The organism is Actinomadura syzygii, assembly GCF_008085905.1.
Lineage (GTDB): Bacteria > Actinomycetota > Actinomycetes > Streptosporangiales > Streptosporangiaceae > Spirillospora > Spirillospora syzygii.
The window spans coordinates 171246-227511 of the sequence record NZ_VSFF01000008.1 but is presented as its reverse complement, the minus strand read 5'-3'; the positions used below and the strand labels follow the sequence as shown (position 1 = coordinate 227511).

The 56266-nt window shown below is 73.1% G+C and carries 53 protein-coding genes and 1 riboswitch (2 of these 54 only partly in view); of the genes, 30 read left to right on the top strand and 23 right to left on the bottom strand.

Annotated features, from left to right (window positions below):
- Together FXF65_RS21515 and FXF65_RS21510 are read right to left on the bottom strand one after the other, a co-directional pair.
- Positions 1-5009, bottom strand: partial view of an ATP-binding protein gene (locus tag FXF65_RS21515; RefSeq protein ID WP_148351785.1) — the 5' portion only. It extends 463 nt beyond the left edge of the window; only the first 5009 of its 5472 coding nucleotides appear in the window; the start codon lies at positions 5007-5009; its stop codon lies beyond the left edge, outside the window.
- A 177-nt stretch (positions 5010-5186) separates the two neighbouring features.
- Entirely contained in the window at positions 5187-6419 is a 1233-nt protein-coding gene (locus tag FXF65_RS21510) for a cysteine desulfurase-like protein (RefSeq protein WP_148351784.1), read from the bottom strand.
- Between the two features lie 92 nt (positions 6420-6511).
- On the opposite strand from FXF65_RS21510, the gene FXF65_RS21505 reads away from it, so the two are divergent.
- Positions 6512-6853, top strand: coding sequence for a HEAT repeat domain-containing protein (locus tag FXF65_RS21505; protein ID WP_222868661.1), 342 nt, complete (start codon positions 6512-6514; stop codon positions 6851-6853).
- 26 nt (positions 6854-6879) lie between these two features.
- Here the strand turns inward: FXF65_RS21505 and FXF65_RS21500 are convergent, their stop codons facing one another.
- The 5 genes from FXF65_RS21500 to FXF65_RS21480 all read right to left on the bottom strand — a co-directional run bounded on the left by FXF65_RS21500 (position 6880) and on the right by FXF65_RS21480 (position 13069).
- Positions 6880-7842 carry a hypothetical protein gene (locus tag FXF65_RS21500; protein ID WP_148351783.1) on the bottom strand — a complete coding sequence of 321 codons (963 nt, stop codon included), beginning with the start codon at positions 7840-7842 and terminating at the stop codon, positions 6880-6882.
- On the bottom strand, positions 7839-8168 hold the full coding sequence (locus tag FXF65_RS21495; protein ID WP_148351782.1) for a PadR family transcriptional regulator: 330 nt from the start codon (positions 8166-8168) through the stop codon (positions 7839-7841). The genes FXF65_RS21500 and FXF65_RS21495 overlap by 4 nt, the downstream gene beginning before the upstream one ends.
- Positions 8169-8219: 51 nt before the next feature.
- Positions 8220-10289 carry an outer membrane protein assembly factor BamB family protein gene (locus FXF65_RS21490; protein WP_148351781.1) on the bottom strand — a complete coding sequence of 690 codons (2070 nt, stop codon included), beginning with the start codon at positions 10287-10289 and terminating at the stop codon, positions 8220-8222.
- A 25-nt stretch (positions 10290-10314) separates the two neighbouring features.
- Entirely contained in the window at positions 10315-11148 is an 834-nt protein-coding gene (locus tag FXF65_RS21485) for a hypothetical protein (protein ID WP_187412436.1), read from the bottom strand.
- Between the two features lie 91 nt (positions 11149-11239).
- Positions 11240-13069, bottom strand: coding sequence for an aromatic amino acid ammonia-lyase (locus FXF65_RS21480; protein ID WP_187412435.1), 1830 nt, complete (start codon positions 13067-13069; stop codon positions 11240-11242).
- A gap of 227 nt (positions 13070-13296) precedes the next feature.
- Between FXF65_RS21480 and FXF65_RS21475 the strand changes: the two genes are divergently transcribed.
- Positions 13297-15447 carry an MMPL family transporter gene (locus tag FXF65_RS21475; protein WP_222868660.1) on the top strand — a complete coding sequence of 717 codons (2151 nt, stop codon included), beginning with the start codon at positions 13297-13299 and terminating at the stop codon, positions 15445-15447.
- Positions 15448-15472: 25 nt separating this feature from the next.
- On the opposite strand, the gene FXF65_RS21470 is transcribed toward FXF65_RS21475, so the two are convergent.
- The 4 genes from FXF65_RS21470 to FXF65_RS21460 form a co-directional block, all read right to left on the bottom strand.
- Positions 15473-16135, bottom strand: coding sequence for a response regulator (locus FXF65_RS21470; RefSeq protein ID WP_148351777.1), 663 nt, complete (start codon positions 16133-16135; stop codon positions 15473-15475).
- Entirely contained in the window at positions 16132-17262 is a 1131-nt protein-coding gene (locus FXF65_RS21465) for a sensor histidine kinase (RefSeq protein WP_148351776.1), read from the bottom strand. Before FXF65_RS21465 ends, FXF65_RS21470 begins: the two co-directional genes overlap by 4 nt.
- 58 nt (positions 17263-17320) lie before the next feature.
- Positions 17321-17446: a hypothetical protein gene (locus FXF65_RS45915; RefSeq protein ID WP_281288927.1), complete on the bottom strand. Its 126-nt coding sequence runs from the start codon at positions 17444-17446 to the stop codon at positions 17321-17323.
- A 131-nt stretch (positions 17447-17577) separates the two neighbouring features.
- Positions 17578-18045, bottom strand: a complete 468-nt coding sequence (locus FXF65_RS21460) for a cysteine dioxygenase (protein WP_148351775.1) — start codon at positions 18043-18045, stop codon at positions 17578-17580.
- A gap of 248 nt (positions 18046-18293) precedes the next feature.
- Between FXF65_RS21460 and FXF65_RS21455 the strand changes: the two genes are divergently transcribed.
- The 7 genes from FXF65_RS21455 to nhaA all read left to right on the top strand — a co-directional run bounded on the left by FXF65_RS21455 (position 18294) and on the right by nhaA (position 24442).
- Entirely contained in the window at positions 18294-19070 is a 777-nt protein-coding gene (locus FXF65_RS21455) for a sulfite exporter TauE/SafE family protein (protein ID WP_148351774.1), read from the top strand.
- A 66-nt stretch (positions 19071-19136) separates the two neighbouring features.
- Positions 19137-19811 (top strand): peptidylprolyl isomerase, encoded by a 675-nt coding sequence (locus FXF65_RS21450; RefSeq protein ID WP_148351773.1) that lies wholly within the window; start codon positions 19137-19139, stop codon positions 19809-19811.
- A gap of 147 nt (positions 19812-19958) precedes the next feature.
- Positions 19959-20825, top strand: a complete 867-nt coding sequence (locus FXF65_RS21445; protein WP_148351772.1) for a S8 family serine peptidase — start codon at positions 19959-19961, stop codon at positions 20823-20825.
- A 144-nt stretch (positions 20826-20969) separates the two neighbouring features.
- Positions 20970-21569, top strand: a complete 600-nt coding sequence (locus FXF65_RS21440; protein ID WP_148351771.1) for a sulfite oxidase-like oxidoreductase — start codon at positions 20970-20972, stop codon at positions 21567-21569.
- Positions 21539-22249, top strand: coding sequence for a ferredoxin reductase (locus tag FXF65_RS21435; protein ID WP_148351770.1), 711 nt, complete (start codon positions 21539-21541; stop codon positions 22247-22249). The genes FXF65_RS21440 and FXF65_RS21435 overlap by 31 nt, the downstream gene beginning before the upstream one ends.
- Before the next feature lie 16 nt (positions 22250-22265).
- Positions 22266-22556 carry a DUF6510 family protein gene (locus FXF65_RS21430; protein ID WP_148351769.1) on the top strand — a complete coding sequence of 97 codons (291 nt, stop codon included), beginning with the start codon at positions 22266-22268 and terminating at the stop codon, positions 22554-22556.
- Positions 22553-24442, top strand: coding sequence for a Na+/H+ antiporter NhaA (gene nhaA / locus FXF65_RS21425; protein WP_148351768.1), 1890 nt, complete (start codon positions 22553-22555; stop codon positions 24440-24442). The genes FXF65_RS21430 and nhaA overlap by 4 nt, the downstream gene beginning before the upstream one ends.
- Before the next feature lie 28 nt (positions 24443-24470).
- Here the strand turns inward: nhaA and FXF65_RS21420 are convergent, their stop codons facing one another.
- The gene (locus tag FXF65_RS21420; protein WP_222868659.1) at positions 24471-25109 is read right to left on the bottom strand and encodes a DUF6745 domain-containing protein; all 639 of its coding nucleotides are present in this window, start codon (positions 25107-25109) and stop codon (positions 24471-24473) included.
- Between the two features lie 96 nt (positions 25110-25205).
- Here FXF65_RS21420 and FXF65_RS44735 point away from each other — a divergent pair, with 96 nt between their 5' ends.
- From FXF65_RS44735 to dapB, 4 genes are all read left to right on the top strand, one after another.
- The gene (locus FXF65_RS44735) at positions 25206-25373 is read left to right on the top strand and encodes a hypothetical protein (protein ID WP_222868658.1); all 168 of its coding nucleotides are present in this window, start codon (positions 25206-25208) and stop codon (positions 25371-25373) included.
- A gap of 63 nt (positions 25374-25436) precedes the next feature.
- Positions 25437-26216, top strand: coding sequence for an arsenate reductase/protein-tyrosine-phosphatase family protein (locus FXF65_RS21415; RefSeq protein WP_148351766.1), 780 nt, complete (start codon positions 25437-25439; stop codon positions 26214-26216).
- Positions 26213-26602 carry a VOC family protein gene (locus FXF65_RS21410; RefSeq protein ID WP_148351765.1) on the top strand — a complete coding sequence of 130 codons (390 nt, stop codon included), beginning with the start codon at positions 26213-26215 and terminating at the stop codon, positions 26600-26602. Before FXF65_RS21415 ends, FXF65_RS21410 begins: the two co-directional genes overlap by 4 nt.
- Positions 26603-26622: 20 nt before the next feature.
- On the top strand, positions 26623-27447 hold the full coding sequence (dapB, locus tag FXF65_RS21405) for a 4-hydroxy-tetrahydrodipicolinate reductase (protein ID WP_148351764.1): 825 nt from the start codon (positions 26623-26625) through the stop codon (positions 27445-27447).
- Positions 27448-27551: 104 nt separating this feature from the next.
- On the opposite strand, the gene FXF65_RS21400 is transcribed toward dapB, so the two are convergent.
- Together FXF65_RS21400 and FXF65_RS21395 are read right to left on the bottom strand one after the other, a co-directional pair.
- Positions 27552-28253, bottom strand: coding sequence for a DUF4360 domain-containing protein (locus FXF65_RS21400; protein ID WP_246198993.1), 702 nt, complete (start codon positions 28251-28253; stop codon positions 27552-27554).
- A 287-nt stretch (positions 28254-28540) separates the two neighbouring features.
- Positions 28541-29188: a TetR/AcrR family transcriptional regulator gene (locus tag FXF65_RS21395; RefSeq protein WP_148351762.1), complete on the bottom strand. Its 648-nt coding sequence runs from the start codon at positions 29186-29188 to the stop codon at positions 28541-28543.
- 94 nt (positions 29189-29282) lie between these two features.
- On the opposite strand from FXF65_RS21395, the gene paaA reads away from it, so the two are divergent.
- The 14 genes from paaA (at position 29283) to FXF65_RS21325 (ending at position 43502) form a co-directional block, all read left to right on the top strand.
- Entirely contained in the window at positions 29283-30248 is a 966-nt protein-coding gene (gene paaA, locus FXF65_RS21390) for a 1,2-phenylacetyl-CoA epoxidase subunit PaaA (protein WP_148351761.1), read from the top strand.
- A 70-nt stretch (positions 30249-30318) separates the two neighbouring features.
- The gene (paaB, locus tag FXF65_RS21385) at positions 30319-30603 is read left to right on the top strand and encodes a 1,2-phenylacetyl-CoA epoxidase subunit PaaB (RefSeq protein WP_148351760.1); all 285 of its coding nucleotides are present in this window, start codon (positions 30319-30321) and stop codon (positions 30601-30603) included.
- Positions 30604-30611: 8 nt separating this feature from the next.
- Positions 30612-31496, top strand: coding sequence for a 1,2-phenylacetyl-CoA epoxidase subunit PaaC (paaC, locus tag FXF65_RS21380; protein WP_148351759.1), 885 nt, complete (start codon positions 30612-30614; stop codon positions 31494-31496).
- On the top strand, positions 31490-31978 hold the full coding sequence (gene paaD, locus FXF65_RS21375; RefSeq protein WP_148351758.1) for a 1,2-phenylacetyl-CoA epoxidase subunit PaaD: 489 nt from the start codon (positions 31490-31492) through the stop codon (positions 31976-31978). The genes paaC and paaD overlap by 7 nt, the downstream gene beginning before the upstream one ends.
- Complete coding sequence (gene paaE / locus FXF65_RS21370) at positions 31979-33058, top strand: 1,2-phenylacetyl-CoA epoxidase subunit PaaE (RefSeq protein ID WP_148351757.1); 1080 nt, start codon at positions 31979-31981, stop codon at positions 33056-33058. It begins immediately after the preceding gene.
- An 80-nt stretch (positions 33059-33138) separates the two neighbouring features.
- Positions 33139-34548: an amidase family protein gene (locus FXF65_RS21365; RefSeq protein ID WP_148351756.1), complete on the top strand. Its 1410-nt coding sequence runs from the start codon at positions 33139-33141 to the stop codon at positions 34546-34548.
- A gap of 112 nt (positions 34549-34660) precedes the next feature.
- Complete coding sequence (locus tag FXF65_RS21360; protein WP_148351755.1) at positions 34661-36322, top strand: alkaline phosphatase D family protein; 1662 nt, start codon at positions 34661-34663, stop codon at positions 36320-36322.
- 444 nt (positions 36323-36766) lie between these two features.
- On the top strand, positions 36767-37921 hold the full coding sequence (locus tag FXF65_RS21355; protein ID WP_222868657.1) for a phosphorylase family protein: 1155 nt from the start codon (positions 36767-36769) through the stop codon (positions 37919-37921).
- A gap of 196 nt (positions 37922-38117) precedes the next feature.
- Entirely contained in the window at positions 38118-38309 is a 192-nt protein-coding gene (locus tag FXF65_RS21350; protein WP_067900338.1) for a CbtB domain-containing protein, read from the top strand.
- Between the two features lie 8 nt (positions 38310-38317).
- Entirely contained in the window at positions 38318-39064 is a 747-nt protein-coding gene (locus FXF65_RS21345) for a CbtA family protein (RefSeq protein WP_148351754.1), read from the top strand.
- A complete protein-coding gene (locus FXF65_RS21340; protein ID WP_148351753.1) occupies positions 39019-39639 on the top strand; it encodes a histidine phosphatase family protein in 621 nt (206 codons plus the stop codon). Before FXF65_RS21345 ends, FXF65_RS21340 begins: the two co-directional genes overlap by 46 nt.
- A gap of 32 nt (positions 39640-39671) precedes the next feature.
- The gene (locus FXF65_RS21335; RefSeq protein WP_222868688.1) at positions 39672-41570 is read left to right on the top strand and encodes a VWA domain-containing protein; all 1899 of its coding nucleotides are present in this window, start codon (positions 39672-39674) and stop codon (positions 41568-41570) included.
- A 1-nt stretch (position 41571) separates the two neighbouring features.
- Complete coding sequence (gene cobO / locus FXF65_RS21330) at positions 41572-42174, top strand: cob(I)yrinic acid a,c-diamide adenosyltransferase (protein WP_148351751.1); 603 nt, start codon at positions 41572-41574, stop codon at positions 42172-42174.
- Positions 42175-42182: 8 nt separating this feature from the next.
- The gene (locus FXF65_RS21325; RefSeq protein WP_148352074.1) at positions 42183-43502 is read left to right on the top strand and encodes a cobyrinic acid a,c-diamide synthase CobB; all 1320 of its coding nucleotides are present in this window, start codon (positions 42183-42185) and stop codon (positions 43500-43502) included.
- Here FXF65_RS21325 and cobN read toward each other — a convergent pair.
- Positions 43457-47125, bottom strand: a complete 3669-nt coding sequence (gene cobN, locus FXF65_RS21320; protein ID WP_148351750.1) for a cobaltochelatase subunit CobN — start codon at positions 47123-47125, stop codon at positions 43457-43459. The genes FXF65_RS21325 and cobN overlap by 46 nt on opposite strands.
- A gap of 31 nt (positions 47126-47156) precedes the next feature.
- Positions 47157-47327: riboswitch (cobalamin riboswitch) on the bottom strand.
- 35 nt (positions 47328-47362) lie between these two features.
- On the opposite strand from cobN, the gene FXF65_RS21315 reads away from it, so the two are divergent.
- The 3 genes from FXF65_RS21315 to FXF65_RS21305 all read left to right on the top strand — a co-directional run bounded on the left by FXF65_RS21315 (position 47363) and on the right by FXF65_RS21305 (position 50635).
- Positions 47363-48460: a precorrin-3B synthase gene (locus FXF65_RS21315; protein WP_148351749.1), complete on the top strand. Its 1098-nt coding sequence runs from the start codon at positions 47363-47365 to the stop codon at positions 48458-48460.
- Positions 48457-49077 (top strand): precorrin-8X methylmutase, encoded by a 621-nt coding sequence (locus FXF65_RS21310; protein ID WP_148351748.1) that lies wholly within the window; start codon positions 48457-48459, stop codon positions 49075-49077. Before FXF65_RS21315 ends, FXF65_RS21310 begins: the two co-directional genes overlap by 4 nt.
- A 76-nt stretch (positions 49078-49153) precedes the next feature.
- Positions 49154-50635: a precorrin-2 C(20)-methyltransferase gene (locus FXF65_RS21305; protein ID WP_148352073.1), complete on the top strand. Its 1482-nt coding sequence runs from the start codon at positions 49154-49156 to the stop codon at positions 50633-50635.
- Here the strand turns inward: FXF65_RS21305 and FXF65_RS21300 are convergent.
- The 8 genes from FXF65_RS21300 to FXF65_RS21265 form a co-directional block, all read right to left on the bottom strand.
- Positions 50626-51357, bottom strand: a complete 732-nt coding sequence (locus FXF65_RS21300) for a cobalt-precorrin-6A reductase (protein WP_148351747.1) — start codon at positions 51355-51357, stop codon at positions 50626-50628. The two genes, FXF65_RS21305 and FXF65_RS21300, sit on opposite strands and share 10 nt — an antisense overlap.
- Positions 51354-52097 carry a precorrin-4 C(11)-methyltransferase gene (cobM, locus tag FXF65_RS21295; RefSeq protein ID WP_148351746.1) on the bottom strand — a complete coding sequence of 248 codons (744 nt, stop codon included), beginning with the start codon at positions 52095-52097 and terminating at the stop codon, positions 51354-51356. Before cobM ends, FXF65_RS21300 begins: the two co-directional genes overlap by 4 nt.
- Complete coding sequence (gene cbiE, locus FXF65_RS21290) at positions 52094-53326, bottom strand: precorrin-6y C5,15-methyltransferase (decarboxylating) subunit CbiE (RefSeq protein ID WP_148351745.1); 1233 nt, start codon at positions 53324-53326, stop codon at positions 52094-52096. Before cbiE ends, cobM begins: the two co-directional genes overlap by 4 nt.
- A gap of 348 nt (positions 53327-53674) precedes the next feature.
- A complete protein-coding gene (locus FXF65_RS21285; protein WP_148351744.1) occupies positions 53675-53962 on the bottom strand; it encodes a hypothetical protein in 288 nt (95 codons plus the stop codon).
- 86 nt (positions 53963-54048) lie between these two features.
- Complete coding sequence (locus tag FXF65_RS21280) at positions 54049-54309, bottom strand: hypothetical protein (protein WP_148351743.1); 261 nt, start codon at positions 54307-54309, stop codon at positions 54049-54051.
- On the bottom strand, positions 54306-54767 hold the full coding sequence (locus FXF65_RS21275) for a hypothetical protein (protein WP_148351742.1): 462 nt from the start codon (positions 54765-54767) through the stop codon (positions 54306-54308). The genes FXF65_RS21280 and FXF65_RS21275 overlap by 4 nt, the downstream gene beginning before the upstream one ends.
- A gap of 108 nt (positions 54768-54875) precedes the next feature.
- Complete coding sequence (locus FXF65_RS21270) at positions 54876-55124, bottom strand: hypothetical protein (protein ID WP_148351741.1); 249 nt, start codon at positions 55122-55124, stop codon at positions 54876-54878.
- Positions 55125-55174: 50 nt separating this feature from the next.
- Positions 55175-56266, bottom strand: the 3' portion of a protein-coding gene (locus FXF65_RS21265; RefSeq protein ID WP_148351740.1) for a helix-turn-helix domain-containing protein. The gene runs 117 nt beyond the window's last position; only the last 1092 of its 1209 coding nucleotides appear in the window; its start codon lies off the right edge, out of view — the gene reads right to left on this strand; its stop codon occupies positions 55175-55177.

The following is a 56266-nucleotide window of genomic DNA, read 5'->3' as shown; positions in this document are numbered from 1 at the left end:
CCGTACTCCAGTTGCAGCTTGCGCATCGACTCCGGCGAGCCGTCGAAGCCGGACAGGTTCGCGAGCACCACGAGCGGCCGGTTCCCGCTCGCCGCGTTGATCGCCCGCGCCGCCTTCTTGGACGACTGCGGGAACAGCGTCCCCGCCGTGTAGGAGTCGGGGCCGTCGGTGGGCGGGAAGCCGCGCCTCGGCACCGCCCGCGACTCGATGCCGAGCAGGCACACCGGCATGCCGCCGAGATGGACGTCCTGCACGACCGCCGTGTCCGCGTCCGCCATGCCCGCCCAGCGCTCCAGCACCGGGTGGTCCTGGTCGGACAGCGCCCGCATCACCGTGCGGATGTCGAACGGCTTCTTGCGGTCCGGGTTGGCGTCGGCGGAGAAGATCTCGCCGACCGTGGCGAAGTCGCTCCCCTCCACGGTGTGCGGGAAGGAGGACACGTCCCGGTCGGCGGGGTCGGACGTCCTGACGCGGCGCGGCGCGGCCTCGCCCGGCGCGACGTAGGTGTGGTCGTAGTGCGCCATGAGGACGTCCCGCGCGGCGGGCAGGTTCGGCGCCCAGTACTGCGCCTGCCCGTTCGGGCCCATGACCCGGTCGTAGCCGCCGATGCCGAAGTTGTCCTCGGCGGACACGCCGCCGGAGAAGTCGAGCGCCTGCTTGCCGGTGAGCACCATCGCCGAGTCGGGCGTCATCACGAGGACGCCCTTGGTGTGCATGAGCATCGTCGCCTCGGCGTTCCAGTACGGCTGCGCGCCGACGTTGATGCCCGCGACCACGATGTTGATCTCGCCGCCGTCCTGGGTGAACTCGACGATCCGCTTGAGCGCGGCGGCCACCCAGTCCATGTTCTCGGTGCCGGACTCCATCGAGATCCGGGCCCCGGCGGACAGCGCGTACCACTCGACCGGCACCCGCATCCGCTCGGCCAGGTCGAGCGCGCCGATCACGCGGCGGCACTCCGGCTCCGACAGCGCGCCGAGCGCCTTCGTCGGGTCGCCGAGCAGCACCACGCGGGTGACGCCCTCCTCGTGCCGCCGCGTTCTCGTCGTGACGACGCCCGCGACGATCGCGGCGGTGTTGAGTCCCTTCGGCCGGTCGACCGGCACGAGGACGTTCTCCCCGTCGAGGTCGTGCTCGACGAAGTCGCCGAGCATGCCGGTCAGCTCGTACGGGTAGACGGTGTTGCGGCTGGCCGCGCTCAGCACCTTCTGCCGGTAGCCGTCGACGGGCTCGATCAGGTCGTCCGGCGGCTCGCCGACGGTCAGCTTCGCGCCGCCGGTCGCGTCGAACGAGAACCGCGCGGCGATCTTGTGCAGCACGCCGGTGCCGGGGTGCCGCTGCCGCGCGATGAGCATGATCTCCTCCAGCCCCGCGCCGGGCACCATCGGCAGCAGCCGACCGGTGATCGTCTCCAGCTCGGCGCGGGTGATGCCGCTCGGCGGCCAGACGTAGATCACGATCCGGTTGGTGTCGAACCGCTTCTTCGCCGACCGGCTCTGCCGGGCCCGCCGGATCGAGTCGAGGCAGGTGGCGATCATGTCCTCGGCGGTCGGCAGCGCGATCAGCCTGCCGTCCTCGTCGCGCAGCTCGGTCAGGTTCCGGACCTGCGCGAACGCGACGAGCCGCTCGTCGGCCGGGTTCTCCCGCGCGACGCACTGGAAGAGGTAGACCTCCTCGTCCGAGGACGGGAGCCGGGTCAGGTCGAACCTGCTGAGCCGCTCCATCTTCATCCGCTGCGCGATGTACGGGTGCAGGCCGCGGATCAGCCGCTCCTCCGCCATCCCGGTGGACGACGGCCGGAACGTGAAGTGGTGGTGCATCAGCGCGCCGCCGCTGCCCGCGACGGTCGCGGTGACCCGGCGGACCCGCTCCGGCAGCGGCCGCGCGTTCAGCGCCTCGTGCAGCGCCGCCGCCATGGAGTCGAAGTCCTCCGGCTGGTTCTCCCAGGAGAGGTAGATGTCGGCGTCGACGTCGTCGCCGTCGCGGACGAGACCGGCGAGGCCGCGCAGCGCGCCGTCCAGCGCGTCGAAGCCCACCGCCGCCGACACGACCGACGAGCCCTCGCGCTCGGCGACGACGAACCGGCAGCCCGCGACCTCGCTCGTCCGGACGCGGGTGAGGCCCTTGTTGCCGTAGTAGCGCCGGGTCAGCACCTCCAGCATGACCGAGTTGTCGCGGTCGTCGCGGAGCAGCCGCTGGCCGAGGACCCGCACCAGCGGCTCGGTGCTGCGGACCATCTCGGCGATGAGGTCGGCGCGGTCCGGGGCGTCCGGGTGCTCGTCCAGGTGCCGCAGGTGCCGCCGGACGTCGGCGTACACGCGGGCGCGGGTGCGGCGCAGCAGCGGCTGCGCGAACCACGCGAACACCACGCCGCGGGCCAGGTCGGCGACGACCGGGAAGCGCACCTGCGTCGCCGCGACCAGCCGGTCGAGCACGCGGTTCGCGAGGCCGTGCAGGTCCGGGTCGGGCGGCGGCTCGCGCAGCCAGTCGCGCAGCAGGGTCGCGACGGCCGTCGCGTCGACGGACGCCCGCTGCTGCGCCAGGAAGATGCGGAACACCGCGCCTTCCAGCTCCGGCGTCCGGTCGAGCCCGTCGACGCCGTAGTGCCCGAGCGCCTTGGCGAGCTTGTCCTGGAACGCGTCCGGGAGCCCGGCCCGGTCGACGTCGAGGCTCTGCAGGTAGGTGTGGAAGTACTCGCGGGCGCTGTGGACGTGCCCGTTCCCGCCGTCCGTGCCGTCGCCGCCGGACGCCGGGCGGTTGCGGCTCAGCTCGGCGAGGTCGGTGAACACGTCCACGAGGTCGAGTTCGGCGGCGAGCGGACGGTGCCCGTCCACGGCGGCGGCCCGGCGGGCGGCGAGGTAGTCGTCCAGGACGCGGCGCTCGTCGTGCGGGTCGACGTCGAAGCCGAGCAGGAGGCTGCGCAGGTCCTGCTGGCCGCGCGCGATGCGCTCGGCGGGGTGGACGGTCTCCGCCCCGGCGGGCAGGTCCAGCTCGGCGGGGCCGGCGGCCGGGGCGTCGTCCTCCTCCTCGGTGTCGTCGGCGATCGGCTCCAGCCGCAGCAGCGGCGCGCCGGTCTCGACCTGGCTGCCGACGGCGACGACGCACTCCTTCAGCCGCGCCTTGAACGGGGCCCGCAGCACCGTCTCCATCTTCATGCTCTCCAGGACGAGGACGGGCGCGCCCGCCTCGACCTCGGCGCCGACCTTCACCGGCGTCGCGACGACCAGCGCGGGCGCGGGCGAGCGGACGACGCCGCCCTCGTCCCGGCTGACGCGGTGGGTCACGCCGTCCACCTCGACCAGGTGGATCGGGCCGTGCGTGCCGGTCAGCACCCGGTACCGGGAGCCGTTCACGACGATCTGCCCGGTGTGCCGGTCGAACCGGTCGAGCTCGACGACGGCGGTACGGATGGTCCCGCCGGCCTCGACGCCGACGCGGAAGCGGTGCGCGCCGACCCGGGCGACGCGCAGCCGGTAGGCGACGCCGCGCAGCTTGAGGTCGAGCGGGCGTCCGCCCTCGTGCTGGACCTGCGGGCGGCCGCCGAACGCGGTCGACAGCAGCCGCCTCCGCTCGACGCCCTCCTCCTCCTCGTACGCCTCGATGGCGGCGGCGGCGAGCGCGACGGCGGAGTGCCGGTGCGAGATGAGCCGTCCCTCGGCGCGGACGCGGTCGATCCACCCGGTGTCGGCGGTCGCGCCGATCACCTCGGGCTGGTCGAGCAGGTCGAGGACGAAGCTCTTGTTCGTCGCGCCGCCCTCGATGATCACGGTGGTCTGCGCCATCGCGCGGCGGAGCCGGCCGAGCGCCTCGTCCCGGTCCCGGCCGTAGGCGATGATCTTCGCGATCATCGAGTCGAAGTCGGCGGGGATGGTGTCGCCCTCGCGGACGCCGGTGTCCACCCGGATGCCGGGCCCGGCGGGCAGGGACAGCCGGGCGATGCGGCCCGGCGACGGCGCGAAGTCGCGGTCCGGGTCCTCGGCGTTCAGCCGCGCCTCGATGGCGTGCCCGCGCTCGACCGGCGGCCCGCCTTCGAGCCGTCCGCCGGACGCGACGTGCAACTGCGCCTTGACCAGGTCGAATCCGGTGGTGGACTCGGTGATCGGGTGCTCGACCTGGAGCCGCGTGTTGACCTCAAGGAACGCGAACAGCCGGTCGCCCGGGTGGTAGAGGAACTCGACGGTCGCCGCGCCCCGGTAGCCGACCGCGACGGCGAGCCGCTCGGCGGACGCCTTCAGCTCCGCCGCCTGCTCCGGTTCGAGCACCGGCGACGCCGACTCCTCGATGACCTTCTGGTTGCGCCGCTGCACCGAGCAGTCGCGGACGCCGAGCGCCCACGCGGCGGCGCCGTCCGCGATCACCTGGACCTCGACGTGCCGGGCGCCGGTGACGAGCCGCTCCAGGAACACGACGCCGCTGCCGAACGACCGCAGCGCCTCCTGGCTGGTGCGCTCGTAGGCGTCGGCCAGCTCCGCCTCGCTCGTGACCTTGCGGATGCCGCGTCCGCCGCCGCCCGCCGTGGCCTTCAGCATCAGCGGGTAGCCGATGTCGGCGGCGGCCCGCTTGGCGGCGTCGAGCGTCTCGACCGCGCCGCGGCTCCACGGCGCGACCGGCACGCCGACCTCCTCGGCGATCAGCTTCGCGCCGATCTTGTCGCCGAGCCGCCGCATCGCGTCCGCGCTCGGGCCGACGAAGGTCACGCCGATGCGGTCGCACAGCTCCGCGAACGCCGGGTCCTCCGCGACGAAGCCCCAGCCGACCCAGGCGGCGTCCGCGCCGCTCTCGACGAGCGCGCGCTCCAGCACGGCCAGGTCGAGATAGGGGCGGGCGGACGCGGGCCCGAGGTCGTAGGAGAGGTCCGCCTCCCGGACGAACGTGGCCGTCCGGTCCACGTCGGTGTGCAGGGCGACGGTCTCGATCCGTGTCCCGCGCTCCGCGGCGATGTCCCGTACGGCGTGGATGAGCCGCATGGCGGCCTCACCACGGTTGACGATGGCGACACGACTGAACACCCGACCGAGCCTTCCCGTGAAGCGACATGGGCTGCCGGAGCGCTCCGACTCCGACCATGCTCAGCCTTCCGTCTAACGTCTCGGTTAGCCATGTCGCTGATATCGCACGCTTGGCGGCTCCAGTTGTGGGAATCGTGCAAAACCCCTACGCCGTCCTAGCGCGGAGTAGGGGGGTGCTCAAGCCCGGCGCAAGAACGCTTCGAGGTTCGTCAGCAGGCGGTCGACGTCGTTGTCGTCGTTGTAGGGGGCGAGGCCGACGCGGAGCCCGCCGGCGTCCCCGAGGCCGAGCCTGCGGGACGCCTCCAGCGCGTAGAACGACCCGGACGGCGCGTCCACCCCGCGCTCGGCGAGGAACCGGTAGGCGTCTGCCGTGTCGCGTCCGTCGATGGTCAGCAGCAGCGTCGGCGTCCTTTTAGCGGCCCGCGAGTGCACGGTGACCTGGTCGAACGCGCTCAACCCGTCCTCGATCGCGCGGCGCAGGCCGTCCTCGTGGCGGTCGAGCGCCGCGAAGGCGGACACGAGGCGGTCGCGGCGGGTGGCCCCGTCCCGCGGGCCGAGCCCGGCGAGGAAGTCGACGGCGGCGCGGGCCCCGGCCAGCAGCTCGTAGGGCAGCGTGCCGAACTCGAACCGCTCGGGGACGGCGTTCGTGGACGGCAGCAGCTTGTCCGGCGCCAGCGTCTCCAGGAGATCGGGACGTCCGGCCAGCACCCCCATGTGCGGGCCCAGGAATTTGTAAGGGGAACAGGTGAAGAAGTCCGCGCCGAGCGCCTCGACGTCGACGGAGACGTGCGCGGTGTAATGCACGCCGTCCACGTAGAGGAGCGCTCCGGCGTCGTGCACCGCCCGCGCGATGCCGGTGATCGCCGGGCGGGTGCCGATCAGGTTGGACGCGGCGGTGACGGCGACGAGGCGCGTCCGGTCCGACAGCACCGCGCGGACGGCGTCGACCGGCAGCTCACCGGTCGCCGGGTCGAAGTCGGCCCACCGCACCACGGCTCCGGCCGCCTCCGCCGCCTGGACCCACGGCCGGACGTTGGAGTCGTGGTCGAGCCGCGTCACGACGACCTCGTCGCCCGCCGACCACGTCTTGGCGAGCGTCCGGGAGAAGTCGTAGGTGAGCTGGGTGGCGCTGCGTCCGAAGACGATCCCGGACGGGTGCGCGCCGAGCAGGTCCGCGAGCGCCCGCCGGGCCTCGGTGACGATCGTCTCGGCGTTGCGCTCCCCCGGCGTGAGGTCCCCGCGGTTCGACAGCGGCCGGGACAGCGCGTCCGCGATCGCCTCGACGACGGGCAGCGGCGTCTGCGTGCCGCCGGGCCCGTCGAAGTGCGCGGACCCGCCCGCCAGCGCCGGGAACCGCGCGCGGACGGCGGCGACGTCGTAGGCCGTGTCCCGCACAGTGTCCTCTGCCATGGGCACCTCCGTGGTGTGTCCGGATTGCTCCATCATGGGCGATACCCGCTGGTCAGCGATCACCGGCCCGGCCCGCTGCTAGGGTCGGCGCCATGTCGCGGCGCCGTTTCGACCAGGCCATGCAGCGGATGCGGGAGAAGGACCCGGGGACCCGCGAGGACGCCTTCGACTTCCTCCGCGAGCACGCCGACGCCTACGTCGACGAACTGATCGCGGAATTCGCCGCGGAGACGGAAGATCCCGGCCTGCGCTGCTGGCTGCTGGAACTGATAGCCGAGGCCCGGTCGGAGAAGGCCCTCGACCTCTTCCGCGAACGGCTGGAGGACATGGACGAGTCCCTCCAGTTCTGGGCCGTCCGCGGCCTCGAAATGCTCGACACCCGCGAAGCGGAACAGGCCCTGGACCAGGCCCGCGCCAACGGCTTCATCTCCTAGCGCCACCGCCCTTCACCAGCCACCCCTCACCAGCCGCCCTTCCGGACGAGCCTGACGATGCGTTCGGCGGGCCCGAGGAACACCGCGCCGACCACGAACACCGCGACCGAGACGAGCAGGACGGCGAACAGAACGGTAAGGGACTCATTCGGCACCGTCCCGCCGCCCCTGACCTGGTAGAGCAGGACGAACGAGACGGCCGGTGCGATGAGCAGCACGGCCAGCCTCCGTCCGACCGGCGACCAAAGGACGAGCACGCCGACGACCGCGGCCGCGACGATCTCGCACCGGTCGTAGTAGTACCGGTAGAGAAAGGGGGCGAAGCGAAGCATCTCGATGACGACCGTGGAGGCTAGGAAGAGCCCGGTCGCGGCGAGCAGCGTCTTGTCCTGACGCAGAATTCTCCTGCCTCGCCGGGGGCCGGGTCCGGCGGCGAGCCCGGCGACGGCGAGCAGGCCGAGCATCGGCCACCACACCGTCAGCACCGACGCCGTGGCGTCATGCCGCGCGTACTCGCCACCGACGATCACCGCCCACCAGGCGATCGCCCCGACCGCGCCGAGGGCGGCCGGCCGCCGCGCGCCGGCCAGGGCCAGCACGGCGACCACCGGCCAGATCATCCGGGCGGACCAGTCGGACGGCCAGACGGGCGGCCAGACCGGCAGCCAGGCGGGCGTGTCGGCGAGCCCCCGTTGCCACAACGAGATCACCAGCCGGACGGCGGTGAGGCTCAGCACCAGTGGGAGCAGCACGCCCGCGACGGCGAGGGCGTCGCGCCACCCCGTCCCCGAGGCCCGCGCGACGGTGCGGGACACTCGCACCCGGAGGCCGCCGAGGACCAGGTCAGCGGTCTCCCGGAGGCTGGGCCCGGCCTGTCCCGGACGGGCCGCGGCGAGCAGCACGCCGAGCATCTCGTCCTCGTGGTCGCGGCGGTGGTCGCGCGGATACCAGCGCAGCAGCCGCCGGTACCGGTCGCTCAGGTCGGTCATGTCGTTCCTCCGGCCGGGCGGAGCCGCGCGGCGGCGGCCTCGGCGTTGCGGCGCAGGCGGACGACCTCGGCGGACAGCCGGGATCGCCCCTCATCGGTGATCGTGTAGTAGCGGCGGAGGCGGCCGTCGACGACCTCCTCGCGGTCGGCCGCGACGAGCCCGTCCCGGACGAGCCGGTCGAGAGCGGCGTACAGGGTGCCGGGACGCAGCGTCACGCCCCCGGCGGAGATGCGCCCGACGTCGGTCATGATCCCGTACCCGTGCTGCGGCCCGGCCGCGAGCGCGGTGAGGATCAGGAACGTCGGTTCCCGCATGGCTTGGCTCACGTACTCGTTATATATCGATAGTCGATACGTACTCAAGTCGGCGGGCTGGGACTAGCGGCGGTGCGGGGCGGCGGGCGCCGGGCGCCAGGGGCCGGACTCGACGCGGTACACGAGCCTGCCGTCCGACATCCGCAGGTCGATCAGGTCGTGCTTCAGTTGGCAGCAGGGGGCGCCGGGCGGGACGACGGCCGCCGCGAGCCGCACCGTGTCCCCGTCCTGCCGGACGATCTGAACGTCCTCGTAGTAGGGGCGTTCGGCGGACTCTCCGGGCGGCGCGCCGACAAGTCGGTCGCCCTGGAAGAGGAACACTTGGCTGCAGGCCGGAGGGCCGCAGTCGGCGTAGACGGCGCGCAGCGGCCCCGGGTTGGGCGGAGATGTCTGGATCAGGGCGTTGAAGCCGTGGTCGCGCACGGTCTGCTCCGCGGCGGCCCGGTCGAGCCCGCCCGCCGGGTCCGGTGGACGGTCCGCCTGGAGAAGCCGGGTGATCCTTTCGGTGAGGCCGACCTGGTTGGGCGCGAAGACGGCGATGACGAACCGTCCCCGGGCGACCAGGGCGCGGTCGGCGGTGGGAGGGGCGCTGGCGGTCAGCCTGCGGTACTGGTAGCCGCCCGGTCCGGCCTGCCACACTCCCGGCGGTCCGGGCAGGAGACTCTGCGTCAGGGTCTCGGCGGCCGCCTGGTCGGGGGCGACCCAGCCGACGCGGAGCGAGAAGGGGTGCCGACCGGCGAAATCGCATTGGTCGGAATAGGGCAGGCGCGTTCGTTCGGCGAATGGCGACGGTTTCGCGGGAAACCCGGTGTAGTGGCCGAGTGCGGCGAGTTGTGCCGGGGTGAGAAGGCGGCACGGGTCGGGCCAGTCTGCCGGTCGCGCGCCGCCGAGCCGCGGGTCGGGCAGGGTTTCGCGTTCGAGCCGCAGCGCCGTGAACAGGTGTTGCTGCGAGGTGTGGGAGATGAGGAAGACATATCCGGGGATCGCACCCGCGAACTGTCCGGAGACCGGCCACGGAATGGGCGGCGTGCTACGTCCTGACGCGTCGATGAGGCTCGTCGCCCCCGGTCGCGTCTCCTCGTTGGCGCCGTTGAGCAGCACCAGCCCGTCGGCGGCGGCGGACACGCCGTCCTCGGAACCCACCGAACTGCCGCCGGGCGCGGCCGTCTGCTCCGTCTTCCGCCGCCACAGCTCGGTGCCGTGGGCCAGGCCGACCGCCCGCAGTTCGCCGTCGCCCTGAAGGATCGCCTGGCCGCCCATGACCTGGACGAGGTGCCCCGGCGACCCGTCGACGCGGGAGATCACCAGCCGCGGTCCCGAGACGACCGTCGCCGTCCGCGGAACCGGGCGCGGGTAGTCCGGGGCGGTCAGGTCGGCGGACGTCCATTCGACGCCGACGGCGTCGGGCGTCGTCGCGACGTCCACGACGGTCCCGGGGATCTCGGCGCTGTAGAGCCGCCCGTTCTCGGGGTCCACCGTGAGGAGCGGGCCCTTTTCGCACACCACGACCACCATTTTCTCGGTGGCGGACAAGGTGCCGTTCGAGCACGCACTGGAATGCGTCCAGCGAATGCGGCCGGTCCTCGGGTCGAGCCCGATCATTTCTCCGGTGGCTGCGGTGAAGACGACGCCCCGGGAGGTGACCGCGGTGGCGCCGAGAAAACTGTATCTGCCGGTCTCCACGACATGGCTCGAATACATGTCCTGGACCCACAGCTCGCGGCCGGAGGAGAGGTCGTACGCACGGAGTTGCCGGAAGTCGAAATTGCGCGCGCTGTTCGCACGCGTCTGCGCGACGACCACGCCGCCCGCGAGCGCGACGTCGCCGACCCTCTCGCCGACCTGGATGTCGTGCAGCATCCGGCCGGTCGTCGGGTCGCGGACCTGGATGCCCGTCAGGTCCGGCAGGACGGCGGCGGCCGGGGAGAACGACGCCTCCGGGCGGCCGATGAAGTCCCACGAGTCGAGTCCAACGTCGAGATTGGCGACGGTGGCCGTCCATACCGGCGTCATGAGGTTCGGAAGCGCCCGCCCGGCCCACGACCGGTCCGCGGCCTCGCGCGGCCCGGAGTCGGCCGCGCACACCATCGCCGCGGATAAGAGCAGAACGGCGACCAGCGCCACACGGGTCATGCGCCCGTGGCGCCGTCCGAGCACGTCAGCAGCCCTTCAGTGGCAGGAACCGGCACGCCTTGCGCACCGTCGCCTCGTCGTATCCGGAACCCTTGATGAAAATCGACCGGTAGCGGGACGCGGCCCCGGTCACCCGGAACGGACGCTTGAGCTTCGGGTCGCCGTCGTAGACCACCAGGGTCTCCGCCGCCTTGTTCTTGTGCGCGAACCGGACGACGATGTCGAATTCGAGATATCCCCGGGTTATCGAGACGACGAGATGCGCGGGGGCCTGCTCACCCTGGGCGAGGGTGATGACGGAGCCGTCGCCGTAGCGCTTCCCGCCGATCTTCACGACGGGCGGCGTCGTGTCGAGGTTCGCGGTCAACTGGGCGACCGGCGGCGTGCCCGCCGAGGAATGGCACAGCACGGCGGCGGACGCCGCCGGGCGCGCCCTTTCCCGGGGCCGGATCTCGATTCCGGTGATGGTGGCCTGGCCGCTGCCGCCGCGCAGGCTGAGGTCGATCGGGAGTTCGCCGATCCAGGCGCCGCCGAGCCGTCGTGCCACGCCTTCGACGTCGGAGTCCAACTGGATGGCCGCCCGGTCCCGCGCGCCGAGCGGGTCCCTGAGCGCGAGGCAGCCCGCCTCCGGGGACTTGGACGTCGCGCTCGCCCACATCGCGGGCTCGGCGGTCGCCCGCTGCGCCTTGTCGGAGAGCACGTCCTTCGCGACCGGGAGCAGGACGAGCGTCATGAGCGCGGCGAACACCATGCCGCCGAGCGTGAACAGCCGGACTTTCAGCCTTTTCCATAACGGCGAGCTCTGCCGGTCGGTCGAGGGCGGATGCACGCGGGGCCGGAAATTCCGGTGAGGAGGCACGCGTCCGAGCATAAAGACCGGTGCGCGTGCCGCGCCCCGGAAAACACCCGGGGCGATAGGGGCCGGTAACGGACGGGCGAACCCGTGAAGGTCAGCCCGCCGGTCCCCGGACGGCGCGCAGCAGCCCCTCGCCCGCTTGGCCGTTCACCATGTGGAGCATTCTCTCCAGGTCCGGGGTGAGGTTCCGGTCGTCGTGGAGTTCGGCGATCGTCTGGCGGATGACGTCGTGAATGCGCCGCGTTCCCTCGCCGAGGCGCGGCGGCGCAGCCCTGTCCTTGATGCCATGGACGACGAGGTCGACCCCCTGCGCGCTCATCAGGTATTGCACCGCCAGCACGGTGTCGAGGCGGACCTGGTTCTCGCGCAGATTGCGGGCCGACGCCATCGCCATCGAGTTGTGGTCCTCCTGCCCGTCCTTCGCGGGACGCGACAGCGTCCCGGACGGGAACGCCCGAGCCTGCATCTCCGGAATCAACGCCGTCGCGACCGTCTGGAGCTGGACCATCCCCGAGTTCAGCCCCACCTTGCCGCCCGCCAGATTGGCGGGCAACCCGTAACTCCATCTGCTGGACAGCAGCCGCGCCGACAGTTCCTGAGAGAGCACCCCGGCGTCGACGAGCCCGGCGTTCAGGGCGTCCAGAGAATGGCCGAGAACGGCGCCGTCCCAGTTCCCGCCCATCACGAACTCCACTCCGCCGCCCACTCCGCCGCCCACTCCGCCGCCCACTCTGCCGCCCGCTTCGCGGAACACCAGCGGATTGGACGTGGACGCGTTCATCTCCGGTGCGAGGACCTTCGCGACATGGTCCATGCTCTGCCGGAGCGACGCCAGGATGTGCGGCGCGGCGCGCACCGAGACCGCGTCCTGGACGCGGTGGGAGTCGTCCGGGTTGAAGCGCACGCGCGTCCGGTCCGTCATGAACTCGGTGCCGCGCACCAGCCGCCGCAGCCGGGCGGCGACCGCCCGCTCCTCGGGGATCCGCCGCTCGTCGTGCGTGCGCGGGTCGAGCGAACTGCCCTCCGCCCGCAGCGCCTCCATGAACAGGGCGAACGCGCCTTCGGCATGGTCGGCCTGCGCCTGCGCCCGGTGCAGCGCCGCCACCGCGGACGCGGCGACGACCGTGCTGCCGCTCATGATCGGCAGCGCCTCGCCCATCTCCAGCTCGACCGGGGCGATCCCGGCGGCCCGGAGGATGTCGGCGGCGCGGCCGACGCGGGTCGGGCGGCCCGGCCGCGCCCAGCTCGCGCAGCCGCCGATGCCCGTCGCGACCTGCCCGGCGACCGCCATCGGCTGGAGGTCCCCCGACCCGAGCGACCCGACCTGCGGCAATACCGGGGTGACGCCCTTGTTGACCAGTTCGAGGAACTTGCCGGGCAGTTCGGGCCGCACGCCCATGTGCCCGCGCGCCATCTGGTTGGCGCGGATCACCAGCGCGAGCCGCGCGATCCGTCCCGGCAGGACGGGCTCGGTCGCGACGCCGTGCGAGGCCAGCACGCGCTTCTGGAACTCCTTCGACTCCGCCGGGCTGATCGGACGGTCCTTCAGCGGCCCGAGCGCCTGGTTCCACCCGTAGACGCGCGGCGGGGGCGGGGACTGCCGGGTGACCAGCGCGACAGCGTCGCGGCGGTACTCGCGCATCGTGCGGATCGCGCCGGCGGAGAGGCTCACCCGCAGGCGCGGCGCCGTGAGGACGCGGAACGCCTGGTCGACGGTCAGGGAATCGCCGTCCAACCGCAGGGTGGTGACGGGACCGTCGGGGACGCGCGGCGGGTCGACGCCGACGTTCGCGCAGTCCGCGATCGTCCGCCGCTGCGCGGGGACGCCCGGGACGGGCGCCGCGACGGCGACGCCGCTCGCGCCGACGACCAGCAGGGCCGTCCCGGCGGCGACCAGCCCCTTCGACCGACCGTGCTTCCTCAACCGAGCCTCCCGAGCGCCGCTCCGCCATCGCGAGTTCGGCCTACCCGCGCGCGGGTCAGCGGGTCGTCGGGACCGGGCAAAGATCATCCGTGCGCGGGCGGGCTACCGCGAGCGGAGTACCGCGGGCGCGGTAGCGCGGGCCGAATAGTGCCTTTTCCTGCACGACGACGCGGAACTGCCGAAACACAAGCATTGGAGGGACGCCCAAAGACGCAAGGAGAACGATGATGCCCACCGAGAATCCGCCTCCGGACGGGGTTCTGGCGAGACTCGCCCGGTTCTGCTTCCGGCGCCGCCGCCTGGTCGTCCTGGCCTGGATCGTCGGCGTGCTCGCCGTGGCGTTCGCCGGGTTCGGATATGGCGCGGACTACGACAACGATTTCTCCGGCGGCGACTCCGGGTCGGCGAAGGCGCAGCGGATCGTCGAAAGGCATTTCCCCGAGCAGCAGGGCGACACCCTGACCCTCGCCGTCAAGGCGGACCGGGGAATCGACGACCCGGCCGTCCGGCGGAAGGTCGAGAAGGTCATCGCCGAGCTGGCCGACTCGCCCGTGACGGGCCCGGTGACGTCGCCGTACCAGGACGGGAGCCTGGTCACGGCCGATCGGCGCATCGCCCGCACGACGATCCCGCTGACGGTGAAGGAGCCGCCGAAGTCCGACGTCAAGCCGCTGGTGGACGCGGTCGAGGACGCCTCCGGCGACGGCGTCGCGCTGGGCCTCGGCGGGGAGATGGCGGAGAAGGCCGAGACCCCGGGGCAGGGTCCGGCCGAGGGCGTCGGCGTGCTCGCCGCCGCCGTGATCCTGTTCGTCGCCTTCGGCTCGCTGGTGGCGATGGGCCTGCCGATCGTGACCGCGCTGATGGCGATCCTCGGGGGCATCGCCACGATCAGGCTGGTCGGATACGTCATGCCCGCGCCCGACTTCACCGTGATCGTCGCCGCGCTGATCGGGCTCGGCGTCGGCATCGACTACGCCCTGTTCATCGTGACCCGCTACAAGGAGGCCCTCCAGGACGGCGACGGCCCCGAGGCGGCCGCCGTCAAGGCGATCACGACCGCCGGGCACGCCGTCCTGTTCGCCGGGACGACCGTCATGATCGCGCTGCTCGGCCTGACGGTCGTCGGCCAGCGGCTGATCACCGGCGTCGCCGTCGCCGCCGCGCTGACCGTGCTCGTGACGATGGCCGCCGCGGTGACGCTGCTGCCCGCGTTCCTCGGCTTCACCGGCCACCGGATCAACTCGCTGCGGCTGCCGCGCCGCAGCGGGCGAGGCCCGGCGCGGGAGCGGCGGACCCCGGCGGAGCGCTGGGCCGGTGTCGTGCAGGGCCGTCCGCTGATCGCGGCGACGCTCGCGGGCGCGGGCCTGCTGGTGCTCGCCGCGCCCCTGCTGTCGATGCGGCTGAGCCTGCCGGACGCGAGCGTGCAGCCCCACGACCGGAGCAGCTACACGTCCCACACGATCGTCTCGGAGGGCTTCGGGCCGGGCTACGGCGCGCCGCTGATCTTCGCGACCGAGACGGGGGCGCGGTCCGACCTGGGTCCGGTCGTCGCGGCGGTCCGCGCGACGAAGGGCGTCGCCTCCGTCACCCCGCCCCGGATCAGCCGGGACGGGCAGGCCGCGATCTTCATGGCCTTCCCCGCGACCGGCTTCCAGGACGAGGCGACCCCCGAACTGGTCCACCACCTCCGCGACGACGTCCTGCCCCGCGCGCCCGGCGGCGCGGACGTCCGGCTCGGCGGCCCGAACGCCGTCGCGATCGACTTCTCCGCCGACATCGGCGCGCGGCTGCCGCTGATGATCGCGGTCGTGGTCGCGATGTCGCTGGTGCTGCTGGTCGCGCTGGTCCGGTCGGTGACGATCGCGTTGCAGGCCGCCGTGCTGAACCTGCTGTCGATCGGCGCCGCGTACGGGGTGCTGGTGGCGATCGTCCAGTGGGGCTGGCTCGGCAGGCCGCTCGGCTTCCCGACCGAGACGCCGATCGCGAGCTGGGTGCCGATGCTGATGTTCGCGCTGCTGTTCGGCCTGTCGATGGACTACGAGGTGTTCCTCGTCTCGCGGATCCGCGAGGAGTACGAGCGGTCCGGCGACACCCGGACGGCCGTCACCCGCGGCCTGGTGCGAACGGCCAAGGTCATCACCGCCGCGGCCGCCATCATGGTCGCCGTCTTCACGACGTCCCTGCTTGGCCCGGACGTGGCGGTCAAGCAGATCGGCCTCGGCATGGCGGTCGCCGTGCTCATCGACGCGACGATCGTCCGGATGGTGCTCGTCCCGGCGGTGATGGAAATGTGCGGCAAGGCCAACTGGTGGATGCCCGGACGCCGGAAGCAGGTGCCGTCCGCCATTCCCCAGGTCGAGGAAACGGCGGGAGTCTGACTTCCAAGCCGGTGGCCCCTCGGAGTCATTGACTCCGAGGGGCCACCAATCCGGACTCATAGGCGAGGACGACGAGCTGGGCCCGGTCACGGGCCTGGAGTTTCGCCATCGCCCGGTTGATGTGCGTCTTCGCCGTGAACGGGCTGATCACCATCCGGTCGGCGATCTCGTCGTTGGACAGTCCCTGCGCGGCCAGCAGAACGGCCTCGCGCTCCCGGTTCGTCAGTTCCTTCAGCCCTTCTCCCACTCCGGGATTGAGGGGCTGCGCGACGTACCGGCTGATCAGCATCCGGGTGATGGACGGCGCGAGCAGCGCGTCCCCCCGCGCGGCGACGCGGACGGAATGCAGCAGGTCGTCCGGCTCGATGTCCTTGACGAGGAATCCGGCGGCGCCGGCGCGCAGCGCGTTGAAGACGTATTCGTCGAAGCCGTAATTGGTCAGGATGACGACGTGGACCCCGGCGAGGTCCGGGTCGGCGGCAATGCGCCGGGTCGTCTCGATTCCGTCCATGACGGGCATCTGGATGTCGATGAGCGCGATGTCCGGGAGGTGCTCCTTGATGAGCGCCAGGCCCTCCTGCCCGTCCCCGGCCTCGGCGATGACGTCGATGTCGTCCTCGGCGTTCAGCAGGGCCCGGAACCCGCCCCTGATCAGCGGCTGGTCGTCGCACAGCAGGACGCGGATCACGAGAGCCCGCCCACCGGGAACTCGGCCCGCACGCTGAATCCGCCTTCGCTGCGCGGCTCCGCGCTCAACTGTCCGCCAAGAGCCGTGACGCGCTCCCGCATTCCGAGCAACCCGACGCCCGGAACAGGCGAAACACCCGGCGTCGCCTTTCCGTCGTCGTCGACGCGAATGGCGAGCGTCCCCGGGCCGTAGTCGATCCGAATGGACGCCGTGGCGGCGGCCGCGTGCCGCGCCGTGTTGGTCAGCGACTCCTGGACGATCCGGTACGCCGTCTGGTCGACCGCGACCGGCACGTCCTGCCGCTGCCCCTCGATGGTCAGCGTCGTCTCCAAGCCGATCCCCCGCGCCCTCTCCACCAGTTCGGGGACGTGGTCGAGCCCGCGCGACGGCGACCGCTCGTCGTCGCGCAGCGTCTCCAGCGTCGCGCGCAGCTCCCGCGTCGCCTCGCGTCCCGCCTCCTGGATCGCGAGCAGCACCTCCGGCACCGGCTCGCCCCGCTTGCGGGCCAGGTGCACGGCGACCCCCGCCTGCACCTTGATGATCGAGATCTGGTGGGTGAGCGAGTCGTGCAGCTCCCGCGCGATGTGCAGCCGCTCCTCCGACGCGCGCAGCCGGGCGGCCTCCTCGCGGGTGCGCTCGGCCTCGTCCGCGCGCAGCTCCGCCTGCCGCAGCGCCTCCCCGGCGGCGCCCGCGGCGACCAGCCAGGCCAGCTCCAGGACGCCCTGCGCCTGCGCGAACGCATCGCTCAGCGGCCGGTCCCCGGACGAGGCCATCGCCGCGACCGGGAGCGCCGCCAGCAGGGCCGCGCTCACCGCCAGCGTGACGGTGCGATGCCCCGACCGGACGGCCGTGTAGACCGCGAACAGGTACGCGACCGCGGGGACCTCGAACCCGACCGCCTTGTACCCGACCGCGCACAGCCCTGTGACGACCAGGACGGGGACGGGGGCCCGGCGCAGGCCGACGAGCGCGAGCCCGCCGACCACCACCAGCGCGTAACCGAGGAAATCGAGGTCGGAGGGTGTGTGTTCCTGCGCCAGCGCGGCGCCCAGCAGCATCGCCGCCACCCCGACCGCGATCGCCGGGTCCCGGACCCGGGCCCAGAAACCGGACAATCCGCTGCTCATACGCGGACCCTACCCGGACCTCCGCGAACGCGAATCGTGCCACCGGACGAACGTCCGTCTACTGCGAGCGCAGTATGCCCGTGCCGGTCGTCAGCGGGGCTTCATGGCGGAGGACGGCCCCGACCTGTTGCGCCGCGGGACGGGCGCGGGTGTGCTGCTCGTTCTGCTCCGCGTACGGAGGCATGCCTACCGGAGGAGGTAGGGCCTGGCCCGATACCACGCCACGACCGGGCCAGGCCCTCGCAGGGGAGGTGGTCCACTGCCGCGCACCACCGGTGCGTCAGCCTCCGGCGCCTCCTCCACCGTTCGGCCGGGTCACCATTGACCGGCCTCTTCGGTCACAAGCCGCACCAGGCGGCCGTCATGCAGGTCGTACCGATTCATGGACGACAGCGGCGGCGAGTACACGTGCACACTGACCGCGGGCGCGGCCGACACGTTGCGCACCTCGTGGACGTAGTCCGCCCCGAACGCGCGGGACTCGCCGGACGACACGTCCCGCACCGCGCCGAGGTCGCGCTCCTGGAGGCTGCCGAGCGCCACCGCGAACGCGCCCCGCGAGCCGCCGTGGTCGTGCAGCCCGGTCGTCTGACCGGGCAGCCAGCTGATCAGCCAGAGCTCGCGCTCGTCGTCCCGGTGCAGCCGCTCGTACCAGCGACCCTGCGCGCTCAGCCGCACCCGCGGCAGCCAGGCGTCCAGGTTCTCGGCGAGGTCGGACACCGTGGCGGCGAGCGCCGTGTCTCCGCTCCCGACCCTCTCCGGGATGGTCGTGCCAATCGTCATCGCTCCGGTCTCCCACTCTCCGCGTCGTTGGTCGTGCGCCATGCGTCACTTGGACGTGGAGCTACGACACAGACCGCCGGCGAGCCTTCCGAAGTCGACGTGCGGTCGCGTCCAGAGAGCGAGACCCGAATGCATGAGACCAGCATGGCCGGGATTCCCTACTAAGTCAACCTGAAATATCGTCAAGCTTGCTCCGGCGCGCCCGGGAGCACGGCTGAGCAGGGCGGTAAGGCAGGATTCGTCCGGTGATGCCGGAGCTGCTGTTCGGGTTCGCCGCCGGGGCGTCGATCGCGGTCGTGACGGCCCCGGTCGGGGTGTCGGGGGCGGTGTTCCTGCTTCCCGCGCAGCTCAGCCTGCTGAACGTCCCGAACCCGGCAGTCACCCCGACGAACCTGCTGTTCAACGTCGTCGCCGGGCCCGGCGCCCTGGTCCGGCACCACCGCCAGGGGAACCTCACGGGGCCGCTGACGCGGCTGCTGGTCGCCGGGACGCTCCCCGGCGTCGTCGCCGGGGCGGTGATCCGGGTGTTCGCCGTCCCCGGCCCGGTGGTGTTCCGGCTGCTGGTCGGGCTGCTCCTGCTGCCGCTCGGGGTGTGGCTGTGCGTCCGCGCGCTGCGCCCGGCCCGGCGGCGCGCCGGGCGGCCGTCCACCCGCTTCGTCACCGGGCTCGCGCTGGCCGTCGGCACGGTCGGCGGCGTCTACGGCATCGGCGGCGGGTCGATCATCGGGCCCGTGCTGGTCGGACGCGGCATGCCCGTCTCCGAGGTCGCGCCCGCCGCGCTGGCGTCCACGTTCCTCACGTCCGTGGCGGGCGCCGCGACCTATGCGGTGCTCTCGCTCACCGCGCACGGCGACATCGCCCCGCACTGGACGCTCGGCGTGGCCTGCGGGCTCGGCGGGTTGATCGGCGGATACGCGGGGGCGCGCCTGCAACCCCGGCTTCCCGAGACCGCGCTCAAGATCGCGCTCGGCTTGTCGGCCACCGTTTTGGCGGTGCTCTATCTCGTCCAGGCGGCCGCCATTTAGACGGTGGCTGGTTCGTCGCTTTTTGCCACTTGGCCGGTGCCGCGATGATCACTACGGTAATGCGGTATGAGACCGCGCTGGACCGTCCTCGCCCTGGCCGCCGGTTTTGCCGCCGCGCTCGTCGTCCCGTCCGGCACCGCTCACGCGGCGTCACCGGAAAAGGGCGGGCACGCGGTCCGGTGCGCGTTCACCCCGACGCCCGACAATCCGCCCGCGAAACGGGTGCACCCGCCGCGTTCCAAAGCGCGTTCCCACGGCGAGGTGGACGTCGTCATCATCACCAACTTCGGCGATGTGCGCATACGGATGGACAGGGGTAACGCACCGTGTGCGGTGCACAATTTCGTGAGCCTGTCGCGGCAGCGGTTCTATGACCACACGCGGTGCTGGCGGCTGACGAACTCGCCGCGGCTCGGCGTCCTGCAGTGCGGCGACATCTACGCCGCCGAGAAGGGCGGGCCCGGCTACAAGTTCGACGACGAACTGACCGGCCAGGAGAAGTATCCGCGCGGGACGGTCGCCATGGGCAACTGGGGCCCGGACACCAACGGCAGTCAGTTCTTCCTCGTCCACTCGCGCGCCGAGATCCCGCCCGCCTACACCGTCCTCGGCGAGGTGACCTCGGGTCTCCGCGTCCTCGACCGGATCGTGAAGGGCGGCATCATCCCGGGCGAGAACGGCCCCGACGACGGCGAGCCGACCGCGCCCGTCAAAATCCACCGGGTCTTCGTCCGCGGCTGACGGAACGCAGTTCCGCCGTTTCGTTCCGCGCTGGCCTGTTCCGGCCGCCTCCGACCTGGGTTAATGGCTTTTCTCGACCTTGCGATCAAGCATGGGCGCTGTCACGATGATTTTGCCACGGACCGCGCCTGGGGGTGGTCGGGTTTCATGGAATCACTCTCTCTGGTCGGTCTCGGCCCATTGATGGAACGCTCCGCCGGGAGCCCCGGTATTGGCGTCGGAATCGTCGACGGGCCCGTCCTGTCAGGCCATCCGGGCCTGTGGGGCGCGCGCGTCGCGGGGACGCCGGGCGGGCATAAGGCGACCTGCGCCCGGCCCGGTCATCCGGCCTGCCTGCACGGCACTTTCATCGCCGGAATCCTCGCCGCGCGACGCGACTCCGGCGCTCCCGCCATTTGCCCGGAATGCACGATCTACGTCCATGCGGTTTTCACCGACCATTCCGGGAACGGCCGGACCCCGACCGCCACTCCCGAGGACATCGCCACCGGAATACTCGCCTGCGCGGCGGCGGGCGCCCGCGTCGTCAACGTCAGCGCCGCCATGGACCGGCCCCGTCCCGACCACGAGCGGCGGCTCGTCGACGCGCTCGACCACGCCGCGCGGCAGGGCGTGCTCATCGTCGTCGCGGCGGGCGACGACCGGACCGCCGGGAGCAGCGCGCTCACCGGCCACCCCTGGGTCCTGCCCGTCGCCGCCTACGACCGGACGGGACGTCCCATGCGCGGCTCGAACCTCGGCCGCTCGGTCGGGCGGCGCGGGCTCGGCGGCCCCGGCGACCGGGTGACGAGCCTCGGCCCGGACGGCCCGCCGCTCGCCCGGAGCGGGACGAGCGTCGCCGCCCCCTTCGTCACCGGGACGATCGCGCTCCTCTGGTCGCTGTTCCCGACCGCGTCCGCCGCCGAGATCAGGACCGCCGTGACCGCCTCCGGCACGCGCGCGAGCTTCGTGCCGCCGCTGCTCGACGCCACCGCGGCGCTCCAGGCGATGGCCCGCAGGCGAACCCCCGCCTGACACGGCCCGGGTCGTCCCGCGAAGGCGGAACGACCCGGCCGGGCCGAATTCTTTGGGGCCTCATGGGGCGCGGTTTCGCGTCACGCCGCCGTCGGCGGGGACGATCCAACGAAACCCCCGTCCCACTCGACTGAGGAGGCTGCGATGGGGATCGTCTCGCCCGGCTTTCACGGTCGGCGGCGCAAGTCCGCCGCCGAGCTGCCGCCGGGGCAGTACCTGACCAACGACTTCCCGGTGCTGTCGGCGGGCCCGACCCCGCGGATGCGGGAGGACGACTGGGAGTTCACCGTCACCACGGAGACGGGCCGGGAGCACCGCTGGACATGGCGCGAATTCCTGGACCTGCCGGCCGAGACGCCGACGGTCGACATCCACTGCGTCACCAAATGGTCCAAGCTGGCCACGGAATGGGAGGGGGTGTCGCTGGACGCCCTGCTCGCCGACGTCGAGACCGAGGCCGATTTCGCGCTCGTCCACTCCTACGGCGGCTACACGACCAATCTGCCGCTCGCGGACCTGGTGGAGGGGCAGGCGTGGATCGTCCACCGCTACAACGGCGAGGAGTTGGCGCCCGAGCACGGCGGCCCGGCACGGCTGCTGGTGCCGCACCTGTATTTCTGGAAGTCGGCGAAATGGGTGCACGGAATCCGGCTGCTCACCGACGACGAACCCGGTTTCTGGGAATCCGCGGGCTACCACGACTACGGCGACCCATGGCGCGAGCAGCGATACCAGGGCGACTAGCCTGGCGCGTCGCGCGGCTGGCCGAGGCGCGCCAGGAGACCGAGACGGCGCGCACGCTGGTCTTCGACGTCCCGGACTGGCCCGGTCAGACGGCAGGCCAGCACATCGACCTGCGGTTGACGGCGGACGACGGATACACCGCGCAGCGCAGCTATTCGCTTTCCGCACCCGACCGGGTGGAATTGACCGTCCAGCGGATAGCGGACGGCGAGGTGTCCCCCTATCTGACCGATGTCATCGGCCTCGGAGACCCGGTCGAGCTTCGCGGCCCGGTAGGCGGCTGGTTCGTCTGGCGGCCGGGCACAGAACGGCCAGTGCTACTCATCGCGGGCGGGTCGGGAATCGCGCCGCTGATGGCGATGATCCGGGCGCGCCGCCGGTCCGGGGACGGGACGCCGTTCACGCTCCTCTATTCCGTCCGGACGCCGTCCGACGTGTATTTCGCCGACGAGTTGCGGCGTCCCGACCACGGCCTGACCGTGGCGCTCGTCTACACCCGCGAGGCCCCGGACGGCTGGCCGCGCCCGCCCGGCCGCCTCGCCCCCGCCGACCTCGCGCACCTCGGCCTGGCCGGCGACTGTTTCGTGTGCGGACCCACCGGTTTCGTGGAGGCGGCGGCAGACCTGCTGGTCGCCCGCGGCCACGACCCGCGCCGGATCAGGACCGAACGGTTCGGCTGAGCGGAGGCTGATCGACATGACCGCGCGAGACACCGGCACCGGATACGTGGACGGCAACGCGCTCGCCGGGCCGCTCGGCGAGCTGTTCGCCCTGGTCGCCATGGACGTCACCGCCGCCACCGGACGCTGCGTCAACTGCGGCCGCACCGGCCCGGTCGCCGCGCTGGCGGTGTACGACCGCGCGCCCGGCATGGTCGCCCGCTGCCCCGGATGCGATCATGTGATGTTGCGCCTGGTTCGCACACCGGACGCGGCCTGGCTCGACCTCAGCGGGATGGTGTGGCTGCGCGTGACGACGGAGCGATGACGGAGGGCCAGGCGGCCGGGCCGTTCGCCGGCCGGACCACGGCATGGGCGCGAAACCTGCGAACCCCGCTCCGCGAGTTCATGCGCACCGAGACCGGCGGCGCGCTGGTCCTGCTGGCCGCCACGCTCGCCGCGCTGGCCTGGGCGAACGCGGACGCGGCGTCCTACGAGCGCGCCTGGTCGACGCACCTGTCGCTCCGGCTCGGCGACGCGGGGATCTCGCAGGACCTGCGGAACTGGGTCAACGGCGGCCTGATGACGGTGTTCTTCTTCGTCGTCGGGCTGGAGGCGCGCCGCGAGTTCGACATGGGCGAGCTGCGCGACCGGCGGCGGCTCGCGCTGCCGCTCGCGGCCGGGATCGGCGGGATGCTCGTCCCGGTCGGGATCTACCTGGCGGTGAACGCGGGACGGCCGTCCGCGCACGGCTGGGGCATCGCGATGTCGACCGACACGGCGTTCGCGCTGGGCGTCCTCGCGCTGGTCGGACGCAGGTTCCCGGCCCGGCTCCGCGCGTACCTCCTTACCGCGACGGTCGTGGACGACGTCGTCGCGCTCCTCGTGATCGCCACCGTCTACAGCGAGGACGTGTCGGCTCCGCCGCTGCTGCTGGCGGCGGGCCTGCTCGCGGCGACGGTGGTCGTCCGCGCGCTCGGGATCCGGCAGGTCGCGGTGTACATCGTGCTCGGCGTGGCCGCGTGGGGGGCGCTGTACTCGTCCGGGGTGGAGCCGGTGGTGGTCGGCCTGGCGATGGGCCTGCTGACGTACGCGCACCCGGCGGCGCGGAGCGACCTGGAGCGCGCGACGGAGGTGTTCCGCCTGTTCCGCGAGCAGCCCACCCCGGAGTTCGCCCGGTCCGCGCGGACCGGCGTGGCCGCCGCGATCTCCCCGAACGAGCGGCTCCAGCTCCTGATCCACCCGTGGACGAGCTACGTGATCGTGCCGTTGTTCGCGCTGGCCAACGCGGGCGTCCCGATCAGCGCCGGGTTCCTCGGACGCGCCTTCACGTCCCCGATCACGCTCGGCATCCTCGTCGGCTACGTGGTCGGGAAACCGGTCGGCATCGTCGGTTTCTCGTGGTTCGTCCGGCGGGTGAGCAAGGGGCGGCTGCGCCCGCCGGTCGGCTGGGCCGCCGTCGCGGGCGGCGGCGCGATCGCCGGGATCGGGTTCACCGTGGCGCTGCTGATCGCGACGCTGTCCTTCACCGGCGACGAGCTGGAGGAGGCGAAGATCGGCGTGCTGCTCGCCGCGCTCGCCGCGACGGTCGTCACGTGGACGGTGGTCCGCGTCGCGGCGCTGCTGCCCGCGCGGCTGCGGCTGCGGGCGCTGCTCGGCACGGCGGAGAGCATCGTCGACCTGGCCGCGCCGGTCGTCCCGGACCGCGACCACGTCCGCGGGCCGGACCGCGCGCCCGTCACGGTCGTCGAGTACGGCGACTTCGAGTGCCCGTACTGCGGGCAGGCCGAGTCGGTCATCCGGGAGCTGCTCGCCGACCACGGGGACGTCCGGTACGTGTGGCGGCACCTGCCGTTGAACGACATCCACCCGCAGGCGCAGCTCGCCGCGCACGCCGCCGAGGCCGCCGCCGCGCAGGACGCCTTCTGGGAGATGCACGACCTGCTGCTCGACCGGCAGGACGCGCTGCAGCCGCGCGACCTCGTCCGGTACGCGGAGGAACTGGGCCTGGACGTCGAGCGTTTCCGCCGCGACCTGCGCTCGGGCGTGGGCGCGGCGCGGATCGCGGAGGACGTCGACTCCGCCGACCTGAGCGGCGTCTCCGGCACCCCGACCTTCTTCGTGAACGGACGCCGCCACGTCGGCGCCTACGACATCGCGACGCTGTCCGCCGCCGTGAAGTACGCGCGCAAACGGGTGGCGGTGGGCTCGTAGGAGAGCCCACCGCCACGTCGGACATCGATCAGACCGGTCGCCAGCCGTCCCGGTAGCGGACGCTCCGGACCTGGACCTCGTCGTGCCACGTCCCGGGCACCGGTTCGACGCTCACCGCCTCGGGACGCTCGACCACGACGCACACGTCCTCGCCGGGCCACCACCACCCGCACGAGCGGGCGAGCGCGGCCCAGTGGGCGAGGTGGTCGAGGTCGTCCGGCCGGTAGCGGGCCAGGCCGAGCCGGTGCAGGACGTCGTAGTACGCGATCCACGGCGCGTCCTGCTGCCCATACCAGCACACCGGCACGGGCCCTCTGCCCAGCGCGTCCCGCACGGGCACGCGGAACCCGGTCGCGAGGCTTTGGTGAAGCGCCACCCGAATTCCCTGATGCAGGACGACACCGAACGGAATCCCGACACGGATCGCGTCCAGCGGCGGCAGTTTGGGCCACCGCTCACCGCGTTTGCCCTTCCGTACCAGGGACAGTTCCGGGTCGGCGTGGATCACGGTCGAGCTGAGCGCTCCACGCAATTTCGCCCCGGCCATGGCCACGTCGCTCGCCAACGGCGGAGCGTCCCTCGAAGCCGGGCGCCGGATCCCCCGGTACAGGTCGTCGAGCGTGGGCAGGCCGGTGACCAGCGGAATCGCCGCTTCCGGGGAGTCCACCCAAACGACCTTCGGCCGTGGACGTGAGATCTTCGCGTAGATCGCGTTGAGGCTGCGTTCGGCCGTCAGCCGATCAGCCGGTTCCGTGGACAGACCGTGGCCGAGCCATTCCTGCCTGATCTTGACTGCGTCCCGCCACTGGTCGCGGGGATTCCCGCTGCGAAATTCGGCGGCGGGGACGGCGGCGTCTTCGCGCCGCGCGAGCGCGATCATCGCGCGTGGGCGTCGCCGCCCTTCCTGATGGAGATCATGTCCAGATCATGACCCCTCCCCCGCCCCGAGCGCAACCGCCAACTACATCAAACCAGTTTGATGTATTGTCAGGGCATGGTGCTCCCGGAGCGCGACGCGCGCGGCGCCGACGGCCCGCCGGAGTTCGTGCGGCTGGCCGCCCACCCGCTGCGGTGGCGGCTGCTGGCCGAGCTGGCGGGCGGCGACCACCGCGTCCGCGAGCTGGTGGCCCGGGTCGGCGAGCCGCAGAACCTCGTCTCCTACCACCTGCGGCTGCTGCGCCGCGGCGGGCTGGTCACCGCGCGGCGGAGCAGTTTCGACGCCCGCGACAGCTACTACCACCTCGACCTGGACCGCTGCGCCGACGCGCTCGCCGCCACCGGGAGCGCCCTGCATCCCGCGCTGCCTGGACCGGCGCCGCACCCGGCGCCGCCATCATCGAGACGGGCGCGGGTGCTGTTCGCCTGCACCGGCAACAGCGCCCGCTCACCGGTCGCGGAGGCGCTGCTGCGCCACCACGCCCGGGGGCGCGTCGAGGTGACGAGCGGCGGCAGCCGTCCGGCGGCGCGCGTCCACCCGGCGGCCGTGGAGCTGCTGCGCGAGCGCTACGGCATCGACATCGCGCGGCAGCGTCCACGCGGCCTGGACGACCTGGCCGACCGCCCGTTCGACCACGTGATCACCCTGTGCGACCGGGTGCGCGAGGTCTGCCCGGAGTTCGGCGGCCGGCCGCGGCCGGCCCACTGGAGCATCCCCGACCCGGCCGCGGCGGAGGACGGCGACGCCTTCGCCCGGACGGTCACGGAGATCGACACGCGCGTCCGCCACCTGGTGCCCGTCCTCGCACCCGGCCCTGACCCGGAGGTTCACCCATGACCGAAGCGCGAGAGCAGATCGGCGTCCGCTACATCGTGGACGACGTCCAAGCCGCCATCGACTTCTACACCGGCCGTCTGGGCTTCGCGCCGGGCTTCACCGCCGCGCCCGCGTTCGCGGAGGTCGTGCGCGGGCCGCTGCGGCTGCTGCTGTCCGGGCCCGCGTCGTCCGGCGCCCGCGCCACCCCGGCGGACGCCGCCGTCCCCGGGCGCAACCGCCTCCACCTGATCGTGGACGACCTCGACGCCGAGGTCGCGCGGCTGACCGCCGCCGGGGCGGCGTTCCGCAGCGACCTGGTCAGCGGGCCGGGCGGGCGCCAGATCCTCGTCGCGGACCCCGCCGGCAACCTGGTCGAGCTGTTCGAGCCCGCCCGCCGGGACGGCTGACCGCTGCCTACAGTGGCGGCATGATCAGAGTCTGTTTCGCCGGGGTGACCGGCTGGACCGCGCCGCCCATCCTCGCCGCCGTCGACCGGGCCGACGACCTGGCGCTCACCGCCGGGGTGTCGCGCTCGGCGGCCGGACGGACCCTCGCCGACGCCGTGGGCCACGGCGACGGCCGGGTCCACGCCTCGGTCGCGGACGCCCTCCGGGACGCCGAGGTCGACGTGCTCGTCGACTACACCAGCGCCGCCGCCGTCCGCGGCAACGTGTGGGCGGCCGTCGAGGCGGGCGTGCACGCGGTGGTCGGGTCCAGCGGGCTGACCGCCGCCGACTACGCCGAGCTGGACGGGCTCGCCCGGGAGCGCGGCGTCGGCGTGGTCGCCGCCGGGAACTTCTCGGTCATGGCGGCGCTGCTCCAGCGGGCCGCCTCGCTGGCCGCCGCGAAACTGGACCACTGGGAGATCATCGACTACGCGAGCGACACGAAGCCGGACGTCCCGTCCGGGACGGCGCGGGAGCTGGCCGAGTCGCTGGGCGAGATCCGGCGGCCGGAGGGCGGCGTCCCGCTGGTCGAGCTGCACGGCCCGGCCGAGGCGCGCGGCGCGGAGGTCGGCGGGACGCGGGTCCACTCGGTGCGGCTGCCGGGCTTCACGGTCAGCACGGAGGCGGTGTTCGCGGGAAAGGGCGAGCGCCTGGTGATGCGGCATGACGCGGGCGATTCCGCGGAGCCTTATGCGGCCGGGACGGTGCTCGCGGTCCGGCGCGTCCGCGAATCGCCGGGAGTGCGGCGCGGGCTCGGCGCGCTGCTGTTCGACGACACCGAAGAGGACGCTGGAAAAGAAGGCTGAACTTCGTTGGAAAAATGCGAGCGGTGGCCGGGCCTGGTACGCATTCTCCGTACCGGGCCGACCACCGCCGCTGCTCTCTTGGTCTTGCTGGCGGAACGAGTCGATTACTCCGCGCAGCGCTTCCAGGCGAGCTGGTAGCGCGAGTTACCGTAGTTCGATTCCATCGCCACGAAACTGGACTTGGCGTCGGAGTCGCCCGCGGCCGCCCGCAGTTCGGTGTTGATGTTCAGGTTGCGCTCCTTGGCGCACGGAGCGTAGATGCGGTCCGCGGGAGCGATCTTGTCCTGGATCTTCCAGGAGTCGTTGTACGGACCGGTGAAGTCGTGGGCCACGGCCTTGGAGCGGCTGTCGCCCTGGAAGTAGTAGTTGGCGCGCAGCAGCCCGGTGGCTCCCGCCTCCAGGTGCGCGAACCCGCGGTGCTCGATCCCGGTGATCGCGTAGGTCCAGCCCTCCGGCGCGTCGACACGCACGTTGAGCTGGCAGTTCTTCCGGAAGGAGGCGGGCGGCGCCTGACCGCCGGCCCACGCCACGTACTGCTCGTAGCTGACGGTGAAGGCGGTGTTGTCGCCCGAGGGGGTGACCTTGGCGGTGCCGGCCGCGCAGCCGGAGCCGTTGACCGTCTCGACCTCCATGGTCACGGGCGCGGACGGGACGGCGGGAGCGGGAGCGGGGTCGGCGTCGGCCGCGGAGTTGGCGGACGCGGGCGCGAACACTGCACTGGAAGACGCGAGCATGGCGGTGGCGGAGGCCACGGCCGGCACGACCAGCCCGGCGCCCAGCACGATCGCGAGTCGTTTTGCGTTCATCATGGGTCGGGATCTCTCAAGTGAAGTTGTGGGGAGGAATGTGCTGTCATCGCACGTCCGGCCACAGCGCCGTTGTCATCTGACATCGAATTTCACGACGTCTTTCGTGGTCAGAGCCTCAATGACGATCCTCGGCCGAGAATCTGCGGTGTGAGAGTATTCCTGGCCCAGGTGAGCGTCAACCTTAGCAACCGCGACTTTTTTAACAGTTGAATTTGCGAGTTCCCTTTAAGGATGCAACTAAGGCCGTTTTCTGTTGACGGCGCAGCCCCGGGGCGGTGCCGGGTTCAGTCGGCGGCCGGGCCGCGGCGGCGCAGCCCGTCGAACGCCACCTTGCAGAGCGCGTCCGCGATCTCCTCGGCGGCCGCGCCGCCGCGCGGCCGGTACCACTCGATGAGCGAGTTGACGAGTCCGAACAGGAGGCGGGCGGCGACCGGCGGCGCGACGTCCGGGCGGATGTCGCCCTCCGCCTCGGCCCGCTCGACGAGCCCGGCGACGAGCCGGTCGAACTCGCGGCGGCGGGCGAGCGCCCGCTTCTCGACGGCCGTGTTGCCGCGCACCCGCAGCAGGAGCGTGACGAACGGCTGCTGCTCGACGAGGACGCCGACGCTGGCCCGGACGAGGTGCTCCAGCCGGTCGATCGCGCGGCCGTCCACGGTCGCGGCCTCGTCGGCGGCGGCGAACAGGGCGTCCATCGCGCGGTCAACGGCGAGCTGGAGCAGTTCGTCCTTGCCGGAGACGTGGTGGTAGATCGCGGACTTGCTGATGCCGAGCCGCTTGGACAGCTCGTCCATGCTGGTGCCGTCGTAGCCGCGCTCGTTGAACACGGTGACGGCGACGCGCAGCAGCGACTCCCGGTCGTAGCCGGGCCGGCCGCGCCTGGCCGTCCCGCCGCCGTTTTGTCCGCCGCCGTCCGTCCTGGTCACGGCGGCCATTATCGCAGCGTCCCGGCGCCCCGCGGCTTCTCCCCGGCCCGGTTCGCGAGGTATATTCTGACTGAACGGACGGTCGGTAATTCGAGGAGGCCCGATGGCTCCGAGCACCGGGACGGCCGAGGCCCGCGCGGCCGAGCCCCAGGGCGAAGCCGCGCATTTCGAGCGGACGGTGGCCCGCGACCAGCGGATCGAGCCGCGCGACTGGATGCCCGACGCCTACCGGGCGACGATGGTCCGGCAGATCGCGCAGCACGCGCACTCCGAGATCATCGGGATGCAGCCGGAGGGCGTCTGGATCACCCGCGCGCCGTCGCTGCGCCGCAAGGCGATCCTGCTCGCCAAGGTCCAGGACGAGGCGGGCCACGGCCTGTACCTGTACTCGGCGGCCGAGACGCTCGGCGCCGACCGGTCCGAGCTGACCGCGAAGCTGATCTCCGGTCGGCAGAAGTACTCGTCCATCTTCAACTACCCGACGCTGACGTTCGCGGACGTCGGCGTGATCGGCTGGCTGGTCGACGGCGCGGCCATCTGCAACCAGGTGCCGCTGTGCCGCAGCTCCTACGGCCCGTACGCGCGGGCGATGATCCGGATCTGCAAGGAGGAGTCGTTCCACCAGCGGCAGGGCTACGAGCTGCTGATGACGCTGATGCGCGGCACCGACGCCCAGCGCGAGATGGTGCAGGACGCCGTGAACCGCTGGTGGTGGCCGTCGCTGATGATGTTCGGCCCGCCGGACGCCGACTCGACGCACACCGCCCAGTCCATGGCGTGGAAGATCAAGCGGCACACGAACGACGAGCTCCGGCAGCGGTTCGTGGACATGAGCGTCCCGCAGGCGGACGCGCTCGGCGTCACCCTCCCCGACCCCGACCTGCGCTGGAACGCCGAGCGCGGGCACCACGACTTCGGCGAGATCGACTGGTCGGAGCTGAAACGGGTGATCAGCGGCGACGGCCCCTGCAACGCCGAGCGCGTCGCCGTCCGCCGCGCCGCCCACGAGGACGGCGCCTGGGTCCGCGAGGCCGCCGCCGCTCACGCGGCGAAGCAGGAGGCCCGATGACCGGAGCGAAGCGAGGATCTTCGGGCCCCCTCGGGGGTCTGGGGGTCGTCCCCCAGAAAGGCAGGGCGTGATGGACAAGGACTGGCCGCTCTACGAGGTGTTCGTCCGGGGGAAGCGCGGGCTGAACCATGTGCACGTCGGGTCGCTGCGCGCGCCCGACGACACGATGGCGCTGCGCAACGCCCGCGACCTGTACACGCGGCGGAACGAGGGCGTGAGCATCTGGGTGGTGCCGGCGCGGGACATCACCGCGTCCAGCCCGGACGAGAAGGACCCGTTCTTCGCCCCGAGCGGCGACAAGGTCTACCGGCATCCGACGTTCTACGACATTCCCGAGAACGTCCCGCACATCTGAGGTCCGCAATGTCGTTCGACAACGCGCTCGGCGCGATCGCCGAGGACAACGACGAGGCCCGCTGGGCGTTCGGCACCGGGTTCCACGACCCGCTGGCGGGCGTCGACACGGCCGTCCCGGACGGGGTCGACCGCGGCGACCTCGCGTCCTACTGCCTGATGCTCGGCGACGACGCGCTGATCATGTCGCACCGCCTCCAGGAGTGGTGCACGCACGCGCCCGAGCTGGAGGAGGAGGTCGCGCTCGCGAACGTCGCGCTCGACCTGCTCGGCCAGGCGCGGCTGCTGCTCGCCCGCGCGGGCGTGGCCGAGGACGCCGTCGAGGAGGCCAGGCGCGGCGAGGACGACCTGGCCTTCTTCCGGGACGCGGCCGAGTTCCGCAACGTCCGCCTGACCGAGGTTCCGAACGGGGACTTCGCGCATTCCATAGTCAGGCTGCTGCTGTTCTCGACGTGGCGGCTGGCGCTGCTGGACCGGCTGCGCGCGTCCCGCGACCCGGTCCTCGCGGCGATCGCGGCGAAGGGCGTCAAGGAGGTCGCCTACCACCGCGACCACGCCGCGCTGTGGACGATCCGCCTCGGCGACGGCACCGACTTCTCCCACGCCCGCGCGCAGCGGGCGGTGGACGAGCTGTGGCCGCTGACCGGCGAGCTGTTCGGCGTCCACGACGTCGAGCGGCGGATGGCGGACGCGGGCGTCGGCGTCGACCCGTCCGGCGTGCGCGCCGAGTTCGACGCCGTGACCAGCGAAGTGTTGGCGACGGCGACGCTCCGGGCCCCGGAACCCGAGCCGCCGCGCCTGGCGGGACGGAGCGGCGACCACACCCCGGCCCTGGCCGACCTGCTCGCGGAGATGCAGAGCGTGGCCCGCGCCCACCCAGGGGCGACATGGTGAACGCGCGCGCGGTCGCCGAGACGGTCACCGATCCGGAGCTGCCGATGCTGACGCTCGCGGAGCTGGGCGTCCTCCGCGACGTGACGGAGCGCGCGGGCCGCGTGGAGGTGACGATCACTCCCACCTACACCGGCTGCCCCGCCCTGGACGCGATGCGCGACGACCTCAGGTCGCGGCTGGCCGAGGCCGGATACGCCGACGTCAGCGTGCGGACCGTCCTCGATCCGCCGTGGACGAGCGACTGGATCAGCGAGTCGGGGCGCGGCAAGCTCGCGGCGGCCGGAGTCGCGCCGCCGGGGCCCGTCCCGCACCGCCCGTCGGGGCCGATCCCGCTGACGCTGGGGCCGACGCGGCGCGTCCGGTGCCCGCGCTGCGGTTCCGCCGACACGGTCGAGCTGTCCCGGTTCGGCGCGACGGCCTGCAAGTCGCTGCGCCGCTGCGAGGCGTGCCGGGAGCCGTTCGAGCACTTCAAGGAGATCTGAATGGCGACTGCCACGGTGCGGCGACGCGGCTTCCACCCGCTGCGCGTCGCGGGCGTCGAGCGGCTGTGCGACGACGCGGCCGCCGTCACCTTCGACGTGCCGCCGGAGCTCGCCGACCTCTACGACTTCCGGCCCGGACAGTTCCTCACGCTGCGCCGCGTCCTGCCCGACGGGAGCGAGGAGCGCCGCTCGTACTCGATCTGCGCGGCGGCCGGGGCGGCGCCGCGCGTCGGCGTCCGCGAGATCCCGGGCGGGCTGTTCTCGTCGTGGCTCGTGCGCGAGGTGCGTCCGGGCGACGTCGTGGACGTGCTGCCGCCGTCCGGGACGTTCACGCTCCCCGAGCAGCCCGGCGCCCACCACGTGCTGATCGCCGCCGGGTCGGGGATCACGCCGGTGCTGTCGCTCGCCGCGACCGCGCTCGCCGCCGACCCGTCGAGCCGGGTCACCGTCCTGTACGGGAACCGGCGCAGCGGGACGGTCATGTTCGCCGACGAGCTGGCCGACCTCAAGGACGCGCATCCCGACCGGTTCGAGCTGGCGCACGTCCTGTCGCAGGAGCCGCGCGAGGCCGAGCTGTTCAGCGGGCGGCTCGACGCCGACCGGCTGCGCGTGCTGCTGCCGCGCCTCGTGCCCGTCGAGGACGTCGCGCGCTGGTGGCTGTGCGGCCCGTTCGGGATGGTCACCGGCGCGCGGCGCGTCCTGCGCGGGTTCGGAGTGCCGGACGAGCGCGTCCACCAGGAGCTGTTCCACGTGGACGAGGTGCCGCCCGAGCCCGACCGGCGGAGCCCCGAACCGACCGGCCCTGCCAGCGAGGTCACCGTCGTGCTCGACGGAAGGTCCACGACCGTCGCGCAGCCGCGGGACGCGACCGTCCTCGAATCGGCGCAGCGGCTCCGCCCCGATCTGCCGTTCGCCTGCAAGGGCGGGGTCTGCGGCACCTGCCGGGCGCGCGTCGTGGACGGCGAGGTCCACATGCGCCGCAACTTCGCGCTCGAACCGGCGGAGGTCGCGGCCGGGTACGTGCTGACCTGCCAGTCCGTCCCGGTCACCGACCGGCTCACCGTCGACTACGACGCCTGAGCGCGCCCCTTTCCGGGGGCTGATCCACGGAGTGAAACACCGGCCTCGCGCTCCGGCCCGCCCTGTAGGACGGTGTCCCCATGGCTGAAGACCCGCACTGGCTGTCCGCCGTCGACGCGGTCCGGATGCTGCGCGACGGCGAGCTCGACCTCGCCGAGTACGCCGAGGCGCTGATCGAGCGCACCGATCGGCTGGCGCGGCTCAACACCTACATCTCGCACGAGCCCGACCTCGTCCGGCGGGCCGTCCGCGGCGGGCGGGGCCGGACCGGGCCGCTGCACGGCCTGCCGTTCGCGCTCAAGGACGTCATCGACACCGACGACCTGCCGACCACGGCCGCGACCCCGGCGCTGCGCGACTGGCGGCCGGGCCGCAACGCGCCGATCGCGGAGACGCTGCTCGGCGCGGGCGGGACGCTGATGGGCAAGCAGGCCCTCGGCGAGCTGTCGTTCGGCATGACGTGCAACAGCCCCGCGTTCGGCGCGGTCGGCAACCCCTACGACGAGACCCGCATCCCGGGCGGCAGCAGCGGCGGGACGGCGGCGGGCGTCGCGGCCGGGCTGGTCCCGTTCGGGATCGGCGGCGACACCGGCGGGTCGTGCCGCATCCCGGCGGCGCTGTGCGGGTGCGTCGGGTTCCGTCCGACGCACGGGCGCTACGACCCGCGCGGCGTGGTGCCGATCTCGCCCTCCAGGGACACGCTCGGGCCCATCGCCCGGTCGGTCGCGGACGTCCGGCTGGTCGACGCGCTCTGCGCACCCGCCGGAGCGGACCCCGACCTGACCGTCGACCTGTCCGGCCTGCGCCTCGGGGTGCCGACCGGCCATTTCTACGACGACCTCGACCTCGACGTCGCGGTGGCGACCGAACGCGCGCTGTCGGCGCTGGCCGCGCGCGGGGCGGTGCTGGTGGAGCGGGACGTCCCCGGCCTGCTGCGGCTGAACGAGCTGGCGAGCTTCACCGTCGTCCTGTACGAGGTGGGACGCGAGTTGTCCGCCTACCTCTACCAGCATTCGGTGCCGATGACGCTGCGCGGGCTTGCGGGACAGGTGTCGGTCGCGGCCGTCCGGGACACGCTGGAGTCGGTGCTCGACGCCGACGTCGTGTCGGCCGCCGCGTACCGGGAGGCGATCGCGGTGCACCGTCCGGCGCTGCGCGCCGCCTACGCCCGCTACTTCGAGGACGACGACCTGAGCGCGCTGGTCGTCCCGACGACGCCGCTGACCGCCCGTCCGCACCGCCCGTCCGGCGAGGACCGGACGGTCGAGCTGAACGGCAACACCGTCGACACGTTCCTCACCTACATCCGCAACACCGACCCACCGAGCACGGCCGGGCTGCCGTGCCTGTCGGTGCCGTCCGGGCTGTCCCGCGACGGCCTGCCGATCGGGCTGGAGATCGTGGGCCCGGCGTCGTCGGACGCGCGGCTGCTCGCGATCGGAGAGGCGGTCGAACGAGCCCTCCCGCCACTGCCCCGCCCGCTCCTCTGACAAAAGGGTTTTGTCAATTCGTGCCGTCGTCGTCTCGGTGTCGGCACGCATCTCCAACCGCGTTACCCGAATTGCGGCCATCCTCCGATATTGATCCAAAAAGGAGGGTCGTATGTCGGAGAGATTTCCCCGCCGTCGCTTCCTCGCCACCGGCGGAGCCGCCTCGGCGCTGGCGGCCGGGCACGTCCTGCTCGGTCCCGCGCTGGTCGGCGAGGACGGCGCGCTCGCCGCCGTCCGCTCGTACGGCGGCGTCCCCCTGCCGTCCGGGCTGTTCACGCTGGGCGTCGCGTCCGGCGACCCGCTGCCGGACGGCGTCGTGCTGTGGACGCGGCTCGCGCCGAAGCCCGTCGACGGCGGCGGCATGCCGTCCAGCCCGGTGCCGGTGAGCTGGCAGGTCGCCGAGGACGAGCGCTTCGAGCGGATCCGCGCCCGCGGCGTCGTGACGGCGCGGCCCGAGTCCGGGCACTCGGTGCACGCCGAGGTCGCCGGGCTGCGCCCGGACCGCGAGTACCACTACCGGTTCCGCGCGGGCGACGAGGTCTCGCCCGTCGGCCGGACCCGGACCGCGCCGGAGGACGGCGCGGTCAACCGGCGGCTGCGGTTCGCGTTCGCGTCCTGCCAGAGCTGGCAGGACGGCTACTTCACCGCGTACAGCCACCTCGCCGAAGAGGACGTCGCGTTCCTCGCGTTCCTGGGCGACTACATCTACGAGTCGGCGCCGAAGACGACGACCGTCCGCACCCACGAGGGCAAGGGCGAGCCGTACACGCTGGCCGAATACCGCAACCGGCACGCGCAGTACAAGACCGACGCCAACCTCCAGGCCGCGCACGCGGCCTTCCCCTGGATCGCGACCTGGGACGACCACGAGGTCGACAACAACTGGGCCGGCGAGATCCCGCAGGACCCGGCCAAGCAGCCGCACGACAAGTTCCTCGCCCGCCGGGCCGCCGCGTTCCAGGCGTACTACGAGCACATGCCGCTGCGCCGGTCGGCCCGTCCGCACGGCAGCGACGCGCGGCTGTACCGCCGGGTCGGCTTCGGCCGCCTCGCGACCGTCCACGTGCTCGACACCCGGCAGTACCGCGACGACCAGCCGACCACGCTCGCCGAGGCGAACGACCCGGACCGCACGATGACCGGCGCCGAGCAGGAGGAATGGCTGCTGGACGGCCTGTCCGACTCGGGCGCCCGGTGGAACCTGCTCGCCAACCAGGTGATGTGGGCGTCCAACGACCGCAAGGTCGGGCCCGAGCAGGTCTTCGACTTCGACAACTGGGACGGCTACCGCGTGCAGCGCCGCCGCCTGCTGGAGTACTTCGGCTCCGGCGAGACGTCCAACCCGGTGGTGCTCACCGGCGACCGGCACGCGACCTGGGTGTGCGACCTGAAACCCGACTTCGACGACCCGGACTCCCCCGTCGTGGGCGCGGAGATCACCGGCACGTCGATCACCTCCGGCGGCGACTCCGACCCGGTCCCGTTCCACAAGAAGTACGACCCGATCATGGCGGAGAGCCCGCACTGGAAGTACATCGGGAACCTGCGCGGCTACGTCGTCTGCGACGTCACCCCGGCCCGGCTGCTCGCCTCGCTCCGCCTCGTCAGCACCGTGTGGACGCCCGGCGAGACGACGGTCACCACCGCCGCGCGGTTCGCGGTCGAGGCGGGACGGCCCGGGATCAGCGTCGTCGATCAGCTCTCGCCCGAGCGGGAGGCGCGGACGCTAAGGAGGACCGCGCGCCGCTACGCCGTGGACGACGACCAGTTCTGACCGGCCGTGACCCATACTGACCACTTCTGACTGTTTCTGACCGTTTCTGACCGGAGCGCGGGAACAGGGGCCCGTCAGGGCCCCTGTTAACATCCGAATTGGACCACGCCTCGAATGTCGATCACACGGTCCGGCGGCGCCGCCCGTCGCACCACCGCATTTCACGGGCCGGACCACTCCGTCCGGGCCGGGGCCGATCAAGCGGCCCGCGCGGCCCCGGCACCGCCCACCGAAATGATCTTTCCTCGGATTGTGAAAATCGGGCCTTCGGGAAACACTCGGGGCCATGTCCTATACGCGCCGTTCCGGCCGGTGAACGCTCAGTCGCCGGTTACGGGCAAATAGGACTACGCCCACCCTCCGCACACGCTCGCGGGCGAGGTCGGCGGCGCTGCCCGCCCCCGACTGATCCGGTCGCCGACGGCTGCGTTGTACGGTGCCAGCGTGGAAGAAGTCGTCGATGGCGCCGGTCTGAATCCCGCCGAGTTGAGCAAGGGAGTCGGGCGGTTGCTCGACGTGCTCGACGGCGTCGACGCGGACGGCTGGTATCCGATGCTGGAGGTCGTCCGTCCCTGGTCGGAGCACAATCCGCGCATCACCGGGGAGTTCGCGCGTCCGGCCGCCATCCGCGACTATCTGCGGCGCGAATTGACCACCCTGCTCGGCAAGGGCGCGGCGGTGACCGCGCGCCCGTCGCGCCGGGCGCTCCCTTTCACCGATCCCGAGTTCTTCGCCGCGCTCGACGAGGAGCGCTTCGACCTACGCGCGAAGAAACTCTTCCTGTTCGGTCCGGAACGCATGGCGCTCTCTTTGGACCGGCTGTCGCATTACTGCGGAACGCCCGCGGAGTCGTTCGGCCGCTACGTCCTGTTCACCAATTACGCGATGCACGTCGAGGCGTTCAAGGAACGGTTCCCGGACGCCGAAGGGCCCGCCCGCCCGGACGTGCAGATGCCCGCCTGGCACCACGACGGCGTGAGCCTGGTGAACATCGGGGTCGGGCCGTCCAACGCCAAGACCGTGACCGACCACCTCGCGGTCCTCCGCCCGGACGCGATGATCATGATCGGGCACTGCGGCGGGCTGCGGAACCACCAGCGGCTCGGCGACTTCGTCCTCGCGACGTCCTACCTGCGGGAGGACCACGTCCTCGACCGCGTGCTGCCGCTCACCGTCCCGGTGATCCCGAACCACCGGCTCAACACGTTCCTGCTGGACGCGCTGGACGAGCGCGACGCCCGCCACCGGCTCGGCGTCGTCCACACCACCGCCAACCGGAACTGGGAGTTCAACCAGGCGACGACGCTCGCCGCGATGCAGGCGTCGCGGGCCGTCGCCGTCGACATGGAGTCGGCGACGATCGCGGCGAACGGCTTCCGCTACCGCATCCCGAACGCCACACTTCTCTGCGTCTCCGACAAGCCCCTGCACGCCTCGCCGAAGCTGTCGGCGTCCGCGTCGGCGTTCTACGAGACCAGCAAACGCGAGCACCTCAACATCGCGCTCTCCTGCGTGGACCGCGTCCGCCGCGAGCACCCGAACGGCCTCCCGAGCCAGGACATCCGCTCCCCCGACGAGCCCCTGTTCGGGGTGGAATGAATGTCACACCTCATTGACAGGGGTGCGATGGGGAACGTACGTTCCGTCTGACTTCACGGTTGTCCGAGGGAAATCCGGTGAGATGCCGGTGCGGACGCGCCACTGTATCCGGGACGACGATCCCGGGAGCCAGGTCACTCGGGCAGCCGCGACCTCATCCGTCCGGGACGCGCACGATCCCCAGTGGAGGTACACCGTGAGCTCGCTGTCGGCTCCAGAACGACGCATCCCCCTTCCCCGGCTCGGCCCGTGGCTGCTCGCGGTCCCGGTCCTGCTGCTGCTCGGCTACCTCGTCCTGATGGACAACGGCGCCGTGTCGCAGACGGGCGGCTTCCTGCACGAGCTGATGCACGACGGGCGGCATCTGCTCGGCGTGCCCTGCCACTGAGCCGCGCCATGATCCGCACCCTGCTGGTCAGGGGCGTCCTGCTGGGCCTGCTCGCCGGGCTCGTCGCGGGCGTGTTCGCGTTCGCCGCCGGGGAGCCCCGCATCGACGACGCCATCGCCCTCGAACAGGCCGCCGCCACCACCGAACATTCACATGACCAGGGCGCCGCCGCGCACGAGCACGACGAGGGCGTGGAGGTGAGCCGCGGCGCGCAGAAGGCCGGGCTGTTCCTCGCCACCGGCCTCTACGGGCTCGCCGTCGGCGGCGTGTTCGCGCTGGTCTACGCCGGTCTGCGCGGCCGGGTCGGGCCCCGCTCGGACGGCGGGCTCGCGCTCGCCGCCGCCGGGACGGCCTTCGCCGCGGTCATCCTCGTCCCGTTCGTGAAGTATCCGGCGAACCCGCCCGCGGTGGGCGACCCGGACACGATCACCAGCCGGACGCTCCTCTACCTCGCGATGATCGGGGTGGGCCTGCTCGCCGCCGTGATCGCGGTGACGACGGGACGGCGCGTCGGCGGCGGGCCGTGGCCGCGGTGGATCGCCGCGGTCGCCGCGTTCCTCGCCCCGGTCGTCGTCGCGGCGGCGCTGCTGCCGGGGGTGAACGAGGTGCCGGACGGCTTCCCCGCGACCCTGCTGTGGCAGTTCCGCCTCGTCTCGCTCGGGACGCAGCTCGTGTTCTGGACGGTCTTCGGCGTCGCGTTCGGCTGGGCGTGCGACCGCGCGGCCCGTCCGGCGCGGGCCCCGGCGCCCGCCTGACCGGGGTGCCGTCCGTAGGGAACGCCGTGCTGTTCGTCCGGCAGGCGACGTCTGCCGGGATGCGCGAGGCGCGCTTCCCGGCGGGCGAGCCCGCGGACGCGTCCGGCCTGGCCAGGGCGCGGGCCCTCGCCGGGACGCTGCCGGACGGCCCGGCCTGGACGTCGCCCGCCCGCGCCGCCCGCGAGACCGCCGCCGCGCTGGGCCTCGCCGGTGCGCGTCCGGCGGCGGAGCTGGCCGAGGCCGACCACGGCCGCTGGGCCGGCCGCCGCTACGCCGACGTCGCGGCGGAGGAGCCGGACGAGCTGGCCCGATGGCTGGTCGACCCGTGGGCCGTCCCGCACGGCGGCGAGACCCGCGCCGCGCTCGCCGGGCGCGTCACCGGCTGGCTCGCCGCCGACCCGCGCGGGGTCGTCGTGTGCGACGCGGGCGTCATCCGGGCGGCGGTCGCGCTCGTCCTCGGGATCGACGTCACCGCCGGGGACCGGTTCGACGTCGCGCCGCTGTCCACCACGTGCTTGTCCGCCGCCGGGAGCGGCTGGCGGGTCGCCCACGTCAACCGGAAGGTCTCCGCTTGAACGCCGCCTACCCGTTCACCGCCGTCGTCGGGATGGACGACCTGAAGCTGGCGCTGCTGCTGAACGCCGTGTCCCCGCGCGTCGGCGGGGTGCTGGTGCGGGGCGAGAAGGGGACGGCGAAGTCGACGATCGTCCGGGCGCTCGCCGCGCAGCTCCCCGCCGTGGACACGGTGCCGGGCTGCCGGTTCGCCTGCGACCCGACCGCGCCCGACCCGTCCTGCCCGGACGGCCCGCACGTCGTGGGCGGGCCGTCCGCGCGGCGGGCGGCCTCGCTGGTGGAGCTGCCGGTCGGCGCGTCGGAGGACCGGCTCGCCGGGTCCCTGGACGTGGAGCGGGCGCTGACCGAGGGCGTGAAGGCGTTCGAGCCGGGCCTGCTCGCGGCGGCGCACCGCGGCGTCCTGTACGTGGACGAGGTGAACCTGCTGCACGACCACCTCGTCGACCTGCTGCTGGACGCGGCGGCGCTCGGCACCTGCTACGTCGAGCGCGAGTCGGTGTCGGTGCGGCACGCGGCGCGGTTCCTGCTGGTCGGGACGATGAACCCGGAGGAGGGCGAGCTGCGCCCGCAGCTCCTCGACCGGTTCGGGCTGATGGTGGAGGTGCGGGCGTCGCGGGAGCCGAGGGAGCGGGCCGAGGTCGTCCGGCGGCGGCTCGCGTTCGAGGCGGACCCGGCCGCGTTCGCCGCGCGCTGGTCCGCCGAGGAGGCCGCGCTCGCGGACCGCATCGCGGCGGCGCGGGAGCGGCTGGGCGGCGTCCGGCTGCCGGACGAGCGGCTGGAGCAGATAGCGGGCGTCTGCGCCGGGTTCGAGGTGGACGGCCTGCGCGCCGACCTCGTCACGGCGAACGCCGCGCTCGCGCACGCCGCCTGGCACGGCCGGGACGAGGTGACGTCCGAGGACGTCCGCGCGGCGGCCCGGTTGGCGCTGCCGCACCGCCGCCGCCGCGACCCGTTCGACGCGCCCGGCCTGGACGAGTCCCTGCTCGACGAGCTGCTGAACAGCGCTTCACCCGACGAGGACCCGCCGCCGGACGGCGGTGGAGGCGACCCGCCCGGCGGGGGCGGTGAGCCGTCGCCGGGCGACGGCGGCTCCGAGGCACCGGCGGAACAGCCCGGCGGGAACGAGCGCGCGGGCGGCGGTGAGCGGGTGGCGGGGGTCGCGGCGCCGCACGCCGTTCCGCTGCTGGAGGTTCCAGGCGTCGGCGACGGCGTGGCCGGGCGCCGGTCCCGGTCGCGGACGGAGCGGGGCCGCGTCACCGGCTCGCGCCGTCCGGCCGGGCGGATCCACGACCCGCACGTGGTGGCGACGCTGCTGGCCGCCGCCCCGCACCAGGGCTTCCGCGGCCGTTCCGGTCCCGGCCTGCTGCTGCACGCGGACGATCTGCGCGAGGCGGTACGGGAGGGACGCGAGGGGAACCTCGTCCTGTTCGTCGTGGACGCGAGCGGCTCGATGGCCGCCCGCCGCCGGATGACCACGGTGAAGACGGCCGTGCTGAGCCTGCTCCTCGACGCCTACCAGCGCCGCGACAAGATCGGCCTGATCACGTTCCGGGGACGGACGGCCGAGGTCGTCCTCCCGCCGACGTCGTCGGTGGAGGCGGGCGCGGCGCGGCTGCGGACGCTCCCCACCGGCGGCCGGACACCGCTCGCGGCCGGGCTGGTCAGGGCGGCGGAGGTCCTCCGCACGGAACGCCTCCGCGACCCGTCCCGCCGCCCGCTGCTCGTGGTCGTCACGGACGGGCGGGCGACGGCCGACGGCGACGTGCCGCGTGCCGCCGGGTTGCTGGCGGGGACGGCGGGAGTCGTCGTCGACTGCGAGGACGGGCCCGTCCGGCTCGGTCTCGCGGGACGGCTCGCGGCCCAACTCGGGGCGAGGCTCGTCCCGCTGAGCGACCTCGACGGAATCGTCCGCGAGCATCGGAAGGCGGCCTGACATGCCCCAGGGGAAGCCCGTGTCCGTCCCCGACGACGGACTGACCACGCGGCAGCGCCGCAACCGGCCGCTGCTGATCGTCCACACCGGGCCCGGAAAGGGAAAGTCGACAGCCGCGTTCGGAATGGCGCTGCGGGCGTGGAACCAGGGCTGGCCGGTCGCGGTGTTCCAGTTCGTGAAATCGGCGAAATGGCGGATTGGCGAAGAGAAGGCGCTGCGCGTGCTGGGCGAGAGCGGCGAGGGCGGTCCGGTCGCCTGGCACAAGATGGGCGAGGGCTGGTCGTGGCTGCGGCGCCCCGGCGTCGAGGACGACCACGCCGAGAACGCCCGCGAGGGCTGGGCGCAGATCAAGCGCGAACTGGCCGCCGAGTCGCACCGCTTCTACGTCCTGGACGAGTTCACCTACCCGCTGAAATGGGGCTGGCTCGACCTGGACGACGTCATCGAAACACTCACCGGACGTCCCGGCGACCAGCACGTCGTCATCACCGGACGGGACGCGCCCGACCGTCTCGTCGAGGCCGCCGACCTGGTCACCGAGATGGGCAAGGTCAAGCACCCCATGGACACCGGGCAGAAGGGGCAGCGGGGAATCGAGTGGTGATCCCGAGGCTGGTGGTCGCGGCGCCGTCGTCCGGGAGCGGGAAGACGACGGTGGCGACCGGGCTGATCGCGGCGCTCCGGACGCGCGGCCTGAAGGTGTCCCCGCACAAGGTCGGCCCCGACTACATCGACCCCGGCTACCACGCGCTCGCGGCCGGGCGTCCGGGCCGCAACCTCGACCCGTGGCTGGTCGGCGAGGAGCGGATCGCGCCGCTGTTCCTGCATGGCGCCGCCGATTGCGACGTCGCCGTGGTCGAAGGCGTGATGGGCCTGTTCGACGGGCGCGGGGACTCCGGGTTCGCGTCGACGGCGCATGTCGCGCGGCTGCTCGGCGCGCCCGTGGTCCTGGTCGTGGACGCCGCCCGGCAGAGCCGCTCGGTCGCCGCGCTGGTGCACGGCTTCGCGACGTTCGAGCCGGGCGTGCGGGTCGCCGGGGTCGTCCTGAACCGGGTCGGGTCGGACCGGCACGAGGAGCTGTGCCGGAGCGCGCTGGACGCGACCGGCGTGCCGGTGCTCGGCGCGCTCCGCCGGGACGACGCGGTCGTGACGCCGTCCCGGCATCTCGGCCTGGTCCCGGCCGCCGAGCGCGAGACCGAGGCCGTGCGGGCGGTCGACCGCCTCGGCGAACTGATCGCCCGCTCCTGCGACCTCGACGCGCTGATGCGGCTCGCCGCCACCGCTCCCCCGCTTCCGGACCGGCCCTGGGATCCGGGCACGGAGGTGGAGCCACTGCCGGGACGTCCGGTCGTCGCCGTCGCGGGCGGTGAGGCGTTCACCTTCTCCTACGCGGAGCACACCGAACTGCTGCGCGCGGCCGGGGCGGACGTCGCGGTCGTCGACCCGCTGCGCGACGAGGCGCTCCCGGACGGGACGGCCGCACTGGTCCTGGGCGGCGGGTTCCCCGAGGTGCACGCCGCCGACCTGGCCGCGAACGCCCCGCTGCGCGCGGCCGTCGCCGCCTTCCGGGGCCCGATCGCCGCCGAGTGCGCGGGCCTCCTCTACCTGTGCGAGGAACTCGACGGGCGAACCATGTGCGGGCGCGTGCCGGGACGGGCCCGCATGACGTCCCGGCTGACGCTCGGCTACCGGGAGGCGGTCGCCGTGGCGGAGTCGCCGCTGACCCGTCCGGGCGAGCGCTTCCACGCCCACGAGTTCCACCGGACGGCCGTCGACACCGAAGCCGAACCCCTCTTCCGCTGGAAGGGCGGCGGCGACGGGTTCGGCGACGAGCTGATCACCGCGTCCTACCTGCACATGCACTGGGCCGGGTATCCGGAGGCGGCTCAGCGGCTGGTGTCGTCCTCCAGGTCGCCTTCGGTCTTGAGGTAGACCTCTTGGAGACGTTGAAGGATGTCCGGGTCCGGGTGCTCCCACATGCCGCGTTCGGCGGCTTCGAGGAGCCTCTCGGCGATGCCGTGCAGGGCCCACGGGTTGGACTCGGCCATGAACGCGCGGTTCTCGTCGTCCAGGACGTAGGCGGCGGTGAGCCGGTCATACATCCAGTCGGCCATGACGCCGGTCGTCGCGTCGTAGCCGAACAGGTAGTCGACGGTCGCGGCCAGCTCGAACGCGCCCTTGTAGCCGTGCCGTCGCATCGCCGCCAGCCAGTTCGGGTTGACGACGCGGGCGCGGAAGATCCGCGCCGTCTCCTCCGAGAGGGTGCGGGTGCGGACGGCGTCCGGGCGCGTGCTGTCGCCGACGTAGGCTTCGGGCGCCTTCCCGGTCAAGGCCCGGACGGTCGCGATCATCCCGCCGTGGTACTGGAAGTAGTCGTCGGAGTCGGCGATGTCGTGCTCGCGGGTGTCGACGTTCTTCGCGGCGACGGCGATCCGCCGGTAGGCGCTCTCCATGTCCGCGCGGGCCGGGACGCCGTCGAGGTCGCGTCCGTAGGCGTGCCCGCCCCACACCGCGTACACCTCGGCGAGGTCGGCGTCGTCGCGCCAGTTGCGGCTGTCGATCAGCGGCAGCAGTCCCGCCCCGTACGCGCCCGGCGCGGAGCCGAACACCCGGAGCGTCGCGCGCCGCTCGTCGCCGTGCTGCTCCCGATCGGCCCTGACGTGGGCGCGGACGTAGTTGGCGTCGTCCGGTTCGTCGAGCGCGGCGACGAGCCGGACGGCGTCGTCCAGCATCGCGACGACGTGCGGGAACGCGTCCCGGAAGAAGCCGCTGATGCGGACCGTCACGTCGACGCGCGGCCGGCCCAGCTCGTCCGCCGGGATCGCCTCAAGGCGGGTGACGCGGCGGGACGCCTCGTCCCACTCCGGGCGGACGCCGAGCAGCGCGAGCACCTCGGCGACGTCGTCGCCCGCCGTGCGCATCGCGCTCGTCCCCCAGACGGACAGGCCGACCGAGCGCGGCCACTCGCCGTGGTCGGCGCGGTAGCGCTCCAGCACCGAGTCGGCCATCGCCTGCCCGGTCTCCCAGGCGAGGCGGCTCGGGACGGCGCGCGGGTCCACCGAGTAGAAGTTGCGCCCGGTCGGCAGGACGTTGACGAGCCCGCGCAGCGGCGACCCGCTCGGTCCGGCCGGGACGTAGCCGCCGTCCAGCGCGTGGAGCACGTGGTCCATCTCGTCGGTGGTCCGGGCCAGGCGCGGGACGACCTCCGTCGCCGCGAACTCCAGCACCCGCCGGACGAGTTCCCCGTGTTTCGCGGCGATCGAGGCGACCGCGTCGGGCGACCAGCCGGCGTCCTCCATCGCCTGGACGAGGGAGCGGGCCGTGGCCTCGGCGGCGTCGACGTCGGCGCGGGTCCCGGTGCCGTCCTCGGTGAGGCCGAGCGCTTCGCGCAGGCCGGGGAGGGTCTCGCGTCCCGACCACATCTGCCGGGCGCGCAGCATGGCCAGCACCAGGTCGACGCGCTGCGGGCCGGTCGGCGCCTCACCCAGGATGTGCAGGCCGTCGCGGATCTGCGCGTCCTTCACCTCGCACAGCCAGCCGTCGACGTGCAGGATGAAGTCGTCGAACTCGGTGTCGTGCGGACGGTCGTCCAGGCCGAGGTCGTGGTCGAGCTTCGCCGCCTGGATCAGCGTCCAGATCTGCGCGCGGATGGCGGGGAGCTTCGCCGGGTCCATGGCGGCGATCGTGGCGTGCTCGTCCAGGAGCTGTTCGAGGCGGGCGATGTCGCCGTAGGTCTCGGCGCGGGCCATCGGCGGGACCATGTGGTCGACCAGGACGGCGTGCGCGCGGCGCTTCGCCTGCGTCCCCTCGCCCGGGTCGTTGACGAGGAACGGGTAGACGAGCGGGACGTCGCCGAGCGCCGCGTCCGCACCGCACGACGCGGACATGCCCGCCGCCTTGCCGGGCAGCCATTCCAGGTTGCCGTGCTTGCCGACGTGGACGATCGCGTGCGCGCCGAACTCGTCCGACAGCCAGCGGTAGGCGGCCAGGTAGTGGTGGCTCGGCGGCAGGTCGGGGTCGTGGTAGATGGCGATGGGATTCTGGCCGAAGCCGCGCGGCGGCTGCACCATGACGACGACGTTCCCGGCGCGGAGGGCGGCGAGGACGATGTCGCCGTCCTGGACGAACAGCTCGCCGGGCGGCGGGCCCCAGTGCCGCTCCATCCCGTCGCGGAGGTCGGCGGGCAGCGTGCGGTACCAGCGCTCGTAGGACGTCCCGGAGATCCTGACGGGGTTGCCCGCGAGCTGTTCATCGGTGAGCCAGTCCTCGTCCTGGCCGCCCGCCGCGATCAGCGCGTGGACGAGCGCGTCGCCGTCCTGGTCGGCCACGCCGGGGAAGCCTTCGCCGAGGTCGTAGCCCGCTTCGCCGAGCCGGGCGAGGAACCGGACGGTGCTCGCCGGGGTGTCCAGGCCGACCGCGTTCCCGACCCGCGAGTGCTTCGTCGGATACGCGGACAGCATCACGACCAGGCGTCGCGAGGCGGGCGGCGTGTGCCGGAGGCGGCCGTGCCGGACGGCGATCCCCGCGACCCGCGCGGCGCGTTCGGGGTCGGCCCGGTAGACGGTGAGCCCGTCCTCGTCGATCTCCTTGAAGGAGAACGGGACGGTGATGATACGGCCGTCGAACTCGGGGATGGCGACCTGCGAGGCGGTGTCGAGCGGGGACAGGCCGTCGTCGCTCGCCGCCCAGTCCGCGCGGGACGTGGTGAGGCAGAGGCCCTGGAGGATCGGGACGTCCAGCGCGGCGAGGGCGCCGACGTCCCACGCCTCGTCGTCGCCGCCCGCCCCGGCCGTGGCGGGCCGCGTCCCGCCCGCCGCGAGGACGGTCACGACCAGCGCGTCCGCTTCGCGGAGCGTGTCGAGCAGGGCGGGCTCGGCGGTGCGGAGCGACGAGCAGAAGACGGGCAGGGGGCGTCCGCCCGCGTCCTCGACGGCGGCGCAGAGGGCTTCGACGAAGGCGGTGTTCCCGGCCATGTGGTGGGCGCGGTAGTAGAGCACGCCGATCACGGGGCCTTCGGCGGCGCGGGACGTTCGCTCGTACCGTCCCCAACTCGGCGCGGCCTGCGGCGGCGCGAAGCCGTGCCCGGTCAACAGGACCGTGTCGGAGAGGAACGCGTGCAACTCGGCGAGGTTCGCGGGCCCGCCGTGCGCGAGATAGGCGTGCGCCTCGGCGCACACCCCGCCGGACACGGTGGACAGCTCCATCAGCTCGGCGTCCGGGGCCTGCTCACCGCCGAGGACGACGACGGGTCGGCTTCCGGAGCGGAGCGCCAGCGGAGTGGAGGAAGCCGACCCGTCGTCGCTGCCCGGGGGGTGTGGGGGGTCGTCCCCCCACAGGAGACCCGGGCGCGGGCCCGCGAGGAGGGCGTCGAGACCGTCCTCCCAGGCGCGGCGTCCGCCGAGCAGTCGGACGACGACCAGGTCGGCGCCGTCGAGCAGCGGCGGAAGGTCGGCCACGGCGAGCCGGGCCGGATTGCCCAGCCGGTAGTCGGCGCCGCACGCGCGCGCGCTCAGCAGATCGGTGTCGGACGTCGAGAGCAGCAGAACGGTGGACACGTCGGATCCTCCCCATGGGGTCCTCGCCCCGGTCGCGGGTGTCACGACGGCGGGAGTCTCCTGGCTCCCGGATCAGCGCTCGCCCCGGCCTTCCCGTCCGCGTGGACAGTGGCCGTTAGCGGGGGTCGCTCCCCGGTGACAGTGGCGGGACCGCGCCGGATTCACACCGGCTTCCTCCACTGCCGTCGTAGATCAGCAGACTACGGCAGCGCGCGGTGTCCGAGAAAGGTGGCCTTCATGCCAGATGTCCGTGCGGCGGGGAGGTCGCGTGTTGACGCGTGCCCCGGCGCGCTGCAGACCCACGATGCCGCCGACGGGGCGCTCGCCCGCGTCCGCACGCCGGGCGGGGCGGTGTCGGCGGCGCGGCTCAGGACGGTCGGCGGCGCGGCCCGCGAACTGGGCGCGGACGTGGTCGAGCTGACGTCGCGGGCCAACCTCCAGGTGCGGGGCGTGCGCGATCCGGCGGCGCTCGCGGAGCGGCTGGCGGCGGCCGGGCTGCTGCCGTCCGCGTCGCACGAACGGGTGCGCAACATCGTCGCGTCCCCGCTCGGCGGACGCGGCGTGCGGGGCGTCCTCGCCACGGATCCGCTGGTCACGGCGCTCGACCTTGAGTTGTGCGGGCGTCCTCGGCTGGCTGGTCTCCCCGGCAGGTTCCTGTTCGCGCTGGACGACGGCTCCGGCGACGTCGCGTCCCTGGGCGCCGACGTGGCGCTGACCCCCGGCGGCGTGCTCCTGGCCGGGTACCGGCTCGTCCTCTCCGGCGATCCCGTCGCGGTCATGATCGCGGCGGCGGAGGCGTTCCTCGACGTTCGCGGTGACGCCTGGCGGCTGGCCGAAGTCCCGGACGGCCCGCGCCGCGTCGCGGACCTCCTCGGCGGGACATTGGCCGACGCACCGCGCGTCCCGGCCCCGCCCGCCCCGCACGCGGGGATCGTCGAGCAGCGCGGCGGGCTGGTGGCGCTGGAGGTGGTGCCGCCGCTCGGACGGCTGTCCGGGACGCAGGCCGAGGCCCTCGCCGACGTCGCGGACGAAGTGCGGCTGACTCCGTGGCGGAGCATCGTCCTGCGCGACCTGCGCCGCGACGACGCGCACCGGCACGCCGTCCACCTGCGCCAACACGGCTTCGCCACCGACCCTGATTCGCCGTGGGTCGGCGTGACGGCCTGCACGGGAAGCCCCGGCTGCGCGAAATCGGAAGGTGACGTGCAGGGCGCGGCCCGCCGCTGGGTCGGCGGACTGTCGCGCGCCCCGGAGACCCCCGTCCACTGGACGGGCTGTGACCGGAACTGCGGGATGCCCCGCGGGCCGGTCGTCCTGAAAAGAGTGGAACGTTGACCGACTACATCCGGGACGGCGCGGAGATCTACCGGCGCTCGTTCGCGACCATCCGCGCGGAGGCCGACCTGTCGGGCCTGCCGGACGACGTGGCGCGGGTCGCCGTCCGCATGATCCACGCCTGCGGGATGACGGACCTCGTCCGCGACCTGGCCTGGTCGCCGGGCGTCGTGGCGCGGGCGCGGGCGGCGCTGCTGGACGGCGCGCCGATCCTGTGCGACGCGCGGATGGTGGCGTCCGGCGTCACCCGGGCCCGGCTGCCCGCCGAGAACGAGGTCGTGTGCGCGCTGGGCGACCCGCGCGTCCCCGGCCTGGCGGAACGGCTCGGCACGACGCGCAGCGCGGCGGCGCTCGACCTCTGGCTCGACCGGCTGGACGGCGCGGTCGTCGCGATCGGCAACGCGCCGACCGCGCTGTTCCGGCTGCTGGAGCTGGTGGAGGAGGGCGCGGGACGCCCGGCCGCCGTCCTCGGGATACCGGTCGGTTTCATCGGCGCGGCCGAGTCCAAGGACGCGCTCGCCGCGAGCGACCTCCCGCACCTCGTCGTGCGCGGACGACGCGGCGGCAGCGCCATGACGGCCGCCGCTCTCAATGCGATTGCCAGTGAGGCGCCATGACCGCAGCGAAGCGAGGATCATGGCACCTCACCCTCGGGGGCCTGGGGGTCGCCCCCCAGAAAGAAGGGGCGGAATGATGGTGGGACGGCTTTACGGTGTGGGCGTCGGTCCTGGTGATCCCGAGCTGGTGACGGTGAAGGCCGCCCGGTTGATCGGTGCGGCGGACGTGGTCGCCTACCATTCCGCGCGGCACGGGCGGAGCATCGCCCGCGCCGCCGCCGCGCCCTACCTGCGCGACGGGCAGATCGCGGAGCAGCTCGTCTACCCGGTGACGACGGAGACGACCGACCATCCCGGCGGGTATCAGGGGGCGCTCGACGACTTCTACGCCGACTGCGCCGCCCGTCTCGCCGCGCACCTGGACGCGGGGCGGACGGTCGTCGTCCTCAGCGAAGGCGACCCGCTGTTCTACGGCTCCTACATGCACCTCCACAAACGCCTCGCGCCGCACTACCCGGCGGAGGTCGTGCCGGGCGTGACCTCGCTGAGCGCGGCGTCGGCCGCCGCCGGACGTCCGCTGGTCGAACGCGAGGAGACCTTGACCGTGCTGCCCGGCACGCTCTCCGGCGACGAGCTGGCGAACCGGCTGCGCACGGCGGACGCGGCGGCCGTCCTCAAGCTGGGCCGGACGTTCCCCAAGGTCAGGCAGGCTTTCGAGGACGCCGGACGGCTCTCCGAAGCCTGGTATGTCGAGCGCGCCACAACCGGCCGAGAGCGGGTCGTGCCGCTCGCCGACGTCGATCCGGCGGACGTCCCGTACATGGCGCTGGCCCTGCTGACGAGCCCGGCCTGCGAGTCGTTCACTGCCGCCCAGCCAGCGCGCCCCGAGGGCCCGGGGAGCGTGACGGTCGTCGGGCTCGGCCCGGCGGGACGGCCGTGGCTCACCCCGGAGGCGCAGGACGTCCTGTCGTCCGCGACCGACCTCGTCGGCTACGGCCCCTACCTCGACCGGGTCCCGCCGAACGCGCGGCAGCGGCGGCACGCCACCGGCAACCGGGTGGAGGACGACCGCGCCCGGCACGCGCTTCAACTGGCGCGGGACGGGGCGCGGGTCGCGGTCGTCTCGTCCGGCGATCCGGGCGTGTTCGCGATGGCGACGGCCGTCCTGGAGGCGGCGGACGACTTCGCGGACGTGCCGGTGCGCGTCGTCCCCGGACTGACCGCCGCGCAGGCCGTCGCGGCTCGGGCGGGCGCGCCGCTCGGCCACGACTTCTGCGTCCTGTCGCTGTCCGACCTGCTGAAACCGTGGGAGGTGATCGCCCGGCGGCTCACCGCCGCGGCCTCGGCGGACCTGGTGCTCGCGCTCTACAACCCGTCGTCCAGCCGCCGGAGGCACCAGCTCGCGGCGGCCCGCGACCTCCTCCTCGAACACCGCTCCCCCGAGACACCGGTGGTCGTCGGACGCGACGTCGGCGGCCCAGATGAGAGCGTGACGGTCACGACGCTCGGCAAGCTCGACCCCGATCAGGTGGACATGCGCTGCCTGGTCATCGTCGGGTCGTCCACGACCCGGGTCACCGAGCGCGGCGCCGTCCACACGCCGCGCCGCTACCCCTGAGCCCAGCGGGCGGCCTCCGCCGGGTCGGTCGCCGTGGCCACGCCGTCCGGGACGGGCGGCCGGTCCACCATGATCACGGGCAGTCCGGCGGCGCGGGCGGCGGCGAGCTTGGCGCGGGTCATCGCGCCGCCGCTGTCCTTGGTGACCAGCACGTCGAGGCGGTGTTCGCGGATCAGCGCCCGCTCGCCGTCGAGCGTGTAGGGGCCTCGGGAGAGCAGCACGCGCACGTTGTCCGGGACGGGCTTCTCCGGCGGGTCGACCGACCGCGCGAGGAACCACACGTCGGCGCGGGCGGCGAAGACGTCGATGCTGCGCCGCCCGGTGGTGAGGAACGCGCGGGCCCCGCGCGGCAGCGCGGCGGCGGCGTCGACCAGCGACGGGACGCGCCGCCAGTCGTCGCCGTCCTCCTCCCGCCAGCCGGGACGCCGCAGCGCCAGCATCGGGACCCCGGCCCTTTCCGACGCCCGCGCGGCGGACGCGCTCATGCGTTCCGCGAACGGGTGGGTGGCGTCCACGAGCCGGTCGATCCGGTGTTCGCGCAGCCAGGCGGCGAGGCCGTCCGGCCCGCCGAAGCCGCCGACGCGGACGTCCCCGACGGGAAGGCGCGGGTCGGTGACGCGCCCGGCGAGCGACGACACGACGCGCACGTCCGGGACGCCGGACAGGCGGGCGGCGAGGTCCCTGGCCTCGGCCGTCCCGCCGAGGATCAGGACGCGCCTCACACCCGTTCCCGCTCCGCGCTGTAGAGGTGGCTGCCGGGGAACGCGGACGCGGCCAGCACCCGTCCGACGACGATCACGGCGGTGCGCTTCACCCCGGCCTCGTGGACCAGGCCGGCGATGTCGGCGAGGGTGCCGCGCAGGATCAGCTCGTCCGGACGGCTGGCCCGCGCGACGACCGCGACCGGGCAGTCCGCGCCGTAGTGCGGCAGCAGTTCGGCCGTCACCTCGTCGATCCGCTGGACGGCCAGGTGCAGCACCATCGTCGCGCGGCTCGCGCCGAGGGTGGCGAGGTCCTCGCCGTCCGGCATCGGGGTGGCGCGGGCGGACGTGCGGGTCAGGATCACCGTCTGGCCGACGCCGGGGACGGTCAGCTCCCGTCCGAGCGACGCGGCCGCCGCCGCGAAAGCCGGGACGCCCGGGACGATCTCGTACGGCACTCCCGCCGCGTCCAGCCGCCGCACCTGCTCCGCGACCGCGCTGAACACCGAGGGGTCGCCCGAGTGCAGCCGTGCCACGTCGAGCCCGTCGCGATGCGCGGCGATCAGTTCGGCGACGATCTCGTCCAGGTTCAAATTCGCAGTGTCGACAAGCCGGGCGTCAGACGGGCAGGCGTCCAGCAACTCACGCGGCACCAACGACCCTGCGTACAGGCAAACCGGCGCGGCTTCCAACACCCGCAACCCACGCACAGTGATCAGGTCAGCAGCACCGGGCCCAGCCCCAACGAAATACACAGTCACGCCGTGCCGTCCTTCCGAGTCGTCCAGATGGTGACGGGCATCGCGGGACGCCAGGCGGTGAAGCCGCCCAGCGGAGCGGCCCGTTCGACGCTGACGCGGACCAGGTCGCCGCCGTACGTCTCGCGCGCCTGCGCGACCCGCACCTCCGATTCGAGGGTGACGGCGTTGGCGACCAGGCGCCCGCCGGGGCGCAGCGCGTCCCAGCAGCGTTCCAGCAGGCCGAGGACGGTGAGGCCGCCGCCGATGAACACGGCGTCGGGGGTCGGCAGGTCGTCCAGCGCGTCCGGCGCCTCGCCCTCGACGACGCGCACGCCGCCCGGCACTCCGAGGCTCGTCGCGTTCCGTCCGATCCGCTTGGCGCGCTCCGGTCGGCTCTCCACCGCCACCGCCTGGCAGGACGGGTGCGCCCGCGCCCATTCGATCGCGACGCTGCCCGCACCGGCGCCGACGTCCCAGAGCAGTTCGCCGGGCAGCGGCGCGAGCCGCGCCAGGGTGACCGCGCGGACCTCGCTCTTGGTGAGCTGCCCGTCGTGGTCGAACGCCGCGTCGGGGAGTCCGGCCGTGCGGGGCAGGGGCGCCGCGTCCGGGCCGGGCGCGCATTCGACGGCGACGATGTTCAGCGCGGTCGCGGCGAGCTCCGTCCACTCGGCGGCGGTGCCGTGCTGGACGGCCTCGCCGTCCGCGCCGAGGTCGGAGAAGACGGTCATGCGGCTCGGCCCGAACCCGCGTCCGGCGAGCAGGGCGGCGACGACCGATGGGGACTCGCGTCCCGCGCTGAGGACGAGGATACGGCGGCCGGGCGCGACCAGCGCGTTCAGCGCGCCCGCCGGACGTCCGACGAGGCTGGCGACGTCCACGCGGTCGAGCCGCCACCCGAGCCGGGCGCACGCCAGCGACACCGACGACGTGTGCGGCAGGACGCGCAGCCGCTCCGGGCCGAGCAGTTCGGCGAGCGCGGAGCCGATGCCGTGGAACATCGGGTCTCCGCTGGCCAGGACGACGACGGCGCGTCCTTCGTGCTCCTCGATCAGGCCGGGCAGCGCGGGCAGCAGCGGCGACGGCCAGACGACGCGCTCCGCGCGCTCCGCGTCCGGGGCGGGGACGAGGTCGAGTTGGCGGCTGGAGCCGAGCAGCACGTCCGCCGCCCGCAGCGCGGCGCGGGAGCGCTCCGGGAGCCCGTCCCATCCGTCCGCGCCGATGCCCACAATGGTGACGACACGCGCGTCCACTGGCCTCCTCGTCCCGGCAAGACTGCGGCGACCAGCCTATATGAGCGGTTCCGACCCGTTCCGACACGGATCACCCATCTGACCTGTACAGGAGCCGTCCAACGATCCTGGGAGAGCCCCATTCCCGCCCGCCGACCTCACCGCAGTTGATCAACGGTAATGCAACGTTCGGGGTTCCGCACCGGAACCGTGAGCGCCCGCAGCCGCTCGAAGAAATGGCCGGACGGCGCACCCGAAGAAGAGGCGAGGCCATGACATCAGCACTGGCACTCAACCTGCTGTCCTCACTACTGGCCCACCCGCGTCGCCCTTTCCTGGACCAGCGGTTTCCATCGCACCGCCAGAGTTCTAGGGCCGCGGGGCGGTGGTAGGGATGCGGGCGCCGAGCATTTCGGCGGCGCGGCGGGCGGCGTCGTCGGGGTCGGGCGGGAGGAGCGCCGCGTAGCCGTCGTCGGGCGTCCAACGTCGGTAGGTCTGGCCGTCCCATCCGAGGATCAGCGGTCCTCGGTTCCGGTAGGTGACGTGCACTCGGGTCAGCCCGGTCTCCTCATCACGGATGAGGGAGACCGAGACCTGCGGGGCGATACGGCGAACGGCCGCGTCGAGCCGCTCGGCAGGGCCGAACACCATGCTCATGCCTCCATTTGTCTGGGTTGGGTCTGGGGGAAGGGGCGGCGCGGCCGGGACCAGGGGGGGTGTCTACCGGCGGCGCCGCCCCTGGCTCATTGGAGGGGTTCGGGCTCGTTGCGCCAGGCGCGGCCGGGCTCGGCCATCCGCGCGGCGAGTTCCTCGCCCGCGACGCGCAACTCGTCGGCGATCCGGGACGAGACGCACGCCCAGGCCAGCTCGCACCATCGCTCGTGTTCGACGATCCACGCGCCGCCCTGCTGGGAGACCGCGCGCCACGAGCCGTCCGGCAGCTCATAGACGTCGAACCCGGCGATCGCGCGCTCGGCCTCACGCGCCCGGCGCGGGGCGGTCACCGCTCACCCTCCCGGCCCTCGCCTATTCCGGCCTCGACCTTCGGGAGCCGCAACAGCAGCAACGCCAACTCCCTCGGGTCGTTGCCGCGTACCTCGGTGACGGCGGCAGCACGCTCGGCGTAGTCGACGTAGCTGCGTTGTCCGTGCCAGACCGGTTGCGTGTTGCACGCCTCGAACGCCCACTCGGGGAACCACTTGCGCAGGGAGGTCAGATGCTCCATGCGCTCGACGTACGGGAACGCCTCCTTGCCGGACGCCAACGCCGCCAGGTCAATGGCCTGAGCCATCAGGCGGCCCAGGTAACCGGGCAGCTTGGCCTCCACCGCCGAGTGCCCGCCGATCCACCCTTGGCGCGACTCGCGAACCGCCAGCCATGGGACGGGCCTGCCCTCAACGTGGTCGATCCGCCAGCCCGGATTCTCGTCGCGGAGCCGGGTCACCTTCTCGGATATCGTCATCGTCAGCCGGACCTCCCTGTCCGGTCAGGCCCCGGGCACCCTGGTGTGACCGCACCGGGCCGGGGCCGCCTCGATGTCAGCGCGACGGGTCCGGTTTCTCTCCCCCGCTCACGTCCGGACCTCGCGCAGCACATAGACGATCCGGTCGGCGGCGTCCCTGATGTCGGTCACCGGTCCGATGGCCTGTCCCCAGGCCCAGCGGAAGTCGGCACCGTCGCAGGAGACACGGTCGTTCAGACGCGGCACTGATGGATTGGTCACCGTCAGAACGTCACCCTTGAGGCTGGCGCGCCAGCCGCGCCGGTTCAGTTCCTCCGCCAGCCCCTCGAGCGGCCTCGGCTCGTCCGTGTTCTCCATGGCTACGGACGGTATTCCGGTAGACACTCGAGAAGTTCACGAGTGTGAACTCAGTGGGGAATTCCCATTCGTGCTGCGAGTCCGCGCAGCTCACGACCCACGGCCGCTTTCTTGTGCTGTTGAACCATTACCGCGACAGTTTCAGCGACTTGGCCCGAATTGCGAATCTTATGCGGTGCCACTTCCTCGGCGCGCAATAGCCAGCGCTCGGCCTTCGAGCGGGTCCTCGGGTCGCGGGCGAGGCCGCGGCCCATGTCGGCGAGGTAGGTCGCGTGGCGGCCGCGCCGGGCGGCGATGACGTTCTCGTCCACCTCACGGGCCAGCTCCAGCAGGGCGCCGCCGCTCTCGCCGCGCTCGACTCCGAGCGCCACCTTCCAGACGCCGACGTTCGAGGCGCTGAACGCTCCCCAGTTCTTACCGGGGGTGTCTGGGACGCGGCGGGCCAGCGCCGCGGCCCGGTCGAGCCAGTCGGCCGCGCGGACGTGCTGGTGCAGGACGGTGGCCTGCAGCGCCGCGGCGAGCGTCGTCATTCCGAGGACCTGGATGCCCAGATCGTCGCGGACGTGCGGCTCCAGCGTCTCGGCCGCCCGCTCTGCGACGGTCAGGGTCTCCTCGCGCGAGGTGCTGGGCATGGTGTGTACACGCAGCGTGACCGCCTTGCCCTTGTGGATCGGGTCGTCCAGGATCGCGGCGGCCTCCGCCGCACGCATCGCGGCGATCGCCGCCAGGTCCGCGTAGCCCAGATCCTTGGCCGTGAACGTCGCCGTCTGGAACGCCTCGATCAACGCGCTGAGGGCGACGCGCCGGGCGGGCTCATCGGCGGGGGCGCATGCGTGGACGTGCAACTCGCCGATGAGCGCGGGCAGCTTCTCGCCCACCGTCAGATGCTTGTACTCCGAGCGGTCGATGCGGCCGATCTCGGCGGCCAACTCGGCGAGCGGGCGGGCCTGGTCGACGGCGGGGGCGGTGAGGGTATTGGTCATCAGGGCCGCGCGGACGGCGGGGATGGTGGCATGCGGCGCGGCCTGCACGGGGTCGGCCGTCAGGTGCGGGCCACCGACCAGTTCGACCTCCGACACCCGCAGCGCAGTGGCCAGCGCGGAGATGTGGGAACGGCGGTCCAGGGCGCGCTGGCCCCGCTC

Excerpts from the sequence above, each read along its gene's own strand:
- paaA (WP_148351761.1), top strand. The coding sequence starts at position 29,283 with ATGGCTCCGAGCACCGGGACGGCCGAGGCCCGCGCGGCCGAGCCCCAG.
- FXF65_RS21365 (WP_148351756.1), top strand. The coding sequence starts at position 33,139 with ATGGCTGAAGACCCGCACTGGCTGTCCGCCGTCGACGCGGTCCGGATG.
- FXF65_RS21450 (WP_148351773.1), top strand. The coding sequence starts at position 19,137 with ATGAGACCGCGCTGGACCGTCCTCGCCCTGGCCGCCGGTTTTGCCGCC.
- paaB (WP_148351760.1), top strand. The coding sequence starts at position 30,319 with ATGGACAAGGACTGGCCGCTCTACGAGGTGTTCGTCCGGGGGAAGCGC.
- paaC (WP_148351759.1), top strand. The coding sequence starts at position 30,612 with ATGTCGTTCGACAACGCGCTCGGCGCGATCGCCGAGGACAACGACGAG.
- FXF65_RS21445 (WP_148351772.1), top strand. The coding sequence starts at position 19,959 with ATGGAATCACTCTCTCTGGTCGGTCTCGGCCCATTGATGGAACGCTCC.
- paaE (WP_148351757.1), top strand. The coding sequence starts at position 31,979 with ATGGCGACTGCCACGGTGCGGCGACGCGGCTTCCACCCGCTGCGCGTC.
- FXF65_RS21500 (WP_148351783.1), bottom strand. The coding sequence starts at position 7,842 with ATGACCGACCTGAGCGACCGGTACCGGCGGCTGCTGCGCTGGTATCCG.
- FXF65_RS21415 (WP_148351766.1), top strand. The coding sequence starts at position 25,437 with ATGGTGCTCCCGGAGCGCGACGCGCGCGGCGCCGACGGCCCGCCGGAG.
- FXF65_RS45915 (WP_281288927.1), bottom strand. The coding sequence starts at position 17,446 with ATGCCTCCGTACGCGGAGCAGAACGAGCAGCACACCCGCGCCCGTCCC.
- FXF65_RS21305 (WP_148352073.1), top strand. The coding sequence starts at position 49,154 with ATGGTGGGACGGCTTTACGGTGTGGGCGTCGGTCCTGGTGATCCCGAG.
- FXF65_RS21490 (WP_148351781.1), bottom strand. The coding sequence starts at position 10,289 with ATGACCCGTGTGGCGCTGGTCGCCGTTCTGCTCTTATCCGCGGCGATG.
- FXF65_RS21410 (WP_148351765.1), top strand. The coding sequence starts at position 26,213 with ATGACCGAAGCGCGAGAGCAGATCGGCGTCCGCTACATCGTGGACGAC.
- FXF65_RS21360 (WP_148351755.1), top strand. The coding sequence starts at position 34,661 with ATGTCGGAGAGATTTCCCCGCCGTCGCTTCCTCGCCACCGGCGGAGCC.
- FXF65_RS21315 (WP_148351749.1), top strand. The coding sequence starts at position 47,363 with ATGCCAGATGTCCGTGCGGCGGGGAGGTCGCGTGTTGACGCGTGCCCC.
- FXF65_RS21275 (WP_148351742.1), bottom strand. The coding sequence starts at position 54,767 with ATGACGATATCCGAGAAGGTGACCCGGCTCCGCGACGAGAATCCGGGC.
- FXF65_RS21460 (WP_148351775.1), bottom strand. The coding sequence starts at position 18,045 with ATGACGATTGGCACGACCATCCCGGAGAGGGTCGGGAGCGGAGACACG.
- FXF65_RS21465 (WP_148351776.1), bottom strand. The coding sequence starts at position 17,262 with ATGAGCAGCGGATTGTCCGGTTTCTGGGCCCGGGTCCGGGACCCGGCG.
- FXF65_RS21475 (WP_222868660.1), top strand. The coding sequence starts at position 13,297 with ATGCCCACCGAGAATCCGCCTCCGGACGGGGTTCTGGCGAGACTCGCC.
- paaD (WP_148351758.1), top strand. The coding sequence starts at position 31,490 with ATGGTGAACGCGCGCGCGGTCGCCGAGACGGTCACCGATCCGGAGCTG.
- FXF65_RS21285 (WP_148351744.1), bottom strand. The coding sequence starts at position 53,962 with ATGAGCATGGTGTTCGGCCCTGCCGAGCGGCTCGACGCGGCCGTTCGC.
- FXF65_RS21505 (WP_222868661.1), top strand. The coding sequence starts at position 6,512 with ATGTCGCGGCGCCGTTTCGACCAGGCCATGCAGCGGATGCGGGAGAAG.
- FXF65_RS21430 (WP_148351769.1), top strand. The coding sequence starts at position 22,266 with ATGACCGCGCGAGACACCGGCACCGGATACGTGGACGGCAACGCGCTC.
- dapB (WP_148351764.1), top strand. The coding sequence starts at position 26,623 with ATGATCAGAGTCTGTTTCGCCGGGGTGACCGGCTGGACCGCGCCGCCC.
- FXF65_RS21335 (WP_222868688.1), top strand. The coding sequence starts at position 39,672 with ATGGACGACCTGAAGCTGGCGCTGCTGCTGAACGCCGTGTCCCCGCGC.
- FXF65_RS21435 (WP_148351770.1), top strand. The coding sequence starts at position 21,539 with ATGGCGCGAGCAGCGATACCAGGGCGACTAGCCTGGCGCGTCGCGCGG.
- FXF65_RS21455 (WP_148351774.1), top strand. The coding sequence starts at position 18,294 with ATGCCGGAGCTGCTGTTCGGGTTCGCCGCCGGGGCGTCGATCGCGGTC.
- FXF65_RS21510 (WP_148351784.1), bottom strand. The coding sequence starts at position 6,419 with ATGGCAGAGGACACTGTGCGGGACACGGCCTACGACGTCGCCGCCGTC.
- nhaA (WP_148351768.1), top strand. The coding sequence starts at position 22,553 with ATGACGGAGGGCCAGGCGGCCGGGCCGTTCGCCGGCCGGACCACGGCA.
- FXF65_RS21440 (WP_148351771.1), top strand. The coding sequence starts at position 20,970 with ATGGGGATCGTCTCGCCCGGCTTTCACGGTCGGCGGCGCAAGTCCGCC.
- FXF65_RS21395 (WP_148351762.1), bottom strand. The coding sequence starts at position 29,188 with ATGGCCGCCGTGACCAGGACGGACGGCGGCGGACAAAACGGCGGCGGG.
- FXF65_RS21400 (WP_246198993.1), bottom strand. The coding sequence starts at position 28,253 with ATGAACGCAAAACGACTCGCGATCGTGCTGGGCGCCGGGCTGGTCGTG.
- FXF65_RS21345 (WP_148351754.1), top strand. The coding sequence starts at position 38,318 with ATGATCCGCACCCTGCTGGTCAGGGGCGTCCTGCTGGGCCTGCTCGCC.
- cobO (WP_148351751.1), top strand. The coding sequence starts at position 41,572 with ATGCCCCAGGGGAAGCCCGTGTCCGTCCCCGACGACGGACTGACCACG.
- FXF65_RS21270 (WP_148351741.1), bottom strand. The coding sequence starts at position 55,124 with ATGGAGAACACGGACGAGCCGAGGCCGCTCGAGGGGCTGGCGGAGGAA.